Raw genomic sequence first — 55185 nt, 5'->3', positions numbered from 1 at the left:
CCGGTGTGCGTACTCGTGCACGGCCGTGCCGACCTCGGCGCCGTCGCTCACCCGCACCACCACGGCGCGGCCGGACAGCGTGCCGAAGTCGACTCCGACCACGTAGCGGTCATTGTTAGCGTTCACACAATCTCCAGGACCTCGACAGGGGAGAGCTCCGGCGCGGATCCCCGCGCCGGAGCCGGGGATTCAGGTGCGCCGCGCCACACCGAGGCGTTGCAGCAGGATGAAGGCGAAGAGCAGCAGGCCGATGAAGATCTTGGTCCACCAGGAGCTGAGGGTCCCCTCGAAGCTGATGATCGTCTGGATCAGCCCGAGGACGAGCACGCCGAGCACGGTGCCGAGCAGGTAGCCGTACCCCCCGGTCAGCAGCGTGCCGCCGATCACGACCGCGGCGATCGCGTCCAGTTCCATGCCGACCGCGTGCAGCCCGTAGCCCGACAGCATGTAGAAGGAGAGCAGCACACCGCCCAGCGCGGAGCAGAAACCGCTGATCGTGTAGACCGCGATCTTCGTCCTGGCCACCGGCAGGCCCATGAGCAGCGCCGACTGCTCGCCGCCGCCGGTCGCGTAGACGTTGCGGCCCAGCCGGGTGTAGTGCAGCACGTACGCCCCGGCGAGGATCACCACGACCGCGACGAGCACGCTCGGCGAGACGAACGCGCCGCCCGGCAGGTCGATCCTGGCCTGGGCGAGGCCGGTGTACGTCGGGTCGGTGATCGAGATCGAGTCGGTGCCGATGGTGTAGCAGAGCCCCCTGGCCAGGAACATGCCGGCCAGCGTCACGATGAAGGGCTGGATGTCGAAGTAGTGGATCACGCAGCCCATGGCGAGGCCGAGCACCGCGCCGACCGCCAGCACCAGCGGGATCACCAGCACGGGCGGCCAGCCGCCGTCCGTCACCAGGCTCGCCGAGATCATCGTGGCGAGCGCGACCACCGCCCCCACCGACAGGTCGATGCCGCCGGTGAGGATCACGAACGTCATGCCGACCGCCACGACCAGCAGGAACGCGTTGTCGATGAAGACGTTGAGCACCACCTGCCCGGAGGCGAAGCCCTCGTAGCGGATGCCGCCGACCACGAACATCGCGAGGAACAACCCGCCGGTCACCAGGACCGGCAGGTACTTGCGGGGTGTCGACCGGTTCGGCGAAAGCACGCCCAGGCTGGTCATACCGTGATCCTCACCTTCGTGTCGGCGTCCGCGGAGGCGGGTGGAGCGCCGCGCCGCGGGCGGTGGAACACCTTCTCCCTGAAGGTCGGTGACTGCAGCAGGCAGACCAGGGTGACGACGAGCGCCTTGAAGAGCAGCGTCGTCTCCGGCGGCACGCCGATCGAGTAGATCGTGGTGGTCAGCGTCTGGATGATGAGCGCGCCGAGCACGGTGCCGCCGAGCGAGAACCGGCCGCCCGCGAGCGAGGTGCCGCCGATCACGACCGCGAGGATCGCGTCGAGCTCGATCCAGAGCCCGGCGTTGTTGCCGTCGGCGCTGGACACGTTGGAGCTGATCATCAGCCCCGCGATGCCGGCGCACAGGCCGCAGAACGCGTAGACCACGATGGTCAGGCCCCGGGAGCGGATGCCCGCCAGGCGGCTGGCCTCGGCGTTCCCGCCGACCGACTCGATGAGCAGGCCGAGGGCGAGGCGCCGGGTGAGGAAGGCGGTCACCGCGAGCACGACCAGCACGACCAGGATGCAGAAGGGCACGGTGAGCCAGTAGCCGCCGCCCACCAGCTTGTACGGCACGCTGTTGACGGTGATGATCTGGCCGTCGGTGACCAGCTGGGCCAGCCCTCGCCCGGCGACCATGAGGATCAGCGTCGCGATGATCGGCTGGATGCCGATCCCGGCGACGAGGAACCCGTTCCACACCCCCAGCACCAGGGAGAGCACCAGCGCCAGGCCGATCGCCGCGAGGACGCCGCCCACCGCGCTCTGGTCGTCCAGCTCGCTGATCCGAAGGCAGGCGAGCGCCCCGGAGATGGCCACCACCGATCCCACGGACAGGTCGATGCCGCCGGTGGCGATGACCAGTGTCATGCCGACCGCCACCAGGATCAGCGGCGCGCCGAAGCGGATGATGTCGATGAGGCTGCCGTAGAGGTGGCCGTCCTTCATCTGCACCGACAGGAAGCCGTCGGTGAACACGACGTTGGTCGCCAGCAGCAGGACGAGAACGAGCACCGGCCACAGCAGGCGGTGCCTGGCAAGACGGTTCATGGGCGGGCTCCGCTGGCGATCGTCTCCATGAGGACGTCGACCGTGAGGTCGTCGTCGTTGGGCAGCTGCGCCACCAGGTGCCGGTCGCGCAGCACGCCGACCCGGTGGCTGAGACGGAGCACCTCCTCCAGCTCGGCGGAGATGAACAGCACGGCCATGCCCCCGTCGGACAGGGAGACGACCAGGCGCTGGATCTCGGCCTTGGCCCCGACGTCGATGCCGCGGGTCGGCTCGTCCAGGATGAGCAGCCGCGGCTCGACGATGAGCCAGCGGGCCAGCAGCACCTTCTGCTGGTTGCCGCCGCTGAGGTTGCGCACGAGTTGTTCGGGGTTGGGAGGGTTGATGCGCAGCGCGCCGATGTACTTCTCCACCAGCTCGTCCTGGCGGCGGCGCGGTATGGGCCTGGCCCAGCCACGCGCCGCCGCCAGGGCCAGCACGATGTTCTCCCGTACGGTGAGGTCGGCGATCAGGCCCTCGGTCCGCCGGTTCTCCGGGCAGAAGGCGACTCCCCTGGCGGTCGCGGCGCGCGGGGTGCGCAGCGAGACCGGCGTACCGTCGATCGCCACCTCTCCGGTTCCCGCGTGGTCCGCGCCGAAGAGCAGGCGGGCGATCTCGGTGCGGCCGGAGCCGAGCAGCCCGGCCAGGCCCACCACCTCGCCCTGGTGGATGGAGAGCGTGAACGGCTGCACCGCCCCCGCCCTGCCGAGTTCCCTCGCCTCGATGACCACGTCGCCGGTCCGCGCCAGGTCCTTGGGCTTCTCGTCGAGCCGTTCCAGGTCGGCGAGCTCGTTGCCGATCATCTTGCCGACCAGCTCGACCTGGCTCAGCTCGGCGGTGAGGTGCTCGCCGACCAGCCGGCCGTTGCGCAGGATCGTCATCCGGTCGGCGATCTCGTAGACCTGGTCGAGGAAGTGCGAGACGAAGAGGATGGCGATCCCCTCGTCCTTGAGCCGCCGCATCACCCGGAACAGTTGCGCGACCTCTCCCGCGTCCAGGCTGGAGGTCGGCTCGTCGAGGATGAGCACGCTCGCGGAGATGTCGACGGCCCGCGCGATGGCCACCATCTGCTGCACGGCCGGCGAGTACGAGGACAGCGGCGCCGAGACGTCCAGGTCGAGGTCGAGCCTGGCGAGCAGCTCGGCCGCGCGCCGGCGCGTCTCACCCCACCGGATACGGCCGAAGCGGCGCGGCTCGCGCCCGATGAAGATGTTCTCGGCCACCGAGAGGTTCGCGCAGAGGTTGAGCTCCTGGTAGACCGTGCTGATCCCGGCCCGCTGCGCCTCCAGGGGGCCGGCGAAGGAGACCGGCGCGCCGGCCAGCTCGATCCGGCCCGCGTCGACGTCGTACACGCCGGTGAGCACCTTGATGAGCGTCGACTTCCCCGCGCCGTTCTCCCCCATCAGCGCGTGCACCTCCCCCGGCAGGAGTCTGAAGTCCACGCCGGTCAGCGCCTTGACGCCGGGGAACTCCTTGCTGATCCCGATCATCCGCAGGATCGGGTCGGGTGCGGCCATGCGACTCCCTTTCCTCCCAGGAGACGGGCCGCCCGCGAGGCGGCCCGCCAGGTCAGTTGCGGCGGGTGGGCGGCGCCTCTCCGGCCCGCTCCCGCGTGAGGATCGTCTTCGTACGGGCCGGCGTCCGCCGTCCCACCGGCCGGGCGTCCGGTGCCGGTGTGGATCGCCGGGGCTCGCCTGACCGTTAGCGCTAACATCGACGGGCGGACTTGTTCGCGTCACGTGTGGGCCGGTGCGGTGCTGGCCCTGGCCACGAACCTCGGCGGAACGACATGCCGCTCGTGGGACCATTCCGCGCCCGCCTCCATCTGCCTGAGCAGCAGTTCGATGCTCCATCTCCCGACCGCCCCGAAGTCCTGCCTGACCGTGGTGAGCGGCGGGGTGAAGAACTCCGACTCCGGGATGTCGTCGAACCCCACGATGCTGATCTGCTCGGGCACCCGCACTCCCCGCTCGGCGAAGGCGCGCAGCGCGCCGAGCGCCATCTGGTCGTTGGCGACGAACACCGCGGTGACACCCGGCACCGCCGCCAGGCGCAGACCCGCCTCGTAGCCGGAGCGCGGGCTCCAGTCACCGGGCAGCGGTTCGGGGATCGGACGGCCCGCGGCGACCAGCACGTCGCGCCACCCCTCGATCCGCCCCTCGACCTCCAGCCAGTCCGGCGGGCCGCCGATGTGCCAGACGGTCTCGTGGCCGAGGTCGAGCAGGTGCCTGGTGGCCAGCCGGGCACCGTGGACCTGGTCGACACTGACCACCGACACGTCGCCGGAGTGGCCGCCCTCGACGGCCACCACGGGGATGTCGGTGGGCACGTCGGCCAGCGCCGGGGCGGCCGAGCGCTGCGGCGCGACCACCACGATGCCGTCGACGCCCTGCTCGGCCAGGTAGCCGAGCGCGTCGCGCACTCCCGCGGTGTCGATGGTCTTGAGGCTGACCATGCTGACGAAGTACCCCGCGGACCTGGCGGCCTGCTCGATGCCGTACACGGTGCTCGCCGGCCCGTACAGGGTCGTGTCGAAGCTGACCACGCCGAGGGTGCGGGTATGCCTCGTGACCAGGGCGCGGGCCACCATGTTGCGCCGGTAGCCGAGCTCGTGGATCGCCGCCAGCACCCGGGCGCGGGTCTCGGCACGGACGTTGGGGTGGTCGTTGAGCACGCGTGAGACCGTCTGGTGCGACACGCCGGCCTTCGTGGCGACATCCGCCATCACCGGCGGGCGGCGCTCGTGGCTCGGGCTCACGGTCGGCTCCTTCTGGTGGCTTGGGACAGACTGTGAGCGCTAACAACACCTCGCGTCAAGCACCCGCCACATTGCAGTCTGGTTACACGGGAACCATTCGTTAACGCCTACTTGACGGCACCGTCATCACGCCCTTAACTGTCCCATACCCCGTTGTTAACGCTCACATATCCTCCGGGAAGGTCTTCATGACGCGAGGACTGCTGACCACCCGGGGGTTGACAGCCGGCCGACTCCGGCATTTGATGTCTCGTCACACAGCCGGCCGGATCCCCGCGGTGTCCCGCGCCGCTGTTGTGAACGCTCACAAAAACACTTACGAAAACGCTCAAGAAAACGCTCACGGAATTGCTCAGGACCCTGCTCAGGGACCTGTTCACGGACCTGTTCACGGATGGGGGAGCGAGCCGGGTCACGGCTCGCTCCCCCATCGCCGCGGGCACGGCCCCGAAGGAACGCGCCCCGGTGGCGGCACACGCCGCCCGAGCACCCGCCGCTCTCGGGACGCGCCGCCTCCCATCTCTCCCGCGGCCCTCCCCCCGGCCAGGACCCCGGACCCCCACACTGGAGGTATTCGATGAAGTTCGCGAAGCTGGTCACCTTCTCGGTGAGCCTGGCTCTCGCCATGGGAGTGACGGCCTGTGGCTCAAGCGTCAAGACCGTCGACCAGGGCGCGTCGGAGGCCGCCTCCGCGGCGCCCGCCGACACCCTGGTCGGCGTCACGATGCCGACCAAGTCCTCCGAGCGCTGGATCCACGACGGTGACAACGTCAAGAGCGCCCTGGAGAAGCTGGGCTACAAGGTCGACCTGCAGTACGCGGAGAACGACATCCCCACGCAGGTCAACCAGATCGAGAACCAGATCACCAAGGGCGCCAAGCTGCTGATCATCGCCTCGATCGACGGCACCGCCATCACCACGCAGCTCCAGCAGGCGGCCGACAAGAAGATCCCGGTGATCGCCTACGACCGGCTCATCCGCAACTCGCCGAACGTCGACTACTACGCCACCTTCGACAACTTCAAGGTGGGCGTGCAGCAGGCGACCTCGCTGCTGGTCGGCCTGAAGCTGAAGAAGGAGGACGGCTCCGACGGCGACGCCAAGGGCCCGTTCAACATCGAGATCTTCGCCGGCTCGCCGGACGACAACAACGCCACCTTCTTCTACAACGGCGCGATGGAGACGCTGAAGCCGTACATCGACGCCGGCACCCTGGTCGTCAAGAGCGGCCAGACCGACTTCAAGACCGTCGCGATCCTGCGCTGGGACCCGGCCACCGCGCAGAAGCGGATGGAGGACCTGATCACCAAGTCCTACTCCGGCGACACCTTGGTCGACGGCGTGCTCTCCCCGTACGACGGTCTGTCCATCGGCATCCTGTCGGCGCTGAAGAGCAGCGGCTACGGCACCGCCGGCCAGCCGTACCCGATCGTGACCGGCCAGGACGGCGAGGTCGCCTCGGTCAAGTCGATCATCGCGGGTGAGCAGTACGCGACGATCTACAAGGACACCCGTGAGCTGGCCGCCGTCACCGTCGAGATGGCCGACGCGGTGCTCAAGGGCGGCAAGCCCGAGGTGAACAACACCACCGACTACGACAACGGCAACAAGGTCGTCCCGTCCAATCTGCTGGAGCCCGTGATCGTCTACAAGGACAACTACAAGAAGGTCCTCGTCGACTCCGGCTACTACACCGAAGACCAGCTCAAGTAGGAGCAGCGGCGCCACCCCCGCGAACGTCCGCGGGGGTGGCGGGGCTCCCGGAAGACGCCGAGGAGGCGGACGGCTTGACCGACGACATACTCCGGATGCGCGGGATCACCAAGACGTTCCCGGGCGTCAAAGCCCTGCAGGACGTCAACCTGGCGGTACGCAGGGGCGAGATACACGCGATCTGCGGGGAGAACGGCGCCGGCAAGTCGACGCTGATGAAGGTCCTGTCCGGCGTGTACCCGCACGGTTCGTACGACGGCGAGATCTTCTTCGACGGCGAGCCGTGCCGCTTCTCCGACATCAGGGACAGCGAGAAGCACGGCATCGTGATCATTCACCAGGAGCTGGCGCTCAGCCCGTACCTGTCCATCGCCGAGAACATCTTCCTCGGCAACGAGCGGACCAGCCGCGGCCTGATCGACTGGAACCGGACCAACGCCGAGGCCGCCGAGCTGCTGGAGCGGGTCGGGCTGCGCGAGAACCCGGTGACGCGCTCGATGGACATCGGGGTCGGCAAGCAGCAGCTGGTGGAGATCGCCAAAGCGCTGTCCAAGCAGGTCAGACTGCTCATCCTCGACGAGCCGACCGCCTCGCTCAACGACGAGGACTCCGCGCACCTGCTCGACCTGCTGCGCGGGCTGCGCGAGGAGGGCATCACCTCGGTGATCATCTCGCACAAGCTGAACGAGATCCAGGCCATCGCCGACTCCACCACGATCCTGCGTGACGGCCGGACGATCGAGACCCTGGACATGAGCGGCGAGGAGGTCACCGAGGAGCGCATCATCGCCGGCATGGTGGGCCGCGACCTCGAACACCGCTTCCCGCCGCACGAGCCGAAGATCGGCGAGGAGGCGCTGCGGATCGAGGACTGGACGGTGCACAGCCCCACCCAGCACGACCGCGTCGTCGTCTCCGGCGCCAACCTGACACTGCGCCGCGGCGAGATCGTCGGCCTGGCCGGCCTGATGGGCGCCGGCCGCACCGAGCTGGCGATGAGCGTGTTCGGCCGGAGTTACGGGGTCGGCGTCTCCGGCCGCGTCTACAAGAACGGCAGGGAGATCCAGCTCCGCACGGTCGGCGAGGCGATCGGCCACGGGCTCGCGTACGCCACCGAGGACCGCAAGCGGTACGGCCTCAACCTGATCGACGACATCAAGCGGAACGTGTCGGCCGCCGCGCTGAGGAAGCTGGCCAGGCGCGGCTGGGTCGACGACAACAAGGAGTACCAGGTCGCCGACGGCTTCCGGGAGAGCATGAACATCAAGGCTCCCAGCGTGCTGTCGGTCACCGGAAAGCTCAGCGGCGGCAACCAGCAGAAGGTGGTGCTGTCGAAGTGGATCTTCACCGACGCCGACGTGCTGATCCTCGACGAGCCCACCCGCGGCATCGACGTGGGCGCCAAGTACGAGATCTACTCGATCATCAACCAGCTCGCCGACCAGGGCAGGGCCATCCTGGTCATCTCCTCGGAGCTGCCCGAGTTGCTCGGCGTCTGCGACCGCGTCTACGCCATGTCCGCCGGCCGCATCACCGGTGAGGTCTCCCGGGCCGAGGCCACCCCTGAGCGGCTCATGCAGCTCATGACCAAGGAAAAGGAGTAAGGGCACGATGAAGGTCCCGACCCGTGAGACAGCGCCATCGAGCGGCGGCCTTCCGGCGGTACCCGCCAAGGCGCCCGCCGGCCGCCTCTCCGTCAACCTGCGGCAGAGCGGCATCTACATCGCCTTCGCGCTGATCATCGTGCTGTTCTCCATCCTGACCGACGGAGAGCTGCTCAGCCCGCAGAACATCTCCAACATCATGGTGCAGAACTCCTACGTCCTGATCCTGGCCATCGGCATGATCCTGATCATCATCGCCGGTCACATCGACCTCTCGGTGGGCTCGGTGGTGGGACTCACCGGCGCGATCGCGGCGGTGCTGATGGTCGACATGGACGTGGCCTGGCCGCTGGCGATCCTGGTCACGCTGGTCGCGGGCGCGCTGATCGGGGCCTGGCAGGGCTACTGGATCGCCTACTTCGGCATACCGGCGTTCATCGTGACCCTGGCCGGAATGCTGGTCTTCAGGGCGCTGACCCTGACCGTGCTCGGCAACCAGGGCATCGGACCCTTCCCCGACGAGGTGCGGACCCTCGCCAACGGCTTCGTGCCCGGTTTCTTCGGCAACGTCGGCCTCGGCCCGCTCGGCGGCGCCGACCTGCTGACGCTGCTCGTCGGCCTGGCCGCGGTGGCCGGGATCGCCGGCACCCAGTGGCGGGCCCGCCAGGCGCGGCTCGGCTACCGGCAGCAGGTCGACGCGCTGCCGGTGTTCCTGCTGAGGATCGGCGCCGCCGCCGCGGTGGTGATGGTGGTCATCGTGCAGCTCGCCAGGTTCAAGAACCTGCCCTGGGTGCTGGTGCTGCTGGCGATCCTGGTGCTGGGCTACACGCTGCTGACCAACCGCGCGGTCTTCGGCCGCCACATCTACGCCATCGGCGGCAACCTGAACGCCGCGAGCCTGTCCGGCATCAAGGTGAAGTCCGTCACCTTCTGGATCTTCGTCAACATGGGGGTGCTCGCCGCGCTCGCCGGGATCATCTTCGCCGGGCGGCTGAACCAGGCCGGCCCGACGGCGGGCAACGGCTTCGAGCTGGACGCCATCGCGGCCGCCTTCATCGGCGGCGCCGCGGTCCAGGGCGGGGTGGGCAAGGTGGTCGGCGCACTCACCGGCGGCCTCATCATGGCCGTGATCAACAACGGCATGTCCCTGATCGGCGCGCCCAGCGAGCGGGTCATGCTCTTCAAGGGCCTGGTCCTGCTCGCCGCCGTGGCCCTGGACGTCTGGACCAAGCGCCGGGCCGGTTCGGCCCGCTGACCCCGCGCTCCCCGCACCCGCCCGCGTCCCCGCGCGGGCCGGTGGCCTCCGGGTGTGGACCCCCTTACCTGAGGGTAAGCGAGGATTCTCAACCGGCTGGAGGGAACACGGATGGCGATCGATTCGATAGGCATGTGGATCGCGGTCGTCGTTCTGGTGATAGCGCTGCTCGTCCTCGACTTCGTGGTGGCGGCGCGCCGGCCGCACGCCGTGGGCATGCGCGAGGCCACCGCCTGGAGCGTCTTCTACATCGGCGTGGCCATCGCCTTCGGCCTGGTCCTGTGGTGGCTGGCCGGGTCGGCGCTGGCGACCGAGTACTTCGCCGGATGGCTGGTGGAGAAGAGCCTCTCCGTCGACAACCTCTTCGTCTTCGTCATCATCATGGCGCGCTTCTCCGTGCCCCCGGAGAACCAGCAGAAGGTGCTGCTCTTCGGGATCGCCACCGCCCTCGTGCTGCGCGCCGTCCTCATCGCGGTCGGCGCGGCGGCCATCAGCCTCTTCTCCTTCACATTCCTGCTCTTCGGCCTGCTGCTGATCTGGACGGCGATCCAGCTCGTCCGGCACCGGAACGAGGAGCCCGACATCGAGAGCAACCCCCTGATCCGCTTCGTCTCGAAGGCGCTCCCGGTCACCGAGAACCTGCACGACGGCAGGCTCGTCGTCCGCGAGGACGGAAAACGGATGGTCACCCCGCTGTTCGTGGTCTTCCTCGCGATCGGAAGCACCGACCTGCTGTTCGCCCTCGACTCCATTCCCGCGGTCTTCGGCGTCACCACGCACCCGCTCATCGTCTTCGCCGCCAACGCCTTCGCGCTGCTGGGGCTGCGTGCCCTGTACTTCCTGATCGAGGGCCTGCTGGAGCGCCTGGTCTACCTGTCGATCGGCCTGGCGGTCATCCTCGGCTTCATCGGCCTGAAACTCATCCTGGCCTTCCTGCACGAGGACGTCTCCAAGTCCTTCCCCGAGATCCCGACCCCGCTCTCACTGCTGGTGATCTTCCTGGTGCTGCTGGTCACCGTCGTCTTCAGCCTGCGCAGGGTACGCGCCCACCCCGAGGAGCGCGCGCGGGCGGGCACCCTGCACCGGATGCGCCGCAAGGACAGGAACGGAGGCCGGGACGAGGGGCGGCAGGGGCAGGACGACCACTGAGGCCCCGGCGGGAACGCGCGCCGAAAGCTCAGGCCAGACAGCGCAGGGCGGCCCTGAGCCTGCGGTCGAGAGGATGGTCGACGGGGTGGTCGTCCGGCAGGCGGCCGACGGTCGCCGCCACGAACGCCGGGGGCCCCAGCTGCTCGCTCATGTCGTAGGCGTGCACCCAGATCCCGTCGGCGGTCAGCTCGACCTGGACCTTCGAACCCTGCTCGGCGAGCACGAACGCGCCCACCCTCGCTCGCCACCAGGTCCGCTCGTCCTCCTCGTCCTCCGCGACGGGCGCGCCGACGTCGTCGGCGTGGGTGGCGTACTCCGAGTCGTAGTGGAAGGTCTGCAGCCCCACCGGGTACGGTCCCGCGAGGGTCGGCAGCAGGGCGTCGCGGCCGAGTCCGCGCATCCGCTCGCGCGTCTCCCCGTTCTCGCGCCGCCACTCCTGGAGCACCTCCTCGACCGGAACGTCGCGGCGGCGCTCCACGCACCAGGCGTTGAAGGCGTTGAAACCGCCCTCCACACCCTCGTTCCCGAGCATCGCGACGAACCCGTCGATGTCGTCGTCCAGACAGGCGTGGTTGTACAGCTCCTCCCCCGCCAGGTGCCCGAGCACGTCGCGGACCGACCAGCCCGCCGCCCGCGAGGGACGCCGCCAGCCCTCCGCGTCGAGCCCGGAGAAGAAGCGGTCGAGGCGGGCGGCCTCGGTGTCGAATATGTCGAACGGATTGAGATCCGCCAGCGGATCCTTCGATTCTGCGGTCATACCTCGGAAGTACCCGGGAACGGCGGGCGTCCCCGTCCCGCGCTCCGGAAGGTTGGGATCACCAGGTCTCGCCTGCGCGCCGGCCTGCCGCGGGGTGCGGAACGCTCCGTCTCAGCCGGGCACGAGCCCGTGGCGGTGCGCGTAGCCGGCCGCCTCCGCCCGGTTACGTGCGCCGATCTTGGCGAACACGTGGTTGATGTGCGTTTTCACCGTCGTCTCGGCGATGAACAGCGCCGCGGCGATCTCTCCGTTCGGCAGACCACGGGCCACCAACCGCAGCACCTCGACCTCGCGCGCGGTCAGCCCGTCCGGCGGGGGAACCGCTCCGGACCTGATCAGGGCGTCGACCAGACGACGCGACACGGTCGCGTCGAACGTGGACTGCCCGGCGGCGGCCGACCTCAACGCGGCCGCGATCTCGGCGCGGCCCGCGTCCTTGGTGAGGTAGCCGCGCGCGCCCGCGGCCAGCGCGGCGTGCACCGACTCGTCGTCGGAGTAGGTGGTCAGGACGAGAACCGCCACATCCGGATGGTCGCGGGCGAGTCGCCGGGTCGCCGTCACGCCGTCCATCACGGGCATCCGGAGGTCCATCAGCACCACGTCGGGCCGCAGTTCGGCGGCCAGCCGGAGCGCCTGCTCGCCGTCGCCCGCGTCGCCGACCACCTCGATCCCGTCGACCAGGCCGAGCAGGGCGACCAGACCCTCGCGCATGAGCTGCTGGTCGTCGGCCACCAGCACCCTGACCGTCCGGGCGCCCGCCGCGCAGGGCTCGTGAGCCCCCGCGGACCCGGTCACGCGGGCACCTCCGCCGTGACGGTCCAGCCCTGCCCCGGAGCGTCCGCGCCCGCCCGGAGCGTGCCACCCACCAGCGCGATCCGCTCCCCCATCCCAGCGAGCCCGAACCCCGCGACGGCGGTTTCCCGCTCCCGGACGGGCGTCCCCGGAGTGGCATTGGCGACGCTGAGCCGTACGCATCGCCCCCGGAACGACAGGGCCACGTCGATCGGCGCGCCGGGGGCGTGCCTGGCGGCGTTCGTCAGCGCCTCCCGCGCCGTGCGCAGCAGCGAGACCTCGGCGGGCGACGACAGCCGCCGCGGGGTGCCCTCCACCCGGACGCTCACCGGAGTGCCGTGATGGTCACGGTGCTCACCCGCCAGCGTGGCGAGCGCCTGGCCCAGCTCCGGAACGTCGGCCCGCAGCGCGGCGACGGCGGCACGCGCCTCACGGAGCCCCTCGGCGGCCAGGCGGCGGGACCGGCGCAGCCGCGCCACCGCCCCCTGCCTGTCGTCCTTCTCCGCGAGGAGCGCCTCGGCCAGTTCCAGTTGCACGCCCAGCGCGCCCAGGGAGTGCGCCAGCACGTCGTGTATCTCGCGGGCGATCCTGGCCCGCTCCTCCATCGCGGCCGCCCTGGCGCTCTCGTGTTGTGCCCGCCTCGTCTGTTCCAGCAGCAGCCGCGTCTGCAGTGCCTGCATCCGGTGCTGCCTGCGGTGCAGTGCCAGCAGCAGACAGATCGCCAGCAACGCCAGGTAGAGCGTGATCGCACCGGGCGCCCGCCCCCAGAGGACCATGCCCGCCACGGCCACCGCCGCGTCCAGGAGCCCGAGCGCGAGCAGCGTGCGCAGCCGAGGGCGCAGGTCCGAGGCGAACATCAGCTGGAACGCGACGAGGAAGACGACCGCGGCGCTGTCGCCGGGGCCGGCCGCCGACGCGGCGAGCACCGCCCCGGTGGCGAGCAGCCCGAGGGCGGCACGGGGCGTCCGCCGGTCGAGCGCGAGGAACGCCAGCCAGCAGGTGAAGGAGGCGGCCAGCAGACCGACCACCCAGCCCGCCGCCTCCACGGGGCGGGCGGTGGCCAGCGTCCAGCCGAGGAAGCCCGTCGTCAGGAGCCGGATCAGCCACCCGGTCTCCGGGTCGTCGGCCGCGAACAGCCGCACGACCCACCGCCAGATGTCGACCATCGGTCCCCCCAGGCCGTCGTACGCCTACCGGCGTTGTTCCACGACCTGCATGATGACATCCAGCATGAGCAGCCGGAACAGCAGGAAACCGGCCACCACCACGATCGCCACCACGGCCACCGCCGCCAGGAACTTCCCGTTCACCTTGCCTCCCGACGCCTTGAGCAGCAGTTCCACCAGGGTGATCGCCAGGCCGGCCCGTCGCCGTCCGCCGCCGCTCGCCGAGTCACGCGTTCGCATGTCCATGGCGGTCACGGTACGGAGCGGCCGGGCAGGAGCGGCACCTCCACAGGGTGGACCCGCGGGTGGATCCGTCTCCACCCTGCCGCCGGGACCGGGGACGGCGGACAGGTGGGCCTTGCCGGTCGGCCCATCCCTTGACCGGCTCCTTCGGTTACCGCCGGCCCGGAATCAGGCCGTGCCCGCCCGGGAGGGCGAGACCCGATCGAGGACCACCCGTCATCAGTGATCTCGCCACGCGCCAGGGCGGCGGCCTGTCAGGGTGAGGGCCGGTGCGATCTCAACCACGTACCGGCCCTAGTCGTCGTCATCGTCGTCGCTGCTGTGATGAAGCGGCCCGGACTGGTAACCGTCCACCTGGCCGTCCACCTGGAAGGTGAGCCCCGAGGTCCGGAGGAAGTCGACGAGCGGCCCGTCGGAGGCGAGCCTGCCCTTCCGCCGCGCCTCGCTCAGTTCACGGCCGAGCTTGCGCAGTTCGTCACGGGCCTTCCCGTTGTCGCCCTCCTGGAGCTTCCCGGCGAGTTTGGCGATCCGCTCGCGGACCTTGCGGGCCGTCTTGGGGTCGATCTTCCCCTGTAGCTCCTGCGCGGTGACCGCCTGCGCCAGGGCCGCCAGACGTGTCTGCCATCCGTCCGCCGCCGGCGCGGTCCGGCTGGGCGCGGGGGCCGGTGTCTCGGACGCGCTCGGCGAGACGGCGGGGGTCGGCGACACGGCGGGGGTCGGCGACACGGCGGGGGTCGGCGACACGGGTGCGGACGACGCCGGGGAGGGCGCCTCCGAGGGCGCCGCCGACGTGATCGCGGGTGACGCCGCGGTGCGCTGTCCCGCCGGATCCGGCGAGGCCGACACCCACAGGGCCACCAGCACCGGCAGGGCCACCACGCCCAGCAGGATCGCCAGGAACAGGCCGGGCGGGCTCTCTCGCAGATACCTCGTCGCACGCCCCGCCCACGTCTCCACAGGCAGGCCGTTCCCTCCCGCGGGGGCGGGAGGCACCGAGGGCAGCACGGAGGTCTGCGCCGGGGGCCCGGGCGCGTGCGGCGCTCTGCGGGGCGTCGCGGCCAGGAGCCGGCGGACGACCTCGGCCCCGGTGGGCCGCGCGGCGGGATCCTTCTCCAGCAGCGCCAGGACGAGCCTCTCCAGCTCCGCGGGGATGCCGGGCCGGTGGCGGCCGGGCGGGTCCGGCCGGGCGCCGACGTGCTGGGAGATCACCTCCGTCGCCGTGCCGACGAACGGGGGCCGCCCGCAGAGCAGCTCGTAGCAGACGCAGCCGAGCGCGTACAGATCGGCGGCCGCGTTTCCGGCCTCGCCGCGGATCTGCTCGGGCGACAGGTAGGCGGCCGTGCCGATGACGGTGCCCACCGAGGTCAGCCGCATCGCGGCCTCGGTCGCGACCCTGGCCGTGCCGAAGTCGACGACCTTGAGCGCGCCGCCCGCGCCCAGATGCAGGTTCGCCGGTTTGACGTCGCGGTGCACGACCCCGGCCTGGTGCGCGGCGTCCAGCCCGAGCGCGATCTGCCCCGCCAGGCGGCACGTCTCGGCCACGCTCAGCGGCCCGCGCTCGGCCAGCTCGGCGGCGAGGTCCCGGCCGGTCAGCAACTCCATCACCAGGTACGGGCGGCCCTCGTGCTCGCCCATGTCGAGCACGGTCACCACGTTGGGGTGGACGACGCGCGCGGCGGTCCTGGCCTCCCTGGCGAACCTTTCGCGCACCGCGGCGTCGGCCACCTGCGGTGCCAGGATCTTGACCGCCACCGGCCAGCCCGGCCGCAGGTCGTAACCGCGCCAGACCTCGCCCGTGCCGCCGCGGCCGATCAGCTCGTCCAGCCGGTACCGCCCGGCGAGCACCACGGCCGCCCCTTCCCAAACCCCCATGATCTCCCGCCATCAACTCCGAGCCCGGCAATTGGCACACAACTGTAGGGGTGCCTCGCCTGGACCGCAGGACAAGATCGAGTTCTGCTTCCCGGTGACCCGCCGCTTTCCTTGCCAATCCATTCATCGATGGATTGCGAGGCAGGGGCATCGCGGCCAGACTGTCCGGCATGAGGAAGAGCGAGGAAGACGTCTCCGCGCCCCCGGCCCGCCGCCGGGGACGCCCGCCCAGGGACAGGTCCGCGCCGTCCACCTCCGACCGCATCCTCGCGGCGGCGACCGACCTCTTCGCCCGGCACGGGGCCGACGGCGCCTCCATGCGCGACATCGCCGCCCGGGTCGGAATCGACGTCTCCAGCGTGCACCACCACTTCCCCTCGAAGGCGTCGCTGTACGACGCCTGCTTCGCCCGCGTCTTCGAGCTGGAGCGGGCGACGCTCACGCCGCCGGTGCGCGCCCTCCTCGCCGCGGCGCGCTCCGGACCGGCGGCCGACGTGGTGCGCGCCATGCACGACCTGGTGGACGCGTTCGTGGACTTCCTCGACGACCACCCCCAGACCACGTTCCTGTGGCTGCGCCGGTGGCTGGACCCCGGCCTCCACCTGTCGCTGGACGAGGCGTACTCGCTGCCGATCTACGGCGAGATCGAGCGGGCCCTGCTGGCGGCGGCCACCCGCGGCCTCCTCGTCGAGCCGACGCCGCACATCACCGTGCGCGGCCTGGTCTGGGCGGCCCACGGCCACGTGACCTCCCTGGCCGCCCTGACCGCCCGCGGGGGCGACCCGGTGACCGCGGACCGCGAGCGGCGCGAGTTCCGCGCCTACGCCCACCGTTTCGTCGACCGGCTCTACGCACCCCCTGGCGCGGGCGCCGTGGACGGCTAATATTCCATCATCCGATGGAATATGGGAGGCAGTGGATGAGCTCAGCGGAACCGGGCCGGGGAGTGACCGCCGTCATCGGTGGCGGCGCCGCGGGCATAGCCGCGGCCAAGGCCCTCATCGAGGCCGGCCTGCCGGTGCTCGGCATCGAGCGCGCCCCCTGTCTCGGCGGCCTGTGGCGGCTGGACGCCGGCACCGCGTCCTACCGGGGCCTGCGCCTCAACACCAGCAAGCCGCGCACGGAGTTCTCCGACTTCCCCATGCCCGCCGAGTGGCCCGACTACCCGACCCGCGCCCAGATGCTGGAGTACCTGCGGTCGTACGCCGAGCACTTCGGGGTCGGCGAGAGTTTCCGGTTCGCCACCACGCTCGAATCGGCCCGGCGTACCGGCGACGGCTGGGAACTGGCGCTGACCGGCCCCGACGGGCCGTACACCGAGACGGTGGAGCATCTCGTGGTGGCCAACGGCCACAACCACGAGCCCCGCCACCCCGAACCGCCGTACCCGGGGACGTTCGGCGGCACCGAGTCACACGCGCACGACTACGTCACCCCCGCCGAGCTGGCCGGCAGGCGGGTGCTCGTCGTGGGCACCGGCAACTCCGCGATGGACATCGCCGCCGAGCTCGTCGGCCACGCGTCCACCGTGCTGCTCTCGGCCAGGCGCGGTGTCTGGGTGCTGCCCAAACGGCTGCTCGGCCGCCCCTCCGACCAGCTCAACGGCGCCCTCGCCGCCCTGCTCCCCTGGCGGGTGCGCCAGGTGGTCTCCCAGGCGGTGCTCAGGATCGCCGACCGGAAACCCGCCGGGCCGCGCCTGGCCGCGCCCCGTCGGGGCGTGCTCCAGGACCACCCGACCCTCAGCGACTCCGTTCCCGGGCTGATCGCGAGAGGAGAGATTCTCGCGCGGCAGGGCATCACGCGCCTGGACGGCTCCCGGGTCCACTTCGCCGACGGGCGGGCGGACGAGGTGGACCACATCGTCTGGTGCACCGGTTACCGGGCCGTGACCCCGTTCCTCGACGCGGACACGGTGCCCGACCCGGCGAGCCTGCTGCTCTACCGCCACGTCTTCCCCATCGGCGACGACTCGATCAGCTACGTCGGGCTGATGCAGTCGACCGGCTCGGCGCTGCCCGTCGTCGAGGCGCAGAGCCGCCTCGTGGCCGCCGTACGGACCGGAGCCCACCGGTTGCCCGATCCGGAGAGCGCGCGGCGGATCGCCTCGGCCGAACTCGACGCCGCGCGGGAGCGCTGGGGACAGCGCAGGCCCCACATGCGGATCGACGTCGACCAGTACCTCCGCGTCGTGAACCGCGAGCTGCGCCCGTCCCCGGCGCGCGCGCTGGCCGGCCGCCGAATCCTGGTCACCGGCGCGGCGGGCACCTTCGGCAGGGCGATGAGCGCACGGTTTACCGCCCAGGGCGCGCGGGTGGTCGGCCTGGACATCGCCCGTCCCACCGCCCGCCCCGACGGCTCCGACATACCGATCATCGCCTGCGACATCACCTCCCAGGAGTCTGTCGACGCCGCGGTGGCGGAGGCCGCGGCCCTGCTCGGCGGCATCGACCTGCTGATCAACAACGCCGGCCGGGGCGGGCCCGCCCCGGCCGAACTCGCCCCGGGCGACGAGGTGGAGGCGCAGCTGCGGCTGAACCTGCTCGGCGCCTGGCGGGTGACCGCGACGGTCCTGCCCCACCTGGTACGCGCCAGGGGGCGGGTGGTCTTCATCGCCTCGCGGATGGCGGTCCTGCCGCTGCCGCTGGCGGCGGCGTACGGCGTCTCCAAGCGCGCGCTCGCGGCCTACGCCGACGCGCTCCGTCTCGAGGTCGGCACGCATGTCGGCGTGACGACCGTCTACCCGAGCATGGTCCGCAGCCCGATCCACGACAGCACGAGACAGGCCGGGCTCTCCCTGGACGCGGTGTCCCGGCCGGAACCCGTCGAGGGCGTGGTCGACGCGATCGTCCGCGCGGTCACCGCCCGCCGGGCCCCCCGTGACGTGGCGACCACCCGCCGGGGGCGGGTCGAGATGATGGTGGGCAGGCACACCCCCGCCCTGGCCGACCGTCTCGTCCGGCGCACCGTCGCCGCCCGCGTGGCGGCCGGTGACTTCGCGGGCGCCCCCCTCGCGGCGGGCATGGTACGCCGGCACCGGGGCTAGGGCGCGTGCTCAGTCGTGATCAAGGGATGGCCCCGGTCGGCGGCCTGGTCCCTCTTCTCCGGGATGACCGCCGCGATATGGCGCTTCCGCGGGTGAACACGGTTACCGCGGGACGAGCCGGAACCATGACCACCCGCCGCGCGACGTGCCTCAGGGGCGTCCGCCGTCCCCGAGGTCCTGCTCCCCGGTGATTCCACGCTCGTACGCCGCCAGCGTGTCGACGAACATCCGCCGCTGGTCCGCCGTCAGCGGTTCGAGCGCCCTGCGCCAGGCGGTGGCCCCCCGCCCCAGCCAGCCGTCGATCGCGGGCCGGTGCGCGTCGGCGATGCTCACGATCTTCCGGCGCCGGTCGTTCTCGTCCTCGCGCCGCTCCAGGATGCCCTTGCGGCTCAGCTCTCCGACCATCAGGCTCACCGTCGCCGGCGCCACCTCCAGCCGGGCCGCCAGCTCGTTCACGCCCAGCGATCCGTCGAACAGCAGGTAGGCGAGGAGCGACAGATGCCGGGGGGCGAGCGAGAAGGACTGGAGCTCCTCGGGAATCCGGATCCGCTTCACCCGCCCGACCATCCGCGGCATCAGCAGCAGCAGCGTCCGGATCGTGTCGTCGACGCCCAGCCCGGATCCGTCCGTCTCCCGATCATCGGTTGACATCCGCCACCCCACTCAATAGCTTTCATATAAAAGTAGTTTTGCTATCAAAGCAAAATCGCTTCCCTCGCTGATGCTACCGAAGAGGTGCTCCCCCATGGCAGAACAGCAACCCACACCGGCGGAGTTCAATCGGCTCGTCATCGACGAGTTCCGCGCGAACGGCGGCCGGGTGGGCGGAATGTTCGAGGGCGCCCCGCTCGTCCTGCTGACCACGACCGGTGCCCGGAGCGGCCGCCCCCACACCAACCCCGCGGTGTACCTGCGCGACGGCGACCGGGTCCTGGTCTTCGCCTCCAACGCCGGCCTGCCGAAGAACCCCGGCTGGTACCACAACCTGGTGGCCGACCCCCGGGTCATGGTCACCATCGGCACCGCCGACGGCGGCACCGAGACGTACGCCGCCGAGGCGGTGCCGCTCGAAGGCGACGAACGCGACCGCCTCTACGCGGTCCAGGCCGAACTCGACCCGGCGTTCGCCGCCTACCAGGCGGGCACCACCCGGGTCATCCCGGTGATAGCCCTGCACCGCCTGAACCTCGCGGCCGACCCGGCGCGCAACCGGGCGATCGGCGAACACCTGAGAACCGTCCACGACCGGCTCCGCCGGGAACTCGCCTCGGTCCGCCGCGACGTCGACGCTTTCCTCGCCGGGCATGCGGAGCCGTACGCCGCCGGGACGCCGGCACCCCGGCTGGGCGAGGAACTGGCCCGGCACTGCCTGACCTTCTGCGGCGCACTCCATGCGCACCACACCAACGAGAACGGCGCGTTCACCGTTTTCGAAAAGGAGTTTCCCGAGCTCGCCCCGGCACTCGACCGGCTCCGCCGGGAACACCACCTGGTGGCGCAGGCCCTGACGGATCTCCAGGCACTGCTCGCCGACCTCACCTCCGGCACCGCTACGGCCGACGCGGACCGGCTCCGGGCGGAGCTGGAGCGGCTGGCCCGCGATCTGGAGGAGCACTTCGCCTACGAGGAACGACACCTCCTTCCCGCACTGGGAGCGTAAGGCCCCCGGCCCGGCCGCGTGTCAGAACCCGATGAGCGAGGGCGTCGGATCGGACGCTCCAGCGTGGAAGACCCTGCTGAGCACGGTCCGTAACCGCGACGGCGTGGGCGTCCGGCGGTCGATGAGTCCGCGGATCTCCTCCCAGGCGGTCATAGGCCGGCCTCTTCGCGGCGGGTGATCCGAGGGAACCCGCCGGGCGCGGCGGCCTTCGTCCCGGCAGTCGACAGAGCAGCCTGCTGCTGCGAACCGAACATGCCGGGAACGGCAGTGATCCACTCCGACGATTCGGCCGCGGGCCCGTTACGGGGCCGCGGCGGAACCGGTCCGCAGCCCTCTCCCCGCGCGCCGCCAGTGGGCGAGCCCGCCGGCCAGCGGGCGCGCCGAGAAGCCGTGGTCGCGGAGCAGGCGCACGGCCTGCGGGGAGACCACGCAGTAGGGGCCGCCGCAGTAGGCCACGATCTCGATGTCCCTGGGCAGCTCGTCGAGCCGGTCCCGCAGCTCGGCCAGCGGAACCGACACCGCCCCCGGCACGTGGCCGCGGGCGTGGTCGGCGGCCGGACGGACGTCGACGATCACGATGCCGGGGTCGTCGAGACGCGCGGCGAGCTCGTCGGCGGTCACCGCCTCCAGGACCGCGACCTCGCCGAGGTGCTCGGACACCGCCTCCCGCAGATCGGCGAGCCTTTCCGCGGCGAAGTCCTGCAGCTCGCCCAGGAAGCGCGAGACCCGCTCGTCGGCCAGTCGGTAGTAGACCCGGGTACCCGCCCTGCGGCTCGTCACCAGGTGGGCCGCGCGGAGCTGCTGCAGCTGGGCCGAGGTGTTCTTCAGCGGGATGTCCGCCTCCTCGGACAGCTGCTCGACGGTGTGCTCCCCCTGGTCGAGCACGTCGAGCAGCCTCAGCCGTACCGGACTGGCCAGCGTCCTGCCGATCCGGGCCAGCTGCCGGTAGATCGGTTCCTCGGGAAACTCCGCCATGGCCGTCAGACCATGTACTGGTCGTGCCGGAGATAGACGTCCGTCCACTCCGCGTCGCTGAGCCGGCGCCCGTCGGCCGCGATCTCGGCGAGCTCCTCGAAGTAGCCCTCGCGGGGTGCTCCCGGCGCGAAGAGCAACAGCATCGAGGCCGGTTCGCCGGACTCGTTGCGGAAGGCGTGCACCCCGCCCTCCGGGACGTACAGGAAGTCTCCCGCCGTCGCGTCGGTCCAGGTCTTCCCGTTGAACAGCCGCACGGTCCCGGAGAGCACGAAGAAGGACTCGGAGATCGTCCGGTGGAAGTGCGGGTCCGGGCCGGACGGCTTCGCGCCCATGTCCCAGCGGTACAGACCGAACTGCCCGTTCGTCGAGGCGCCGGTGCCCAGGTAGCGCACCTCCGTCCCGCCTTCGCCTATCACCAGGTCCGGTCCCGCACTCGCCGGCCGGAAGAACCCGCTGCTCTCGCCCGTCTCGCCCAGGTAACGAGGCTCCGGATATGACATCGTGCCCTCCTGCAGGCCCGTTGTAGCCAATATTCCAAAGAACTATAGAACACGGGAAAGCGCAGGGGCACTCCTGCCGCGACATCCACGGTGAACGGTCAGCGGAGCAGGATGTTGAGCAGGACCGTCAGCAGGACGGAGAGCAGCACGGAGACAAGGATCATGGTCAGGCACCCGGCCCAGCCGCCCAGGACCCTGATCTCCGTATTTCCGATGCGCATGCCCTCCTGCTACCCGGCGACGAGCGGGGAAACCCGGTCCCTCTTCTCCCGGCCGATGCTCGCCGGTGAACGCGAGGAGTGGACAAGGTGCTTTCATGTGCCCTTACGGGAGCGGTACCATCGGGCACGCCAAGGATGATCCACAAGCTGCTCGGAAGTCAGGCGTCACCTGCCGGACGCGGATCGCACTCGACGTCCGGTGAGCCTCCGGTTACGAGTCCGCCCCGTACGAGAAGGAGAATCCCGTCAACGACCCCCTCCTGAAGGAGGGGGCTTGAGGTGCAGCGATGCGCTTTGAAGCCCCGCGTTGACCAGCCCTGGCCATCAGCTCAAGGAGGTGCGTTTTGATGGCCACGTTGAACACAAGATCGCAGACCGACCTTGGGGTGCTTCCTCAGCCCCAGGCTCTCGAATCCGTGGGAGCAGACACGCCCGAGGGTGGGCACGAAACGGCTCACGGACACCGCCGCCAGGCGGTACCTGGTGTTCGACCTGGGCGAGGGGAGATCGAACCGACCGGCACCCGGTCCGTTCGGCGTCACCCCGAGGACGCTTCGGCGCCGGAGGGAGCGAACCGTGAGGTTCACCCGGTCGTGTTCGTCCTGGACCGCCGCGGCCACCCGCTCGACCCCTGCCATCCCGCCCGTGCCCGTCGCCTGCTGGCGGCCGGGCGGGCGGTGGTGGTGCGCCACACCCCGTTCGTCATCCGTCTCAAGGACCGCGACGCGGCGGCCTCGGCCATCGAAGGCGTGCAGGTCGGCATCGACCCCGGCTCCAGGCACACCGGCCTGGCGGTGTTCACCGGCCATGAGGGGAGCCGGGCCGGACGGTATGCGATCCAGCTCGACCACCGAGGCGCGCTGATCCGCGACAGGCTCACCTCGCGGGCCGCACTGCGCCGGGGCCGCCGGGGGCGCAACCTGCGCTACCGATCCCCCCGGTTTCTCAACCGCACCAAACCGACAGGGTGGCTCGCGCCGTCGCTGCGACACCGCGTCGAGACCACCCTGTCGTGGGTGGCGCGGCTGACCCGGTGGGCGCCCGTGACCGCCGTCCACGTGGAGAAGGTCTCCTTCGACACCCACGCCCTGTCGGCCGGGCGGCCGCTCGAAGGAGCGGAGTACCAGCTGGGCACCCTGGCCGGGTACGAGGCCCGCGAATACCTGCTGGCCAAGTGGGGGCGCACCTGCGCGTACTGCGGTGTGAGCGGCGTACCGCTCAACCTCGACCATATCCACCCCCGCAGCCGGGGCGGCTCTGAGCGGATCAGCAACCTCACCCTGGCCTGCATCGGCTGTAACCAGGCCAAGAACGCCACCCCCGTGCAGGAGTTCCTCAAGGACAGACCCGCCCTCCTGACGAGGATCCTCCGGCAGGCGAAGGCTCCGCTGCGCGACGCCGCCGCCGTCAATGCCACCCGCTGGGCACTGTGGCAGGCACTGAAGGCCACCGGCCTGCCCGTTCACACCGCTTCCGGCGGGCGCACCAAATGGAACCGCTCCCGCACCGGCGCCGCCAAGTCCCACACCTTGGACGCGCTACACGTCGGCGACCTCGACACCGTGACCACCTGGCCGTCCACCGTGCTCGTGGTCAAGGCGACCGGGCGCGGCGCCTACGCCCGCACCCGCACCGACCGCTACGGTTTCCCTCGGCTGCGACTGCCCCGGACCAAGCAGGTCAAGGGGTTCGCCACCGGCGACCTGGTCCGCGCGACCGTCCCGACCGGCAAGAAGGCCGGAGTTCACACCGGGCGGGTCGCGGTCCGCAGCACCGGCAGTTTCAACATCACCACCCGGTACGGCACCGTGCAGGGCATCGGCCACCGCCACGTCCGCCTGCTCCAACGAGCCGACGGCTACGGCTACACCACCCACCCAGAAACGCGGCAAGGTGCCGCGTTTCCTCCCCCGCCTGAAGGCGGAGGTCTCCACGCTGGAGGTACCTGATGAACCGGCCGGTCGTTCTGCCCGCCTTCCCCGCTCCGCTGCGCTGGTTGAACCAGCCGGTCGGATGGAACGTCGACGGGGACGACGCGCTGGCCATCGAGGCGGGCCCGAACACCGACCTGTTCACCGACCCCGGCGGCCCCGACCGCTTCGCCAACGCCCCCGCCCTGGTCGGGCGGCTGGACGGGGACTTCACGCTGAGCGCCCGGATCAGGGTCGACCTGCTGAGCACCTACGACGCCGGGGTCCTGGTGCTGCACGGCGACGAGCGCACCTGGGCGAAGTTCTGCCTGGAGATGTCCCCGCAGGGCAGACCCACGATCGTCTCCGTGGTGACTCGCGGGGTGTCCGACGACTGCAACTCCTTCACCGCCGAGGGCGACGACCTGCGGCTGCGGATCTCCCGGATCGGCTCCGCCTTCGCCTTCCACGTCTCCACCGGCACCGGCTTCTGGCATCTCACCAGGTACTTCGCGCTCGACGGAGACCCCGAGGTCGGCTTCCTCGCCCAGTCGCCGACCGGCCAGGGCTGCACCGTCCGCTTCGAGGACATCCGCTACTCGGCGAAACGCCTCTCCGACCTGCGCAACGGCGAATGAGCCCGGCCGGGTGAACGGCGCCTATCCACGCATCCCGAACAGGAACCGGGTCACCCGCGTGCGGCGCACCAGCAGGTCGTACGCGGCCACGGTCAGGACGAGCGAGGCCGCGACGATCACGAGGTACTTGACCACGATCGGCGCCTCCCAGCGGACCACCCCGTAGGCGACCCCCACGACGATCGGCTGGTGCAGGACGTACAGCGGCAACGCGGCGGTGGCCAGATAGCCGTACAGCCGCCGGCCCCGGCCGTCCGGCGTGTCCCGCGCGGCGGCCGGTGCCCCGCGACGACGGTCGAGAAGTCCCAGGATCGCGACCAGCCAGCACCACCCCGCCATGCCGTACAGGGTGCGGACACCGATCGAGAGAGCGGTCATGTCCGTGAAGGGGTCGCCTCCGGGAGCGTTGCCCGCGATCAGGAACCCCGGCATGCCGATCATGAACAGGGTCAGACCGAGTACTCCGGCCGTCACCGCGTCCCGGCGCATCGCCGCCCGGAACCGCTCGTCGGCGGCGAGCACGAATCCGTACAGGAAGAACAGCAGGTAGGCCCAGCGGTTCCAGCCGGCGTACGCCTCCTCCAGGCCCAGCAGCGCGCTGACCATCGCGATCGGGACGCCGGCCGGCAGCACCGCGCCGCGCCGCCGGACCGTCGTGGCCAGCCGGTCGCGGATCCGGCGGCCGAGGTCGCGGGGAAACCAGCGGACCAGCGCTGCCAGCGACAGCGCGAACGCGAGCAACATCACCACGAACCACAGGTGCCCGGCCTCGAAGTGCTCGCCCTGTACGACGAAGGGAAACTCCGCCAGGTCCAGGCGCACGTCGAAGAAGCGCGGCAGGAACCGCAGGTACGACTCGTGGTACGCGGGGTCGGCCCGCAGCCGCAGCCACTGCGGCACCGGGATGATGGTGAGCGTCGCGAACACCAGCGGCACGCCGAGCCGCAGCAGCCGCTCCGCGGCGAACCCCGCCGGATCGCGCCGGCGCAGCGAGTGCCACGAGCCGAGACCGGCGATGAGAAAGAGCATCGGCATCGCCCACACCACGCCGAGACCGGCGGCGATCGTGGTCGCCTCGGTGGTCTCGGCGTTCTTCACGTAGTAGTCGTCGCGGGTGTCGAACACCAGCGCCGAGTGGAAGAACACCAGCCCGACCACCACCAGGGTGCGGATCGCGTCCAGCTCCGGCCGCCGCCCCGGTCGCGCGGCCTCGAATGGTTCGATGGGTGCCGTCGTCATCCCGCCTCCGCCGCTGTGCGCATCGGGACCAGTCTCTTGCCTGTCCTCTGTTCGCGCTACCGGGCCGTGGGCCGAAGAAGCGGGTGAATCCACTTCGGGGGCGACGGCCATCGGACGGTCCGGGGCACGGCCAGGGTGGGCCGCGCCCCGGACCCGGTCAGGAGGCGACGCAGGTGTAGCCCGAGGGCCACTGCGGGACGCCGGGTGGGCGGACGGCCTGGAAGCCGAAGCTCACACTGGCGCCGGGTGCGAGGGAGCCGTTGTAGCTCAGGTTGCGAGCGGTGACGGTCTGCCCGCTGGTGGTGACGGTGGCGCCCCAGGAGCCGATGAGGCTGTGCCCGGCCGGCAGGGTGACGGTGACGGTCCAGCCGCTGATCGTGGAGGGACCGGTGTTGGTCACGCTGATCGGATCGACCGCATAGATGTTGTTCCCCCCGTACGACAGGGTGCCGGTGGCCGAGCAGCTTCCACCGCCGATGATGCCGTAGGAGAAGTTGTTCACCGCCAGGCCGGTCTGGCCGACCCACGGCTGGAAGCCCGCCTGGACGCTGGTGAGGTACCAGGACCGCTGAACGTGGCCACGGTTGACCGCGTCGTCGACGAAGGTACGGACGGTGAAGTCGATCGACGTGGTCGCCAGGGTGCGGACGTAGGAGATCACGTTCCAGCCGACGTTGCCGTACCAGACCTCCCAGCTCGCCCCGGCGAGGCTGACCGTGCCCACTCGGGAGCCGATCGGCTGGATCGGCCCCACCCGGTTGAGCCAGACCATGATCTCCGCACCGGTGTTCTGCCCGTCCGTCCGGGGAGCCGGGTCGAGCCAGATGTCATAGGACGCGTTGTACACGCCGCCGCTCGGATACGTCATGTGCACGCTGGTCTGGATGCCGTTGAACCGGCCGTCGCTGATCCGCATGGGCAGACCGCTGCCGGAGGTGCACTGGGCGCGGTGGCAGCCGGCGAAGATCGAGGGGTAGGAGCCCGGTGCGCCGTCGGTCGGCCTGTCGTGGCTCGCCTCCGTCACCGAGAAGCCGAGGCCCGTGACGTTGACGCACTGCCTGGTGTCGTCGCCCCAGTTGTTGTTCTGGACGTGGTACTTCCCGCCCTGGATGGTGGTGGCGCCGTACTGCTCGCAGATCGTCGTGTCGGCGTGCGCCGGAGCGGCGACCGCCCCGGCCGTGAGGACCAGGCCGAGGGCGGCCAGGACCGCCATGACGGCCCGCCGCACTCCACGTTCTCTCGTTCGCCTCATGCTGGCACCGCTTTCGGTCGCGGATTAATGTGGGAGCGCTCCCATAATTCGCACCATAGAGCGGTTCCTCCCCCGCGCAAGCGCACTCGGGCCCGCCGCCCCGGCCCCACGGGGCTACCAGGCCCGATCGACTCCGGCATGTTCCCGGCCATCTGAAAGTTCCACTCCGACCGGTGGAGGTCAGGGTTCGAGCCCTCGGCTCGGCGACCCGGCCGAGCCGATCCGCGTGACGTAGAGGTCCCAGAACCGGTCCGGGTCCACCTCCAGCACGGTGCGGCCGTCGGTGTCCGAGACGATCTCGGGGCGGAGGAAGGCCGCCGCGGCCACGGCGTCCCAGACGAACGCCCGGTGTCCCGGGTCACCGGCGAAGAGCGGTCCCTGAATCTCCTTGAAGAGCTTCCTGACCGGGCTCTCCGGGCCCGTGACCACCCGCTCGTAGGTCTTCCCGTCCAGGGTGAGCCGCTGCGCCGCCTCCAGCGTGACGACCAGCTCGCGTTTGAACGGAGCGGCGAAGACGACCCGGGACGCCTCGGGGTCGAACCAGCGGTTGAACTCCTCGCCCTCCGTGTCGGCCCCCAGATAGACGATCTCCTTGACCAGGGGGACCATCTCGGGGTGCTCCCGTACGGCGCGCGCCAGGTTGGTGGCCGGGCCGAGCGCGAAGACGGTCACCTCGCCGGGGTGGCGTCCCACCTGGTCGGCGATGAAGTCCGAGGCGCTGCCCGCCGCGGGCCGGGTCGTCGCGTAGCCGCCGTGCGGCGGGGTGGCCAGCGCGCGGTGGGAGGCCGGCCGCGGCCGGTCCAGGGCCCCGTCGTAGTCCTCCCTCGGCGCCGGCACGTTGGTCTCGCCGGTCACCACGGGGATGTCGGTCCTGCCGATGAGCTCCAGCTGGCGCAGCGCGTACGCGGTGCCCTCCTCCGGCCAGGTGTTGCCGCCCACGGTCGTGACCCCGAGCACCTCCACCCCTTCGGCGGCGGCCAGCAGGAACATGGCCTGCGCGTCGTCGTTCAGCTCGCCCATGTCCGCGTCGATGATGATCTTCCCGGTGCCCGGAGGACCGTCGAGCGGCACTCCCCGCGAACACGACGTCGCAGCGCACACCATGGACAGCGCCACCAGCGAGACCAGTATTTTCCTTCTCATGCCTCACCTGTCGGGCTCGACACCGCATTCGGTTCGTTCCACGCCATGAACCGCTGAGGCGATCGGATGCGACAGAGAGGCATGACACCGTTGAAAGGGCTCCCATGAGCGAGCACGAGAGCTGGACGGACGCTCGACTGCTCGAGGCCGTCACCGACGGGGACCGCCGGGCCCTTGAGGTCCTTTACGCCCGGCACGCACCCTGGCTCGTCATCCGGCTCACCCGCCGGTGCGCCGACCCGGCGCTGGTGGACGAGGCGGTCCAGGACACCTTCGTGGCCGTCTGGCGTACGGCGCGCACCTGGAAGGGCAAGGGAGAGGTCGCGGCCTGGATCTGGGGAATCGGTATCCGCCGCCTGCTGGACCAGCTCCGCCGCCGCCCGGCGGTGCCACTGCCCGCCTACGAACAGGTCATGGTCTCGGCCGAGGAGCAGGTGCTGCTCGGCATCGAGTACGGCGAGCTCGGCCAGGCGATGGGCCGGCTCTCCCCGGAACTGCGCGCGGTGGTCCAGGCCACGGTGCTGGACGGGCTGACCACCCGGGAGGCCGGTCGGCTGCTCGGCATCCCCGCCGGGACCGTCAAGACCCGGATGATGCGAGCGAAGGCACTGTTGAGGGAGGAGCTGGTATGAGCACCTGGCACATGGACGACGGCCTGGCCGTCAGGTACGCCGACGGGGAGCTGAACCCGACCCTGGCCGCCTCGGTCGAGGCCCACCTGCTGGCCTGCGATCAATGCCGGAGCCTGCTCGCGCCCCGGGTACCGCGCTCCCGGCTGGACCGGGTCTGGGCGGAGGTGGCCGACGCGGTGGACACGCCCGCGCCGGGACCGTTCGAACGGCTGCTGCGGGCGATCGGCGTCCACGACCACACGGCCCGGCTGCTGGGCGCCACCCACTCGCTGCGCCTGCCGTGGATCGCGGCCAGCACCGTGGCGCTCCTGTTCGCCGCGCTGGCCTCGGGGGAGACGACCCGGTGGGGGCTGCTCTCCTATCTCACGCTGGCCCCGATCCTGCCGGTCGCCGGAGTCGCCGTGGCCTTCGGCCGGGACGGCGATCCGGCCCACGAGATCGGCCTGGCGGCTCCGTACTCGATGTTCCGGCTGATGCTGATGCGCGCCGCCGCGGTGCTGACGTCCTCGTCGGCGCTGGCCTTGGTGATGGGCCTCGGTCTGCTGGGCGACGACTGGACCGTGGCCGCGTGGCTGCTGCCCTCGCTCGCATTGACCTCGCTGACCCTCGTCCTTTCCAGCCGGTTCGACCCGCGCCACTGCGGGGCGGCCGTGGCCGCGACCTGGCTGCTCGTGGTCGTCGCCACGAACCTCCGCGAGCCGAGCCTGGCGATGTTCGGCGGCGCTGGCCAGGCGGGCTACCTGGCCATCACCTTCGTATCCGGCGTTCTGCTCATCGCGCGCCGCAGGGAGTTCTCATGATCGAGGCAGCGGGTCTGGTGAAGACCTACGGTCGCGGCCGGGCCCTGGACGGGCTCACCTTCACCGCGGGAAAGGGGGTGACCGGCCTGCTGGGGCCGAACGGCGCGGGTAAGACCACGCTGATCAGGATGCTGGCGACCGTGCTCGCACCGGACGAGGGCGAGCTGAGACTGCTCGGCCGGGACCCGGCCGGGGACCGGCTGGAGATCCGGCGGCGGCTGGGATACCTGCCGCAGGAGCCGGGCTACCAGCGGGGGTTCACCGTCTTCGAGTTCGTCGACTACGTGGCGATCCTGAAGGAGATGGTGGAGCGGCGGGCCCGGCACGACGAGGTGCGCCGGGTGATCGAGGAGGTCGGGCTGACCTCCGTGAGCGGGAAGCGGATCCGGACGCTGTCCGGCGGCATGCGGCGGCGGCTGGGCATCGCGCAGACCCTGCTCGGCGACCCCGAGCTGATCCTGCTGGACGAGCCGACCGTCGGCCTGGACCCCGAGCAGCGGCTCCGGTTCCGCGAACTGATCTCGCACATCGGGCAGGACCGGGCCGTCGTGCTCTCCACCCACCAGACCGAGGACGTCGCCGCCCTCTGCAACCGGGTGGTCGTGCTCAAGGCGGGACGGTGCGAGTTCGAGGGCACGCCCGAGGAGATCCGGGCACTGGCCGAGGGCCGGGTCTGGTTCTCCGCGGAGAAGTCGGGAGTGCTCTCCTGGCGCACCGGTGACGGGCTGTTCCGCAACATCGGGCCCGCTCCGGAGGGTGCCCGCCTGGCCGAGCCGACCGTGGAGGACGGCTACCTGCTGCTGCTCGGCGGCACGGCCGCGGAGGCGGCGGCATGACGTACGACCACGGCGCCCTGCCCCGGGCGGCGGACACCGGGCCGGTTACGGAGACCCTGACCGGCGGCCCGGTCGCCGGAGGCACTGCGATGGCCGTGCTGTCGCGGCTCGCGGAGCGGTGGCCCGCGACCGCGCGTCACGCGGTGCCCGCGCTGGCCTACGCCGAGCTCCGGCTGCTGCTCCGCCACCCGCTCACCCTGCTCGGGCCCGCGCTGGTGACGGCGGTGCTCTTCAGCCACACCTGGGAGTGGCCGCAGGACTCCTTCAGGGTGATCACCGCTCAGATGGTGATGGAGTGGGGCGTACCTGCGTTCTTCGCCGCGAACCTCATCGGCACCGCGGCACGCAGGGCGGGCACGGACGAGTTGCTGTCCACCACACCGGTCGACCGCGCGCACCGTACGGCCGCCGCCTGCCTGGCCGCCCTCGGACCGTTCGTGCTGGCCGGCCTGTTCCAGGCGGTGCTGCTGGGCCTCTGCCTGATGTTCCAGGTGGATCTGGGACGTACCCCCACGGTGTGGGAGATGGCCGCCGGGCCGCTGTGCGTGCTCGGAGCCACGCTGCTGGGGACGGCGACCGCCCGCTGGGCGCCCTACCGGGGCGTGCCGTTCGCGGTCATGTTCGTGCTGGTCGGTTTCAACTACGTCGTCTATCAGAGCTCCGAGCGCTTCCTCGGCTTCCTGGTGGAGTTCGTGCTGTGGACCTCCCCCATGTGGACGTTCCAGGAGGCCTCGGGGTCGGCGTTCTGGCACGCGGTCTACCTGCTGGCGCTGAGCCTGGGAGCGGGAGCGCTGGCGATGCTGCGCGACTCGGCCCGGCGCGGGCTCTGGCTGGGGGCCGGCGCGGCGCTGGTCCTGGCCGCGGTGCTCTCCGGCGTCTGGCAACTGCCGTGACCGCCGTCATCGAACCGGGGGACACGCTGGCGGCCGTAGTGGCCGGCGTCCGCGAGGAGGAGTGCCGTCGCCTGTGCCGGGATCCGCACGACGGGCTCGGCCACGCGCTGACCGACATGGCGATGGCGATCAACATGGCCAGGATCAGCCTGCGCACCGCCCCATCGGCCCGGCCTCGGGTGGCGGCACGGTCGTGGAGGCCGTGCTCCCGATCACCGTCCGCGGGGAGGCAGGGCACCCGCTCAGGAAGGAAAGCCGTACCTTCCGCGAAGTCGGACGAAGCTGGCCAGCGTGAGGACCTGCCGACGCTCAAGTCCGGTCACGGTGCGCTGGAACAGGACGACCTCCTCCCGCCCGCCCGGTCCGATGGGCTGTACCAGACGGCCGCCGGGCCGGAGCTGTTCGACCAGCGGCGGGGGGACCTCGGGGAAGGCGGCCGACACCACGACGCCGTCGTACGGGGCGCGGTCCGGCACGCCGCGGCCGCCGTCCCCGACGAGCAGCTCGACATTGCCGATCCCCTGCCGGGCGAGGTTCCGGCGCGCCTGCCGGACCAGATCCGCCCACAGGTCGATGGTCACGACGTCGGCGGCCAGGCGAGCGAGCAGCGCGGTCTGAAAACCGAGGCCGGTGCCGATCTCAAGCACGTGTTCCGTCCCGCCGAGACCGAGACCTTCGATCATCCTTGCCGACAGCGAGGGCTGCGTGGTCACCAGCCCGTGCCCGATCAGGATGGGCTCGTCGTAGTATGCGAGCTCGACACGGTCCGCGGGAACGAACCCGGCTCGCGGCGTCGCGCGTACGGCCTCCAGCAGGCGCTCGTCGCGGACGCCCGCCGCCCGGACGGCCCGGATGAGATCTTCGGGAGAGGCGCCTGCGGTCATGTCGTCCACCGGAGCGCGAGGGCGCCGTCCGGCTCCAGGTCGACCCGTGAGCCGAGGTCGCGGCCGACCCGGTCGAGAACCGCCCGCAGCCATTCGGAGTCCTCGGCCGAGGCGTGCCGGAGGCGCATCCGGCGGGCCCGCATGGGCACCATCCGCAGACCGGCCGTCCTGCCCGACTCCGGTTCCACCGACACGAAGTACAGCAGCCGAAGATCGTCCCGGTACTCCTCATAGCCGGTGATGCCCTCGTAGTCGTCGATGAGGTCACCGCAGCCGTACAGGATGAGTCTGCCCCGGTAGACCTCGACGGGCCGGGGATGGTGCGAGGAGTGCCCGTGCACCACGTCGACACCGCCGTCGACCAGGCGGTGCGCGAAGCGCCGCTGCTCCCGGGCGACGTGGTAACCCCAGTTGGAGCCCCAGTGGATGGAGACAACCGCGACGTCACCGGGGCGCCTCACCCGCCGCACCCGGCCGGCCACCTCGGCCGCGGCGCTCTCCGACAGCTCCGAGACGAGATCGACACCCCCTCGATCCGGGGCCGCCGCCCATTCCGGCGGAATGCCGCTGGACTCCGTCCCGCAGGAGAGGACCAGGACCCGCCCGCCGCCCTCGACGGTGACGATCGCGGGTCGCCGCGCCTCGCCCGCCTCCCGGCCCGCCCCCGCCGCCCGCAGCCCCGCGTCGGCCAGGGCGTCGAGCGTCTCCTCCAGACCTCGTCGGCCGAAGTCCATGACGTGGTTGTTCGCCAGCACGCAGACGTCGGGCCGGGCGACCAGCAGACCGGGCAGGTTGGCTGGATTCATCCGGTAGTTCACGGCCTTCCCCACCGCGAAGTCATCGCTCCGGGTGACGCTCGTCTCCAGGTTCACCACCCGGGTATCGGGCGCGACCTCCTCCAGCACCCCCAGGGCATCCCCCCACGGCCAGGAGAAGCCGACCGGCCGGGGAATTCGGCCGTTCACCGCCTCCGCGAGATCGACATATGTCCGAGCGTCGCAGACATGGCTCTCCCGCAGCGTCGGGTCACCGGGGTACGGAAGGATCTGGTCGACGCCGCGGCCGAGCATGACGTCCCCGCAGAGGAACAACGTCACCGGATCGGTGCGCATACCTCCATGCTAGGCGTGCCCCGGCCGCCTGACCCGCCGCCTCGCCTCAGACCGCGGCCGGAGTGTTCAGCAGGGCCGACAGCTCCGCCAGGGACTCGGGGACGACGCGGTAGTAGACCCAGGAGGCGCGGCGTTCGGAGGTGAGCAGGCCGACCTCCTTGAGGACCTTGAGGTGGTGGCTGACCGTCGGCTGGGAGACCTCGAAGGCCGCGGCGATGTCGCAGACGCAGGCCTCGCCACCGGCGGCCACGATCGACAGGATGCGCAGCCTCACCGGATCGCCGAGCGCCTTGAAGACCCGCGCCACCGCCGCGGCCTGCTGGGCGTTCAGCGACTCTCGGGCCAGCGGCGGGCTGCACTCCAGAAGCCCCATCGGCTCCATGGCTCCCCCTCCCGACACAGGCGATCGCCTATGTCAACTTTGGTTTATATCGCGGCTTCCAGCACCCGGACCAGGTAGCGCCCCTCCTCCGTCACGGGCCCGACCTGGCCGATCAGCTCGCGGAGCCCGTGGTCGTCGATGTAGCCCATCCGGTAGGCCACTTCCTCCAGGCAGGCGATCTGCACGCCCTGCCGCTTCTCCAGCACCTGCACGAAGACCCCGGCCTCCAGCAGGCTGTCCGGCGTGCCGGTGTCCAGCCAGGCCGTGCCCCGGCCCAGGTTGACCAGCCGGGCGCGGCCTTCGGCGAGGAAGCGCCGGTTGAGGTCGGTGATCTCCAACTCGCCCCTCGCCGAAGGGGTCAGCTCCGCGGCGTAGCGCAGCGCGACGTTGTCGTAGAGGTAGAGGCCGGTGACGGCGAGGTTGCTCCGGGGCCGGGCCGGTTTCTCCTCGATGTCGACCAGCCGGCCCTCCTCACCGGTGACCGCCACCCCGTACCGTTCGGGATCGGCGACCGGGTAGCCGAAGACCGTGCAGCCGTCGAGCTTGCCGACCTCGTCGCGGAGCACCGAGGGGAGTTCGTGGCCGTAGAAGACGTTGTCGCCGAGGATGAGGGCCAGCGGGTCGTCGCCCACGAACTCCCCGCCGACCAGCAGGGCGTCGGCCAGCCCGCGGGGCGCGGTCTGGACGGCATAGCTCAGGCGCAGGCCCAGCCGGGAGCCGTCGCCGAGCAGCGCCCGAAATCCCGGCAGGTGCTCGGGGGTGCTGATCAGCAGGATCTCCCGGATTCCGGCCAGCATCAGCACCGAGAGCGGGTAGTAGACCATCGGCTTGTTGTAGACCGGCAGCAGGTGCTTAGAGGTGATCGTGGTCAGCGGCCGGAGCCGGGTGCCCGAGCCCCCGGCCAGCACGATGCCCTTCATGTGCGGACCGCCGGGTCCGGCGCGGCCCCCGAGGCACCGCCCGTGAGCGCACACCCCTGACGGGAGCCGGTGAGACCGGTCCCGCCGGTCACCAGGACGCGCATTCGCCGCCCCCTTTCCGCAGTGCCGCGTTCGGTCAGTTGGACGTGCGCATGCGCCTGCGGAACACCACGAGCGAGACGCCCAGCAGGAGCACCGCCATCCCGAGCAGTACGGCCACCTCGATGAGGACCGAGCCCAGCCCCTTGCCCGGTTTGGTCAAAGTGATCAGCGCGTCCATCCCCCAGCCGTGCGGGACCAGGTAGCCGATCATGTTCAGGGTCTCGCCCGCGACCTCTCGCGGCCACAGGCAGCCGCCCAGCATGCCGAGCACGATGCCCAGCGGAGGCCCGATCGCCGGGGCTTGGGAGGGCGACCGCACCAGGCTGCCGACCAGCACCGCGGCACCGGTGGACACCAGGCAGAACGAGCCGACGACCGCCGCGACGCCCACCGGGTCTCCCCAGGACACATCGAACATCAGCGTGCTCACCACCATGATCAGGCAGGCCTGCACGACGGCGATGATGAGCCTGCTCAGCACCTCTCCGAGCAGCACCGAGCGCTCCCGCACCGGTCCGGCGAGGGACCGGCGGATCATGCCCAGCCTGCGGCTCTCGGCCAGGGCCGCGGCGACCGCCATGGAGTTGACGAAGGTGAACAGCAGCACGTTGGCGGGCGCGGTGTAGGCGAATCCGCGGGGCGTGGAACTCTCCGCGCCGCCGCTGGTGCTCACCGCCACCTGGGCCGAGGAGGCCTGGGCCTTGCGCACCAGAGCCTCGGCCTCGGTCGGGGACGCGCCCGCCGCCTCGGCCGCCCGCACGGCTTCGAGCACCGCGGCCACCTTGCCGACCGCGACCTCGATCATGCCGCGTGCCGCCATGCCGCTGCCGTTGGTCTGGGTCATGACCAGCTCCAGATCGGTGGACCCGGGCGGGATCAGCAGACCTGCGGCCAGGGCGCCGGTCCGCACCCCGGACCGCACCTGCTCCTCGGTGTCCATCCGCTCGATCGCGAGGTCGGGGCCGGCCTCCAGCCGGCGCAGTACGGCCGTCGCCACCGGGTCGGAGTCCCGCGCGACCACCCCGACCGGTATCCGATCCTGCCCGGACCCGCTTCCGCCCAGGGCCATCCCGACGAAGAGGATGGTCACGAACGGCATGACCACCATGAAGAACAGGCCCACCTTGTCGCGGGAGTGACGGCGCAGGTTGGCCGCCACCAGGGCTCTGACCGGGCTCGGGCTCAACCGAGTAGTCCTTTCCGAAAGCCGAGGGCGGCGATGCCGCCGGCCACGAGTGCCATCCCGCAGAGTGCGGCGATCGGGCCGGCGACCGCCGCCAGGCCCCCGCCGCCACCGGCGAGCTCGGTCAGTCCCGTCGACGTCCAGCCGTTCGGGGTGAACAGCGCCACCTTCTGCAGGAAGTCCGGCAGGTTGTACATCGGCACCAGGCTGCCGCCCAGGAACGCGAAGACGAAGGAGACGCCCATGATCAGCCCGTCGGCCTGGGAGTCGGTCCTCGCCCTGCTGGCCACCAGCATGGTGATCGCGGCGGCGGCCAGCACGTGCGCGGTCCAGAGCGCGAACACCGCGAGCGGATCACCCCAGGTGGAGCCGAACAGCAGCACCGAGGAGGCCCAGACGGCGCAGACGCTGACCAGTGCCAGCAGGAAGCCGACCACCCCCTTGCCCACGATCGGGATCCACGGCCGGATGGGCGCGGCACGCATCCGGTTGAGCGTGCCGAGGTTGCGCTCGGTGAGCAGGCTCCTGACCGAGGTGCCGACCACGAAGAAGGCGAAGAGCGCGGCCATGCCGGAGCCGTAGTAGACCGACAGGTCGACCTTTCCGCCCGCCATGGGGTCGCTCTCCAGGGTCAGCGCCGGACCGCTCGCGCCGTTGCGCTCGACGAACTCCTTGACCTTGTCCGCGGGGACGCCGGCGTCGAGGGACGCCTTGACCGCGAGGGTGCGGGCGTCCACCAGGGCGGAGATCCGGTCGACGATGCTGCTCGCGACCACTCCGGCCAGCGGTGTCTCCGGGGAGGTGAGCACGGTGACCTTCCCCCCTCGTCCGGCGCCGACGTCCTGGCTGAACCCCGGGGGGAACACGATCGCCGCGCCGATGTCCCCGTCGTCGAGGGTCTGCTGCGCGTCCTTCTCCGTCGTGAGGTCGCGCAGGGTCAGCATGCCGTCGAGTTCCTTGGCAGACAGCACCTCCCGGCGCACGCTGGAGGGGAACTCCCCGCCGTCGAGATCGACGAAGCCCACGGTGGCGCGCAGGGGCGGATCGTCTCCGCCGAGGGCGAACCCGAACAGCGAGGCCAGCACGACGGGGGCGAGCAGGGCGGTCAGCACCGCCGTACCGTCCATGAACCTGGCGCGCAGTTCGAGACGGCTCACCGTGAAAAGAGCTCTCAGCATCGTCAGTCCCGCAGCTTGTTGCCGGTGAGGTGCAGGAACGCGGCCTCAAGGTCGGGTTCGACGACCTCGACGGCCGTCACGACGGCGATGCCCCGCACCGCGGCGATGAGGGTGGGCAGCAGGTGACTTCCCTCGTTGACGATCAGCCGGATGGACGAGGTGCCCACCCGCACCGCCTCGGTGACCCCCTCCACCGCGCGCAGCTTGTCGGTCGCGACGTCCAGGTCGCCGTCGAGGACGAGCTCGACCCGGTCCGCGCTGCCGAGGGTGGAGACGAGTTCCTTGCGGGTGCCCTCGGCGATGACCTTGCCGTGGTCGATGATCCCGACGCGCTTGCAGACCCGCTCGACCTCCTCCATGTAGTGCGAGGTGTACAGCAGGCTCATGCCGTCGGCCACCAGTTGCTCGACCCCGTCCAGGATGGCCTTGCGGCTCTGCGGGTCCACCCCGACCGTCGGCTCGTCCAGGATGAGCACCTCCGGCCGGTGCAGCAGGGCCGCGCCGATGTTGATCCGGCGCTTCATCCCGCCCGAGTAGGTGTCGATCTTTCCGTCCGCCCGGTCCGACAGGCCGACGAAGTCGAGCACCTCGTCGATCCGCTTCGCCAGCTCCCGCCGGGGCAGCCCGTAGAGCCTGCCGAAGAAGCGCAGGTTCTCCCTGCCGGTCAGGTCGGGGTAGAGCGCGATCTCCTGCGGGACGTACCCGATCTTCGCCTTCGCCGCGAGCGGATCGGTCGCGAGATCGTGGCCACAGACCTGTACGCTCCCCGTGTCCGGCTGCAGCAGGCCCACCAGCATGGAGATCGCGGTGGTCTTGCCCGCCCCGTTGGGACCGAGCAGGCCGTAGGCCTCCCCCTTCTCGATGAAGAAGCCGACGTCCTGTACGGCGAGGATGTCGCCGTACCTCTTGCTCAGCCCCGTACAGCTCAGGGTGGCGGTCATCGGGTTTCCTCGGCGGCGCAGCCCTCGATCGTGTCGGGCGCGGTGGCGTTCGCCACGTTGTTGGCGAAACCCTGCCGGGTGAAGTCGGCGTCGACCTGGACGTCGAGCGGGGTGTTGCCGGTGATCCGGTTCCAGGAGATGTGGTTGTCCAGGGACTCGTCGCCTCCCCAGTCCTTGGACGATCCCAGCACGAACGCCCCGCCCATGACCGAGGGGCCGCTCGGGTGGTTGTCGTGGATCCGGTTTCCCACCACGGTGACGCGGTGGGCGCCGATCAGCGCGAGGCCCACCCCGGAGATCGGCGGGCCCGCCTCGCCGAGGCCGTTCGGGTTGCCCTCCCCGCTGAGCAGCCCGTTGCCGCGGAGCTCGTTCTCCGCCACCAGGCAGTCGTTCACCCCGCCCGGCAGCTCGCCCTCGTAGGTCTGGTTGAGCAGGAGCAGCCCGGCGGAGTTGCCGTGGCAGGTGTTGCGCAGCATCCGCGCCTTCGAGGAGTTGTCGACGAAGATCCCGAAGGCGTTGGCGGAGGTCTCGTTCTCCGCGACCAGCGCGTTCGCCTCGGGACAGAAGCTCAGCGCGATGCCCGCGTACTGGCTCCCCGAGGCCCGGCAGCGCAGTACCTCGACACCGCTGGACTCGCGGACGTAGATGCCCCAGAAGTCGTTGTCCCGCGCCTCGACGTCCTCGACGACGAGCCCCTGGACCGTGTGCGCGTAGACGCCGGAGCCGGAGAAGCCGCTCACCGCCAGCCCGCGCACGGTGACGTCGCGGATGCCGTCACCGTGCACGCTGACGCCGCTGACCACGTCCTCCGACGCGTCGTGCAGCTGCGGGATGCCCACCTCCGCCGCCGCACCGGGAACCAGCCTGGTCAGCTCCGGCCCCTCACCGACCAGGGTGACCCCGCTGTGCCTGATCCACAGGCTCTCGGCGTAGGTTCCCTCGGTCAGGCGGATGGTCGCTCCCGGCCCCGCCTCGTCGAGCGCTCGCTGGATCGACTCTCCGGGTTCGACGAAGGTCTCCCCCTCCGCCTGGACAAGCGACATCACAATGCTCCCTTGGAATCGACGGTCACTATCGCCAGCGCGACGAGCAGTCCGGCGCGGAGGCCCCACCGGGCCGCGCCGGCCACCGGGGCGTCGTTCTCCCGCGGCGCCAGCCGGGCCAGGGCGGCACGGCGGCTGGCGCCCCTGATGGTGTACGACGCGCCCGTGGTCAGTGTCAGCTCGGTGGACGCGCCCAGCACCGACGCCGCCTCGGCCAGCAGCGGGGTGGCCCACCGCTGCTCCTCGCCCCGCTCTTCGAAGTCGTGCCAGTCGAACCCGGCCGGCCGGCCGCCCACCGCCTTGATGAAGCTCTCCTTGACCGCGAACGAGGCGGCGGCCGCGAGAGGCGAGCCGGCGTGCAGTTCCCGCTCGGCGGGCGTGGTGACCCGCCTGCCGTAGGCGGCGCCGCCGTCGGAGACGGTCCTGGCGATCCGGTCCGTCTCCACGATGTCCACGCCCACCAGGACCGCCGAGCGGGTCACGCGGGCGCTCCGGCCGTCCCGGCCGCCTCGGCGAAGGGCGCCAGGAACCGGTCGAGGCAGGCCGAGTACTCCTCGGCGCGCTCGATCATCGGGATGTGCCCGCACTCCCCGACCAGGACCATCTCGTACTGCGGGTAGCCGGCCAGGGCCTTCACCCAGGCGTCGACCGGGGTCATCCGGTCGTGCTCCCCCCACACGTACATCGACGGGCAGGTCACCTTGTCCATGGCCGGCAGCACCTTGTAGACGCGGGTGGCCTTGATGCTGCGGGCCATGCTCACCATCGCGGGCGGGTGCCGCAGCAGGGTGGCGGTCGTCTCCAGCTGCTCCTCGGTGAAGAGCGGCTCGCCGTGGAACAGGGCGCTCAGCATGCGGTCGCGGAACTCCTCGCCGGCGGGCTGCACGCTCGCTCTGCGGTCGAAGCTCAGGCCGACGTCGGGGTCGGGGGTCAGACCGGGGGCCCCGCTCACCACGATGCCGCGTACCCGCTCGGGGAAGCGGCCCGCCAGGTCGATCGCGACCAGGCCGCCGAGGGAGTTGGCGCAGATGACGATGTCCTTGACCCCCGCCTCGTCACAGACCTCGAGCAGCACGTCGCCGAGTCGTTCGATCGAACCGACGATCTTGCTGTCGAGCGCGCAGATGGGCTCGTTGGTACGGAGCACCGGCCAGCCGGCGCTCTCCAGCCGCCGGTAGGGATGATCCCAGATCCAGCCTCCGGCGAACAGGGCGGACATGAACACCACGGTTGGCCGGTCACCGTCGTCAAGCCGGTGCTCGGCGGTGAAGGGGGACCAGGGGGAAGGGGTGGGCAAGATCGCACTCCAGTCACAATAGGGATTCGCGCTCAGGAATCCAGCCACAACCACAGGCCGCGCCCTCGTCCGTCGAGAAGACGGTCTCGCAGTCGGGACAGCGGGCGTATTCGCGGACCGTGGCCGGCAGCCAGATGCTGGTGAGCGCCCGGGTGCACAGTCCACCCTTGAAGAAGCGCCGCATCGCCCGCTGGTGGGGCCGGCCGTGTACGGCGCGGACGGACTCCGGGCGGTCGAAGGCGCTCAGGGTGAACTTGCGCCTGCCGATGTCGAAGGTCGAGGCGCCGAGGAATCCCTTCGAGGCGCGCAACGCCTTGACGACCTCCACGCTGAGCAGGTCGACCTCGGCCGCCTGCGCGCCGTCGTCGACCTCCAGCCAGGTCAGCGCCAGGGCGCCGGGACGTGCGGTACGCCCCGGGGTGGTCCGCGTGCTCACCCCGAACTCCCGCTCCTCGTCGGCCTCGGGCACGAACCTGGCCTCGAATCCCAGCGCGGCGGCGACGGCCAGCCGGTCGAAGCACCGCTGGACGCGCACCGTCCCCCCCTCCCTGACCAGCAGGTCGGTCCCGGTGACGTGGACGGGCCTGCCGACGGCGGGCATGGCCAGGTAGGGGGCGCGGTGGTCGGCCTCCAACGTCCAGGAGAGCACGGCGAACTCCTCGGTGGCTGCCAGGTGCTCGACGTGGAAGCGCAGGTTGCCGAACCGGGCCAGTACCTCGCCCGCGTGGGCGGCCAGCGCCTCCCCGCTCAGCGGGCCCGCCGTGTCCGGATCGCCGAAGGCGTCCACCGACGCTGCCACCGCCTCGGCGTCCCCGCTCTGCCAGGCCTTCAGGTGGTTTTCCGCGATCTGTCGCATGTCCATGTCAGGCCTCACCGTCGAACCTCATCGTCAAACCCCATCGGGGTGGTCGTCTTCGGGGAGCCGCGCCGAGACCAGCGCGACCGCCAGCGCGCAGGCGGCGGTGTGGCTGATGGATATCCGGATCCGCTCCCTGTCCCCCGCCGCGTCGGCGAGGGCACCGCTCAGCCGTACGCCGGGCGGGTGCCCGTGCAGGCAGACGGCGCTCCGGGAGCACATCGGGGTGGGCCGGGGCAGCACCTCCGCCTGGCCCAGATGCTCGGCGGTCTCCGCGACGTCCAGCAGGCGCAGCACCGCCCGCTTGGCCGCGAGGCGGCCCGCCCAGTGCTGGAGGGTGCGGCCGGTGCCCGATCGCAGACGTTCCGGGCGGGTGTAGACCTGCTCCAGCCGCATCTCGCCGAGGAGCTCCTTCGGCCGGGAGAGCCCGGCGAAGGAGACCATGGCGCAGCCCCACCGGCTCACGCGCCCCGCTCCTGGGCCAGCCGCCGCGGTGTGCCGGGGTCGGTCATGCTCAGGCAGCGGGCGCCGACGCCGCGCGACAGCCCGGCGAGCACCTTGCTGTCTCCCACCTCGACGCAGAGGGTGGTCGTGGTGGTCCGCAGCACCGTCTCGGTCCACCGCACCCGCTCGGTGAGCTGGGTGATCAGTGCCTCCCTGATCACGTCCAGATCCGTGGTGGGTTCGGCGGTGACGTTGGGCACGACCGGGACGCGGGGCGGCGCCATCGGCGCGGCGCGCACCGCCTCCCGCCAGCCGGGCACCGCCGGGGCCATCAGCGGAGAGTGGAAGGCGTTGCTGACCTGGAGCGGCACGATCTTTCTGGCGCCGCTCGCCAGCTTGCCCAGCCGCTCGATCGCGGGCAGGGCGCCGGAGACCACCGTGTGGCCCGGCGCGTTCTCCAGGCCTACGACGAGCGGCTCGTCCGCGGTGGCGGCCTCGGCGGCCAGCGCCTCGACCTCCTCGACGGCCGGCCCCATCACCGCGCTCATCCCGCCCGTCACCCCGACCTCGGCCATCAGCCGGGACCGGATCTCCACCAGCCGGAGCGTGCCCGCCAGGTCGAGCACGCCCGCCGCGTACAGCGCGCTGAGCTCGCCGACGCTGTGCCCCGCGACCAGGCCGGGTTCGTGCCCGTCGGCGCGGAGCACGGCCAGCGCCGCCAGGTTGCACACGGTCACCGCCGGCTGGGCGTGCTCGGTGGCGACCAGGCGGTCCAGCGGCCCCTTGGCGCAGAGCGGCGAGATCGGCTGCCCGAGCAGCTCGTCCGCCTGGGCGAACACCTGCGCGGCCACCGGCTTGCGGCGCAGCCAGGCGCCCATGCCGACGCGGACCGTGCCCTGTCCGGGAAACAGGAACCCGAGCATGAGATCTCCCTGTCCCCCCGGCTAGAGCCGCCGCCTGCGGCGGTTGGCCGCCTCGGCCGGCTTCTCGGTGCCCAGGAAGCCGATCAGCAGCTTGTTGACCTGATCGGGGGCGTCGAGGGGGATCCAGTGACTGGCGTCCTCGATCCGCTCGTAGCGCCAGGGGCCCTTGACGTACTTGGCGGAGCCGGTCATGCCCTCCTCCATCATGGCCTTGTCACCGGCCGACCAGATGCCCAGCGTGGGGGCGAGAACCGGCGGGAAGGGCCGCTCGGGACGGAGTTCGGACTCCGGCGAGCGGTTGGCCCGGTACCAGTTCAGTCCGGCGGTCAGCGCGCCCGGGCGGGCCAGGTCGCGCAGGTAGCGGGTGTGGTCGCCCTCGCGGCCCATGATCTGCTTGAACAGCCGCCACCCGTTGCGGCGCAGCAGCGCCTCGCTCACCCCGGGGAACTGGTAGAAGAGCATGTACCAGGAGGCCGCCCGCTGCTCCAGCGTCGGGGTGGAGAACACCCCCGGGTGGCCGACCGACAGCACGGCCAGGTGGTCGACCCTGCGGGGCATCAGGAACGAGTACATCCACGCGATGGCGGCACCCCAGTCGTGGCCGACCAGGTGCGCCCTGCGGATGCCCAGTGCCAGGGTCAGCTCGACGACGTCGTTGACGATCGTCTGCATGTCGTAGGCTTCGACCTCCTGCGGCTTGCCGGACTCGCCGAACCCCCTCAGGTCCGGGGCGATGACCCGGAAACCCGCCTCGACCAGCGCCGGGATCTGGTGGCGCCACAGGTAGGAGGAGTCCGGGAATCCGTGCAGCAGGACCACCGGGTCGCCCTCGCCCTGGTCGACGAACGCGATGTCGACGCCGTTGACGTGCAGCGTCCTGTTGACCAACGATTCCATGCTCATGCGGTCTCCCTAAACAACCGTTCGGCGAAGAACTCACTGAAGCCGAACTCCGGCACATCCTCCGGGGGCACCATGTTCAACAGCCCCGTCACCTGCAGTGCGACGTTCTGCGACATCAACCGGCGGGCGCGCCTGCGCCGCTCGGTGGCCTCGGGCCCGAACTCCGCGTACAGCTTGCTGATGATGGCCGCGCCGAAGTTCAGTCGGTCCATCCGCGCCTTGCGCTCCTTCAGGTAGGGGTCGAAGGCCCCCACCGACCAGTCGTCGTTCTCCAGCAGGATGTCGGCGACGGTCCTGGCGTCGCGCATGCTGCACGACAGGCCGGTGCCCAGCACGGTGTCGCCGTTTCCCGCCTCGTCGCCGATCAGCACCACCCCATCGGTCAGCGGCGGCCCGTCGGGGATGAGCGTCATCGACGGCCAGACCGCCAGCGGCCCGGCGGGGATCGCCTGGGTCACCGCCTTGCCCCGGTCGGGCAGGCAGTTGAGCTCGAAGGCGTTCAGGAAGTTCCGCACCGCGTCGGGTCCGCGGTAGCGGTGCTGGGTGCCGGTCGCGAGGTTGAGGTAGAGCCGCGCCCGGCCGAAGCCCTGCGGGAACACCATGAACATGACGTCGCCCTCGGTGCCCATCGCCTGTACGTCGGAGGGCCAGTCGTCCAGCCCCTCGACCATCATGCCGCCGCCCCAGTGGTGCACGGAGCCGCTCATCGAGACGCCGATCTGCCGGCCGACGTTGCCGACCCGGCCGGTGGCGCCGAGCACCATCCTGGTCCTGATCTCGTGCTCGGTGCCGTTGTCGAGGTAGGTGACCCTCGGCTCCGCGCCGGGAGTGACCTTGATCTTGGCCGCGTCCATCACCAGCCTGGCGCCGTACTCCGCCGCCTGCGCCGCCATCAGCTCGCACACCGCGTGGTGCGGGAAGGACTGCGGGCCGCCGACCTCGGGCATCGACCGGGTCATGTCGATGGCCTCGACCTCGTCCGCGGGAATGGCCTCGTCCCAGGTCATCCACTCGCGGATCTCCCAGGCACCGCCGGCCGCGAAGCAGTCGGCGACGCCGAGCAGTTGTGCCTCCCGAACGCCCCAGGGCGCCAGCCACTCACCGCGCACCAGGTCCTGGTAGACCTTCTGCTTCTCCAGCAAGACGACCGACAGACCACCCGCGGCCAGCTTGCTGGCCGCGGACGCGCCCGCGATTCCGCCACCGACGACGACTACGTCGGCGTACTCAACGGTCATGTCTGCCATCCCTCCCAATACGTGCGTTCTCTGGCTCGGTACCGCTTCGCCGGTTGGAAGTCGGTACCGATCGTGTAGGCGACCGGCACCATGCACACCTGGGTGACCCCGGACGGGATGTTGAGCAGTTCGCCCACCTGCCGCTCGAAGGGCACGTGCATGCAGGTGATCGTGCTGCCCAGGCCCCGGCTGCGCAGTGCCAGCTGGAAGGACCAGATCGCCGGGAAGATCGAGCCGTAGAAGGTGCTCGCCCGCATGGCGCCGAGCCGCACCCCGTGTCCGGTGTCCTCCGCGGGCTTGGCCGCCATCTGCCGTTCCCAGGCGGCGTCGATGGCCGCGATGTCCGGCGGCCGGCCGAGCACGCAGGGGATGACCAGGACGGGCACCCTCGCGATCCCCTCGGCCAGCGCGACCACCGATGCGTTGTTCCGCCGTGCCGCCTCGGTGTTCCTCCTGCGACCGGCACCGGTCCATACGTCGTTGCGGTGAAAGTTCCAGGAGACCCGCATCATCTCGGCGAGCTTCTCCTTGATGCCGGCCTCGGTGACCACCAGCCAGCGCCAGTGCTGCTGGTTGTTGGCGGTCGGGGCCTGGACGGCGACCTCCAGGGCCTCCTCCACGACCTCGCGCGGCACCGGCCGGTCAAGGTCGAGCCGCCGCCGGACGGACCGGGTGGTGGTCAGCAGCCGATCGGTCTCCGAGACGTCGAACGGCGGGCCGGCCTCGGGAACCGGTCTCATGGCATCGCCCCCAGCAGGACGGCGCCGCGCACCGAGTCGGCCGCCGCGGTCAGCACCAGCGCCTGATCGACCGCCTCCGACAGGTGCGGCTTCCTGACGTAGGACTCCACCTCACCGGCGTACGGGTGTTCCAGGCCGTGCAGCGCGGGAGCGATCCCGTCGCGGATCGCCAGGGCGGCCACGGCGAGGTTCATCGCGCCCGAGGCCGCCTGGCAGTCACCGGTCTGCCCGACCGAGGTGGTGAGCAGGCCGTCCGGCACCAGTTCGAGCAGGACCGCCGCCTCGTCGGCGTCGTACCGGCCGCCGGTACCCGCGCCGACGACCAGACCGGCCTGCCCCGCGGAGAGACCTGCCAGGCTGCGCCTGATCGACTCCCGCTCGCCCTGCTCCCCGGTACCGGCGTGGCCGCTGCCCAGGATTCGCGCGTAGGCGCGCCCCCCGCGTTCGGCGCAGTGCTCGGCCGACTCCACCAGGATGGCCACTGCCGCGGATCCGGGAACGGACCCCGTGCGCTCCCGGTCGTAGGGGGTGACCGCTGTGTCCCCGGCGGCCCCGGCGGCCCCGGCGGCCGTCGCCTCGTCCGCCGCCACCACCAGCACCACGTCCGCCTTGCCCGCCTTGATCATCTCAACGGCGCAGTCCAGCGCGATCGAGGCCGAGGCCTCGCCGTTGCAGATCGTGGTGGTCGGGCCGCGCAGCCCCAGGGTCTGGCAGACCGCGCCGCCGGTGGCGTTCAGCACCACGTTGGAGAAGCTCAGCACGGCCGGCTTGTTCGGGTCGACCGCGACGCTCTCGTCGAATCCGCCGGTGCTCTCCACCGAGCCCGCCGCGGTCGCGAAGATCAACCCGACGTTGTCCAGCGCCGCCCTGGGCAGCTTGATCCCGGCGTCCTCCCAGGCCAGCCGGGAGGCCGCGATCGCCATCCTGGACAGGTGGTTCATATGCCGCCAGAGCGAGCGGGGCGCGAACGTCCGTCCCTCCAGCGAGGGCGCCCGGCCGACGGCCTGGCGGCCTTCCGCGATGGCCTCGGCCACTTCGGCGATCCCGGTGCCCAGCCCGCTGACCGGGCCCAGACCGCTGATCACGACCGGCCGGTCGGGGAACTCCTCGTAATCCCGCACGCTCCCCGGGGTGGTCAGCGCGAGCGCGACGTTGTTGCCGCCGAAGGCGTAGTTGTTGGAGACCACGGTCTCGATCGGCATCCGCCTGGCCACGTTGGGCACGAAGTCCAGGTCCGTCGTGACCTCGGTGTCGAAGCCGATGGTCGGCGGCGCCATGCCGTGCCGGAGCGCCAGCACGCCGGCGACCGCCTCGACCGCGCCGGCCGCGCCCAGGGTGTGGCCGACGAAGGACTTGATGCTGCTGGTGGGCACCCGCGGCGCGCGGTCACCGAAGACCGCCCGCATGACCTTGGCCTCCATCGCGTCGTTGGCCGGCGTCCCGGTGCCGTGCCCGCTGACGTAGCTCACGTCGTCGGTGCTCATGCCCGCGTCGGCCAGCGCCCGGCGTACCGCGCTCGCACCGCCTCGCCCGGTGGGGTCGGGCGCGGTCGCGTGGTAGGCGTCCGCGGACAGCCCGTACCCGGCGACCTCGGCCAGCGGGGTCGCCCCCCGCTCCAGCGCCCGGTCCAGCGGTTCGAGCAGCAGGAAGGCCGCGCCCTCGCCGAGGTTGAGGCCGTCGGAGCGGCTGTAGGGCGCGCAGGGCCCGGTGCTGAGCGCCTGCAACCCGGCGAACCCGGCGTAGGTCCCGAACAGCAGCGGGTCGACGCCGCCGGCCAGCACCACGTCCGCCTCACCGGTGAGGATCTTGTCCTTGGCCAGGCCGACGGCGTTGCCGCCGGCCGCGCACGCCGTCGACACCAGGATGCGCGGCCCGCGCATGCCCAGCCGCCCGGCCACCACGTCGCCGGTGCGGTGCATGGGCTGGTAGCGGCCCGCCGCGTCGGGGGTCGCCTGGCACTTGCCGAGCACCAGCCCGAACCGATCGGCCTCGACGTCGCCCGCCGACAGCCCCGCCTGGCCGACGGCCTGACGTGCCGCGATGAGGGCCAGCTGGGCGGTGCGGTCCAGGGCGGCATCGGAGTCCGGCAGTTGCCCGGTGATCCACTCCTCGGGGACCTGGCCCGCGTACCTGGCGGTGAACACGGCGAACGCCTCGTCGTCGACCGGGGTGACACCACCCTGGCCGGCCATGAGCCGTAGCCAGAACTCTTCCGGGTCACGGCCGATGGCGCAGATTACACCCAGACCGGTGATGACGACGGGGCGCGACGCCATGCTCACTCCTTCTTCGACGATCGACCGATCAGATGATCGGGATGCTCCAGCTCTTGGGTGCGATGTAGGGGCTGGTCAGCGTGGTGACCTCGGTGTCGCCGACGGTGAACGTCAGGCCCGCCGCGGCGAACTCCGCGTCCACCCGTGCCAGGCCGAGCGTGGTGCCCAGCCCGAGGCTGTGCACCGCGTACACCACCTCGCCGATGTCCTGACCGGCGGCCAGGACCCGGGTGCCGGGCTCGGGGACCGAGTCGCCGCCGCCGAAGCCGAGGGTCCGGCGGGCGACGGAGCCGTTGAACGCCTCCAGCACCGCCTCCCTGCCGATGAACGACTCCTTGGTGATGTCGACGAGCCAGTTGGCGCCGCCCTCGATGATGCTGACCCCGTCGGTCGCCTCGTGCCGGATCACCGGCTGCCGGACCTCCAGCATGGCGATCTCCAGCGCCTCGTTGCCGGCGGGCACCGCCTGCTCCAGCGACCGCCTCCACAGCTCGGCGGCCGACTCCCTGGGCACGATCATCTGGTAGCCGTACTCGCTGGTGAACCCGGTCCGCCCGAACACGATGTCCACGCCGTTCCAGGTCGTGTCCACCACGGCCTCGAAAGGCAGCGAGGCCAGCTCGCTGTCGATCAGCCGGCCCACCACGCCCCAGGCGTAGGGGCCCTCCAGGCCCAGGATCGTCAGCTCGCCGGAGCGGTCGACGATGTCGACGCCCTCGTCGTTGTGCTTCTGCAGGTGTTCGAGCAGGCGCGGCCCGGCTCCGCAGGAGCTCTCCAGGAACATCCCGTTCTCCCGGCCCCACACGACCACCTGGTCGACGATCTGTCCTGACTCGTCCAGGACGAGGCTCATCATGCAGCGCTCGGAGGTCAGATACTCGACGTCGCGGGCGAGGACCCGCTGCGCGAAGTCGACGGCGCCGTCACCGCTGATCTCGATCAGGCCGAGCCCGCTCAGGTCGAGCATCGCGGCCCGCTCCCTGAGGGCCTTGTACTCCTCGGCCGGCGTCGAGAAGCGCAGCGGAACCGTCGCGTCCAGCACCTCGCCGAAGACGGTCTCCTCCGGATGCGCGTTCGCAAGCACGGATTCCATTTCTCACACCTCTCCATGAGTGCTGCCGGCCGCCGGGTCGGCGATCGTGATGATTCCTTCGGCGGCGATGTTCCCGTCCACTCGCGCCGAGACCCGGTACTCCCCGAAGCCTCTGCCGCCCGCGCTCCGCTCCGCGGTCAGGACCAGCTGGTCACCGGGGACGATCCGGCGACGGAAGCGCATCGACCTGACCCCCGCCAAGTAACTGATCTTGCTTGTCCCGGTGAGCGAGAAGACCACTCCGGCGAGCTGGGCCATCGCCTCGATGACCACGACGCCCGGCAGGATCGCCTCGTCGGGAAAATGTCCCTGGAACCAGATCTCGGTCCCGGTGACGTTCTTGATCGCGGTGCCTTTGACGCCCGGCTCGACCTTGTCGACCCGGTCGAGCAGCAGCATCGGCCAGCGATGCGGGATCAGCTCCCTGATCTGGTCGTTGTTCAGGCTGAGCGATTCCCTGGACGACTGGGCAACGGTCATACCGCGGCTGCCGCTCGCAGTTCGGGCTTGATCGTCTCCGCGAGCCGGGACACCGAGCCGAAGACCGCCATCTCGCTGTCGTAGAGGGCCACCCCGAACTCCGCCTCGATCGCCACGTAGAGCTCAAGGATGTCCAGACTGTCCAGCTCAAGGCCGCGGCCGAACAGGGGCTGGTCGTCGGTGATCCAGTTCGGCTCGATCTCCAGATCCAACCGGTTCACGATCATCTTCTTGATCTGGTCACACGCCTGCTGACGCTGGGCGGCCCTGGCGCGCAGCTCGTCGATGGTCATCTTTCCTCCGTGCTCGTGCTGTCGAAGCTCGTGCTTGCGATGACAGGCTCAGCCCAGGCCGCCACCGTGGGCGACCATCACCTCTCCGGTGACGTACGAGGCCTTGTCCGAGGCGAGGAAGCTCACGATCGACGCGATCTCCTCGGGCCTGCCCATCCGGCCCAGCCGGATGCGGGACTCGTACTGCTTCCTGATCTGGGCGGGAACGCTGCGGGTCATGTCGGTGGCGACGAAGCCGGGGGCCACCACGTTGACCCGGACGCCGTGCGGCGCCGCCTCGTAGGACAGCGCCTTGCTGAAGGCGATGATCGCCCCCTTGGACGCCACGTAGTTCGTCTGGCCGGGGAAGCCACCGTCGAGCCCGCTGACCGACGACAGCGTCACGATCGAGCCGCGCCGCTGGTGCTGCATGATCCGGAGAGCCTCCCGGCAGCTCAGGAAGGTGCCGGTGACGTTGACGTCCATCGGCTCGCGGAACTGCGCGAGGCTCATGGCGACGAGGTGCCGGTCGCGGGTGATGCCCGCGCTGGTCACCAGCACGTCCAGCCGGCCGAAGTCGGAGCGCAGGCCGCGGAAGAGCTGCTGGACCTCCTCCTCCTTGGTGACGTCGGCCTGCACGGCCGTCGCGCCGCCACCCTCCTGCTCGATCTGGGCGACGAGGTCCTTGGCATCCTGCTCGGCGCGCAGGTAGTTGACCACGACGTGGGCGCCCTCCCTGGCCAGATCGAGCGCCACCGCCCGCCCGATTCCGCGCGACCCGCCTGTTACCAGGGCCACGGAGCCTTCGGTAAAGAGCATCCTCGTCTCCAGGGTGTCAGTGGTGAGGTGAAAGGGAGCCGATCTGATCGTCCACTTACAAGGGGAGAGGCTACTGAAGGCGGTTTTCAGCCCGATATCATCCGGATATCCGGCTATTGACGCTGATAACAGCGGTGCGAAACGCTGACGCCATGGACGAGCTCGATGTCGAGGTGTTGATTGTCGGAGGCGGCCCGGTCGGCCTGTCCGCCTCGATCGAGCTTTCGAGGTACGGAATATCCTCGCTGCTCGTCGAAAGGCACCAGAAAACCTCCCTCTTTCCCAAGGCCCGCCTCATTTCCACCAGGACCATGGAACTGGTCCGCGCGTGGGGAATTCAGGACGAGGTCGAGCGCGCGGGACTGCCCCGCGAGGAGACCCTGGCGGTGGGCGTCGGAACGTCGCTGACCGACGACGACTTCCTGCGGGCGGTCGCCCCCCTGCACGAGGACGCCCCGCAGAGCCCGACCTACACCTACATCTGCGCCCAGGACCGTTTCGAGGTGATCCTGCGCGCGCTCGCCGAGGCGCAGCCGGGCGCCGACGTCCGGTTCGGCACGACCATGACGGAGATGCGGAAGACCCCGGACGGCGTCGAGGCGACGATCGAGTCCGCGGGGGTCCGCCGCGGGGTCCGCGCCCGCTACCTGGTGGCCGCCGACGGCGGCCGGAGCACCACGAGGGAAGCGCTCGGCATCGCCATGACCGGCCCTCCCCCGCTGGGCAACATGATCAGCGTCATGTTCGACGCCGACCTGGGGCCGCTGCTCCGTGATCGCCAGGCCGCGCTCTACTTCCTGCTCAGCAACCCGCCGTGCGCGGTGGAGGCGGTGGACAACCAGCGCCGGTGGATGATCCAGACCGGGTACGACCCGGCGAACGGCGGCAGCCCCGACGACTTCACCGAGGAGGTCTGCGTCGCGGCGGTGCGGTCCGCGGCGGGCATCCCCGACCTGGCGGTGAACATCGTGGGCATCATGCCCTGGCTCCAGCAGGCCGTGGTCGCCGACGAGTTCCGCAGCGGCCCGGTCTTCCTCGCCGGGGACGCCGCGCACGTGTCCACCCCGCAGGGCGGGTTCGGCATGAACTGCGGCATCCAGGACGCGCACAACCTCGGCTGGAAACTCGCCGCCGTGCTCCGGGGCACCGCGGGGGCCGGCCTGCTCGACACCTACACGCCCGAGCGGCGCCCGATCTCCGACCGTACGGTCACCGAGAGCCTGAACAACGCGCTCATCACCTTCCAGATGATGGAGGGCCGCCTGACCATGCAGGAGTCGATCGACCAGCAGGCGGGCCGGCGCAGCTCGGAGGGCCTGGTGCTCGGCTTCCACTACGACTCCGCCGCCGTCGTCGCGGACGGGACGCCCGCCCCGGAACCCGCCGACCCCTACCGGACCTACGTGCCGACCGCCCGCCCCGGCCACCGCATGCCCCACGTCTGGCTGTCCCGGCGGGGCGGCCGGGTCTCCACCCTGGACCTGCTGGGCGGCTCGTTCACCCTGATGACGCCCGCGGGCACCGGCTGGGCGCAGGCCGCCAAGCAGGCGGCCCAGGACACCGGGGTCGCCGTCACCGCCCTGGAGATCTCCGCCGACGGCTCGGCGGAGCTCACCTCACCGACGTGGGCGGAGGAGTTCGGCGTGGGCACCGCCGGAGCCGTGCTCATCCGCCCCGACGGTCACGTCGGCTGGCGCTCCCCCGGCGCGGCGGCGTCGGCGAACGCGCTGACCGACGCCCTGGGCACCATCCTGGCGAGGCTGTAGCCGTCGTGGCCGGCGAGCTCGTCGGCCGATCCCCGGTAGGACCCCGAGCAGAGCCGCGCCGCCGCCATCCGCAGGGTCAGCGGGCATCCCGAGGAACTGGCCGCGAGCCTGGTCATCGCCTGCGGCTCGGCCTCCATCCTGGCGGTGCCGACCAGCATCACCGCCAGCGCCCTGGACTCCTCGAACCCCAGCGGCCGGACGAACTCCCGGTGCGCGCCCTGGCGGGCCACGAGCTCGTCGAGCGGATCCCGGCTCGTGACGATCACCCGGCAGTGCGCGCCGCCCGGCAGCAGGGGGATGACCTGGGCGCTGTCGCGGGCGTTGTCCAGCACGACGAGCAGCCGCCGGCGCGCCGTCCTGCTGCGGTACAGGGCCAGCTTCTCGCTGAGATCCTCCGGGATGGCGTGGCCGGCCACGCCGAGCGCCCGCAGGAAACGGCCGGCGACGACACCGGGGGTCAGGGCCGCCGCGCCCTCGTCCCCCTGCAGGTCGGCGAAGAGCTGCCCGTCGGGGAACTGGGCGATCCTGCGGTGCGCCCACCGCAGGGCCAGCGCGGTCTTTCCGAAGCCGCCCAGGCCCGTCACGACCACCGTTCCCGGCCCGGTCGTCTCCGGGGAGAAGCGGAGCGCGTCGTCCAGGACGGCGAGTTCCGCGGTGCGCCCGGTGAACGGCAGGGTCTGCGGGGGCAGCTGGGAGGGGAGGACGAACTCCTCGGCCCGCCGTACCTCCGGCACCTCCATCAGCGCGGACTCGTCCCGCAGGATCTGGTCGTGCAGCCGTCTCAGCTCCGGGCCGGGTTCGAGCCCGACCTGTTCCACCAGGTGCCGCCGGCCCTCCTGGTAGGTCCGCAGTGACTCGGCGCGGCGCCCCGAGCGGTACTGGGCCAGCATCAGCTGCGCCCGGGCGCGCTCCCTGAGCGGGTGCTCCTCCACCACCGGAACCAGTTCCGCGATCACCTTGAGGTGGTTGCCGAGCTCCAGCTCCAGCTCCAGGCAGGCCTCGATCGCCTCCAGCCGTGACTCCCGCAGCCGGGCCGCGTCGTAGCGCATGCTGTGGATGTCCTCGAACGGGGTCCCCCGCCACAGGGCGAGCGCGTCCCGCAGGACGGTGATCGCGCCCTCCCGGTCTCCCCCGGCGGCCTGCCGTCGCGCCCGCGCCACGAGGTCGTCGAAGCGGAGCCTGTCGATCTGCTCGGGGGCCGCCCTGAGCAGGTAACCGGGGCTCGACGTCATGACGTCGTCCGCCCGGTCCCCCAGCGCCCTGCGCAGCCGCGACACGCAGATGGCGATCTGCCCGCGGGCGCTCCGTGGGGCGTGCCCGCCCCACACCGCCTCGATCAGCCGGTCCACCCCGACGACGCGGTTGGCGTTCAGCACCAGGCTGGCCAGGATCGCGCGCTCCCGGGGACCGCCGATCCGAAGCTCCTCGCCCTTCCTGAACACCCCGAGCGGTCCCATGATCCGAAACTCGAGTGGTCCGCCCATCACTGGATCCGCATCAGGTACTTCTCAAGCTCGTCGGCGGCCCGGAGGGTGCCGCCCGAGGCATGCAGATCCTTCTGCATCTCCCCCGTGCACCGCTGGATGACCTCGCTGCCCGCCACCTCCAGCACCGCCTGGAGCAGCAGTTCCCCGGTGACCTCCTCCGGCGGGATGGACCGGCCGAGGTTCAGCTCCTCGATCCGCCGGGCGGCCACCGCGTCGATGGACGAGGTCGGGACGACCACCATCGGGCAGCCGGAGTGCAGCGCCTCCATCACGGTGCCCATGCCCCCGTGGGTGACGGCCACCGAGGCGTGCTGGAGCACCTTGTGGTGCGGCATCCACCGATGCGCCTCGATGTTGGGGGGCAGCGGGCCCAGGTCCGCGGGGTCCATCCCGTCCGCGACCGTGATCACCACGTGCCACGGAACGCCGGTGAAGGTCCGTACGCACATCTGGAAGAAGTCCGGGTACTCGTTGAAGACCGCGCCGAACGAGACGAGCGCGACCGGAAGCCCGCCGGCCGGCGGCCGCCACTCACCCAGGAAGTTCCGCTCGCCCAGGCACGGCCCCACGAACGCGAACCGCTCGTCGAAGCTGTCACCGACGTACTGGAAGGACCGCGGCATGTTGATGATGCTGAAGTCCTGGATCTCCCACCACAGCTCCGCGGGCGGGACGTCCACCCCGTGCGCGCCGGACAGGGCGCTGATCCGGGCGAACATGTCGTCCACCCAGTTCGGCATGGACTGCTCTGCCCCGTCGGAGTTGTAGATCGCGTTCAGGTACGAGAAGTTCGCGTTCGACGCGAACATCGGGATCAGCTGGGTCGCGGGCCGGTTCCACTTCCTGGCCAGGATGCGCCCCGCGTAGAGAATGGAGGTGTCGTAGACGATCATGTCGGGGAGGTCGTCGGCCGGGTAGGACTCCAGGGCCGCCAGCATGTCCGCGCTCTCGTCGAGCAGGACCGAGAGCAGGTAGAGCGGGTCGCGCGCCAGGTTCAGGAAGTCCGAGTCCCGGTACTTCGAGTCGTAGCGCAGCGCGGTGGCGCCGGCCTCCTCCACGATGCCCACCATCATGTCTCCGGTCAGATAGGAGACGCGGTTTCCTCTGCGGACCAGTTCCGTCACCACGGCCAGGTTGGGGATCACGTGACCGTGGTCGGGATGAACCATGAAGAGGAAATGTTTCGCCATCTTGGAGAATCCTGTCTCTCTGGGATGTCTGATCTGATAAGCACTGATTTCGCGGCAAAAAGAACTAGCCCATCGGCGACAAATCAGTCACTGCGACCTGTCGGCAATGCTAGTTAGGGCCCATTTGGGGCAACACCCCTAACCGTCTTCCGCGGGCGCCCCCGCCCGGGATCGGGTTCACCGCGCGACAACGAGAAAAGAGCGCCACCCTACCCGGGCCGCCATTCGCCCGCAATGACCGGTGACGGAGACTGGGGTGCCGCACGGGGGGTTAGGGGTAACCCCTAACCCTCTGCGGGTACCGGTTCTCCCCGCGCGTCGCCGGCCTGGCCGAACACCAGGTCGGAGGTGTCGGCGGATAAGAGCGGGGACGGCAGCGGTACAA

The 55185-nt window shown here is 71.0% G+C and carries 55 protein-coding genes (1 of these 55 only partly in view); 14 read left to right on the top strand and 41 right to left on the bottom strand.

Annotated elements, in window-relative coordinates:
* From araB to AB0K21_RS30735, 5 genes are all read right to left on the bottom strand, one after another.
* On the bottom strand, positions 1-126 hold the beginning of the coding sequence (araB, locus tag AB0K21_RS30755; protein WP_343964637.1) for a ribulokinase. It extends 1587 nt beyond the left edge of the window; 126 of the gene's 1713 nt are visible here — the first part of the coding sequence; it begins with the start codon at positions 124-126; its stop codon lies off the left edge, out of view.
* A 63-nt stretch (positions 127-189) separates the two neighbouring features.
* On the bottom strand, positions 190-1176 hold the full coding sequence (gene yjfF, locus AB0K21_RS30750; protein ID WP_343964635.1) for a galactofuranose ABC transporter, permease protein YjfF: 987 nt from the start codon (positions 1174-1176) through the stop codon (positions 190-192).
* On the bottom strand, positions 1173-2222 hold the full coding sequence (locus AB0K21_RS30745) for an ABC transporter permease (RefSeq protein WP_343964634.1): 1050 nt from the start codon (positions 2220-2222) through the stop codon (positions 1173-1175). The genes yjfF and AB0K21_RS30745 overlap by 4 nt, the downstream gene beginning before the upstream one ends.
* Positions 2219-3736, bottom strand: coding sequence for a sugar ABC transporter ATP-binding protein (locus AB0K21_RS30740; protein ID WP_343964633.1), 1518 nt, complete (start codon positions 3734-3736; stop codon positions 2219-2221). Before AB0K21_RS30740 ends, AB0K21_RS30745 begins: the two co-directional genes overlap by 4 nt.
* Before the next feature lie 218 nt (positions 3737-3954).
* Positions 3955-4944 (bottom strand): LacI family DNA-binding transcriptional regulator, encoded by a 990-nt coding sequence (locus AB0K21_RS30735; RefSeq protein WP_343964674.1) that lies wholly within the window; start codon positions 4942-4944, stop codon positions 3955-3957.
* 610 nt (positions 4945-5554) lie between these two features.
* On the opposite strand from AB0K21_RS30735, the gene chvE reads away from it, so the two are divergent.
* The 4 genes from chvE (at position 5555) to AB0K21_RS30715 (ending at position 10699) form a co-directional block, all read left to right on the top strand.
* Entirely contained in the window at positions 5555-6691 is a 1137-nt protein-coding gene (chvE, locus tag AB0K21_RS30730) for a multiple monosaccharide ABC transporter substrate-binding protein (RefSeq protein WP_343964631.1), read from the top strand.
* A 95-nt stretch (positions 6692-6786) separates the two neighbouring features.
* Entirely contained in the window at positions 6787-8295 is a 1509-nt protein-coding gene (mmsA, locus tag AB0K21_RS30725) for a multiple monosaccharide ABC transporter ATP-binding protein (protein ID WP_364155263.1), read from the top strand.
* Between the two features lie 7 nt (positions 8296-8302).
* Positions 8303-9550 carry a multiple monosaccharide ABC transporter permease gene (gene mmsB, locus AB0K21_RS30720; RefSeq protein ID WP_343964629.1) on the top strand — a complete coding sequence of 416 codons (1248 nt, stop codon included), beginning with the start codon at positions 8303-8305 and terminating at the stop codon, positions 9548-9550.
* 111 nt (positions 9551-9661) lie between these two features.
* The gene (locus tag AB0K21_RS30715; RefSeq protein WP_343964627.1) at positions 9662-10699 is read left to right on the top strand and encodes a TerC/Alx family metal homeostasis membrane protein; all 1038 of its coding nucleotides are present in this window, start codon (positions 9662-9664) and stop codon (positions 10697-10699) included.
* 28 nt (positions 10700-10727) lie between these two features.
* Here the strand turns inward: AB0K21_RS30715 and AB0K21_RS30710 are convergent, their stop codons facing one another.
* The 5 genes from AB0K21_RS30710 to AB0K21_RS30690 form a co-directional block, all read right to left on the bottom strand.
* A complete protein-coding gene (locus tag AB0K21_RS30710) occupies positions 10728-11456 on the bottom strand; it encodes a maleylpyruvate isomerase family mycothiol-dependent enzyme (protein WP_343964625.1) in 729 nt (242 codons plus the stop codon).
* A gap of 111 nt (positions 11457-11567) precedes the next feature.
* Positions 11568-12251: a response regulator transcription factor gene (locus tag AB0K21_RS30705; RefSeq protein WP_343964621.1), complete on the bottom strand. Its 684-nt coding sequence runs from the start codon at positions 12249-12251 to the stop codon at positions 11568-11570.
* Entirely contained in the window at positions 12248-13414 is a 1167-nt protein-coding gene (locus tag AB0K21_RS30700; RefSeq protein WP_343964619.1) for a histidine kinase, read from the bottom strand. Before AB0K21_RS30700 ends, AB0K21_RS30705 begins: the two co-directional genes overlap by 4 nt.
* A gap of 24 nt (positions 13415-13438) precedes the next feature.
* Positions 13439-13660, bottom strand: coding sequence for a hypothetical protein (locus AB0K21_RS30695; RefSeq protein WP_343964617.1), 222 nt, complete (start codon positions 13658-13660; stop codon positions 13439-13441).
* A 291-nt stretch (positions 13661-13951) separates the two neighbouring features.
* Complete coding sequence (locus tag AB0K21_RS30690; protein ID WP_364155173.1) at positions 13952-15529, bottom strand: protein kinase; 1578 nt, start codon at positions 15527-15529, stop codon at positions 13952-13954.
* Positions 15530-15699: 170 nt separating this feature from the next.
* Here AB0K21_RS30690 and AB0K21_RS30685 point away from each other — a divergent pair, with 170 nt between their 5' ends.
* Positions 15700-16413 carry a TetR/AcrR family transcriptional regulator gene (locus AB0K21_RS30685; protein ID WP_364155171.1) on the top strand — a complete coding sequence of 238 codons (714 nt, stop codon included), beginning with the start codon at positions 15700-15702 and terminating at the stop codon, positions 16411-16413.
* Positions 16414-16448: 35 nt separating this feature from the next.
* A complete protein-coding gene (locus AB0K21_RS30680) occupies positions 16449-18572 on the top strand; it encodes an SDR family NAD(P)-dependent oxidoreductase (RefSeq protein WP_364155170.1) in 2124 nt (707 codons plus the stop codon).
* Positions 18573-18722: 150 nt separating this feature from the next.
* Here AB0K21_RS30680 and AB0K21_RS30675 read toward each other — a convergent pair whose 3' ends face one another.
* Positions 18723-19223: a MarR family transcriptional regulator gene (locus AB0K21_RS30675; protein ID WP_343964609.1), complete on the bottom strand. Its 501-nt coding sequence runs from the start codon at positions 19221-19223 to the stop codon at positions 18723-18725.
* A gap of 94 nt (positions 19224-19317) precedes the next feature.
* Between AB0K21_RS30675 and AB0K21_RS30670 the strand changes: the two genes are divergently transcribed.
* Positions 19318-20232 (top strand): nitroreductase/quinone reductase family protein, encoded by a 915-nt coding sequence (locus AB0K21_RS30670; protein ID WP_364155168.1) that lies wholly within the window; start codon positions 19318-19320, stop codon positions 20230-20232.
* Positions 20233-20253: 21 nt separating this feature from the next.
* Here the strand turns inward: AB0K21_RS30670 and AB0K21_RS30665 are convergent, their stop codons facing one another.
* The 4 genes from AB0K21_RS30665 to AB0K21_RS30650 form a co-directional block, all read right to left on the bottom strand.
* Positions 20254-20385, bottom strand: coding sequence for a hypothetical protein (locus AB0K21_RS30665; protein WP_343964603.1), 132 nt, complete (start codon positions 20383-20385; stop codon positions 20254-20256).
* A 147-nt stretch (positions 20386-20532) separates the two neighbouring features.
* The gene (locus AB0K21_RS30660; RefSeq protein ID WP_343964601.1) at positions 20533-21207 is read right to left on the bottom strand and encodes a metalloregulator ArsR/SmtB family transcription factor; all 675 of its coding nucleotides are present in this window, start codon (positions 21205-21207) and stop codon (positions 20533-20535) included.
* A 5-nt stretch (positions 21208-21212) separates the two neighbouring features.
* Positions 21213-21707 (bottom strand): cupin domain-containing protein, encoded by a 495-nt coding sequence (locus tag AB0K21_RS30655; protein ID WP_343964599.1) that lies wholly within the window; start codon positions 21705-21707, stop codon positions 21213-21215.
* Positions 21708-21805: 98 nt separating this feature from the next.
* Positions 21806-21928, bottom strand: coding sequence for a hypothetical protein (locus tag AB0K21_RS30650; protein ID WP_343964598.1), 123 nt, complete (start codon positions 21926-21928; stop codon positions 21806-21808).
* A 593-nt stretch (positions 21929-22521) separates the two neighbouring features.
* On the opposite strand from AB0K21_RS30650, the gene iscB reads away from it, so the two are divergent.
* Together iscB and AB0K21_RS30640 are read left to right on the top strand one after the other, a co-directional pair.
* The gene (iscB, locus tag AB0K21_RS30645; protein WP_364155165.1) at positions 22522-23877 is read left to right on the top strand and encodes an RNA-guided endonuclease IscB; all 1356 of its coding nucleotides are present in this window, start codon (positions 22522-22524) and stop codon (positions 23875-23877) included.
* Positions 23877-24476, top strand: coding sequence for a DUF1349 domain-containing protein (locus AB0K21_RS30640; RefSeq protein ID WP_343964595.1), 600 nt, complete (start codon positions 23877-23879; stop codon positions 24474-24476). The genes iscB and AB0K21_RS30640 overlap by 1 nt, the downstream gene beginning before the upstream one ends.
* Before the next feature lie 21 nt (positions 24477-24497).
* On the opposite strand, the gene AB0K21_RS30635 is transcribed toward AB0K21_RS30640, so the two are convergent.
* The 3 genes from AB0K21_RS30635 to AB0K21_RS30625 form a co-directional block, all read right to left on the bottom strand.
* Positions 24498-25715 carry an acyltransferase gene (locus AB0K21_RS30635; RefSeq protein WP_343964593.1) on the bottom strand — a complete coding sequence of 406 codons (1218 nt, stop codon included), beginning with the start codon at positions 25713-25715 and terminating at the stop codon, positions 24498-24500.
* Between the two features lie 157 nt (positions 25716-25872).
* Positions 25873-26967 (bottom strand): cellulose binding domain-containing protein, encoded by a 1095-nt coding sequence (locus AB0K21_RS30630; RefSeq protein WP_343964591.1) that lies wholly within the window; start codon positions 26965-26967, stop codon positions 25873-25875.
* 180 nt (positions 26968-27147) lie between these two features.
* On the bottom strand, positions 27148-28110 hold the full coding sequence (locus AB0K21_RS30625) for a nucleoside hydrolase (protein ID WP_343964589.1): 963 nt from the start codon (positions 28108-28110) through the stop codon (positions 27148-27150).
* 104 nt (positions 28111-28214) lie between these two features.
* On the opposite strand from AB0K21_RS30625, the gene AB0K21_RS30620 reads away from it, so the two are divergent.
* From AB0K21_RS30620 to AB0K21_RS30605, 4 genes are read left to right on the top strand one after another with little or no spacing between them, the layout of a single operon-like run.
* Positions 28215-28742: an RNA polymerase sigma factor gene (locus AB0K21_RS30620; RefSeq protein WP_343964587.1), complete on the top strand. Its 528-nt coding sequence runs from the start codon at positions 28215-28217 to the stop codon at positions 28740-28742.
* A complete protein-coding gene (locus tag AB0K21_RS30615; protein WP_343964584.1) occupies positions 28739-29542 on the top strand; it encodes a zf-HC2 domain-containing protein in 804 nt (267 codons plus the stop codon). Before AB0K21_RS30620 ends, AB0K21_RS30615 begins: the two co-directional genes overlap by 4 nt.
* Positions 29539-30378 (top strand): ABC transporter ATP-binding protein, encoded by an 840-nt coding sequence (locus tag AB0K21_RS30610; protein WP_343964581.1) that lies wholly within the window; start codon positions 29539-29541, stop codon positions 30376-30378. Before AB0K21_RS30615 ends, AB0K21_RS30610 begins: the two co-directional genes overlap by 4 nt.
* Positions 30375-31271 carry a hypothetical protein gene (locus tag AB0K21_RS30605; protein ID WP_364155160.1) on the top strand — a complete coding sequence of 299 codons (897 nt, stop codon included), beginning with the start codon at positions 30375-30377 and terminating at the stop codon, positions 31269-31271. Before AB0K21_RS30610 ends, AB0K21_RS30605 begins: the two co-directional genes overlap by 4 nt.
* A gap of 242 nt (positions 31272-31513) precedes the next feature.
* On the opposite strand, the gene AB0K21_RS30600 is transcribed toward AB0K21_RS30605, so the two are convergent.
* The 21 genes from AB0K21_RS30600 to fabG form a co-directional block, all read right to left on the bottom strand.
* On the bottom strand, positions 31514-32155 hold the full coding sequence (locus AB0K21_RS30600) for a protein-L-isoaspartate O-methyltransferase (RefSeq protein WP_343964577.1): 642 nt from the start codon (positions 32153-32155) through the stop codon (positions 31514-31516).
* Complete coding sequence (locus AB0K21_RS30595; protein ID WP_343964575.1) at positions 32152-33267, bottom strand: CapA family protein; 1116 nt, start codon at positions 33265-33267, stop codon at positions 32152-32154. Before AB0K21_RS30595 ends, AB0K21_RS30600 begins: the two co-directional genes overlap by 4 nt.
* 46 nt (positions 33268-33313) lie before the next feature.
* Complete coding sequence (locus AB0K21_RS30590; protein WP_343964573.1) at positions 33314-33649, bottom strand: metalloregulator ArsR/SmtB family transcription factor; 336 nt, start codon at positions 33647-33649, stop codon at positions 33314-33316.
* 44 nt (positions 33650-33693) lie between these two features.
* Positions 33694-34569 carry a glucose-1-phosphate thymidylyltransferase RfbA gene (gene rfbA, locus AB0K21_RS30585; RefSeq protein WP_343964571.1) on the bottom strand — a complete coding sequence of 292 codons (876 nt, stop codon included), beginning with the start codon at positions 34567-34569 and terminating at the stop codon, positions 33694-33696.
* Positions 34570-34705: 136 nt separating this feature from the next.
* A complete protein-coding gene (locus AB0K21_RS30580; RefSeq protein WP_364155157.1) occupies positions 34706-35857 on the bottom strand; it encodes an ABC transporter permease in 1152 nt (383 codons plus the stop codon).
* Positions 35854-37032 carry an ABC transporter permease gene (locus AB0K21_RS30575; RefSeq protein WP_343964567.1) on the bottom strand — a complete coding sequence of 393 codons (1179 nt, stop codon included), beginning with the start codon at positions 37030-37032 and terminating at the stop codon, positions 35854-35856. Before AB0K21_RS30575 ends, AB0K21_RS30580 begins: the two co-directional genes overlap by 4 nt.
* Positions 37033-37034: 2 nt before the next feature.
* Complete coding sequence (locus AB0K21_RS30570) at positions 37035-37973, bottom strand: ABC transporter ATP-binding protein (RefSeq protein ID WP_343964565.1); 939 nt, start codon at positions 37971-37973, stop codon at positions 37035-37037.
* The gene (locus tag AB0K21_RS30565) at positions 37970-39016 is read right to left on the bottom strand and encodes a right-handed parallel beta-helix repeat-containing protein (protein ID WP_343964563.1); all 1047 of its coding nucleotides are present in this window, start codon (positions 39014-39016) and stop codon (positions 37970-37972) included. Before AB0K21_RS30565 ends, AB0K21_RS30570 begins: the two co-directional genes overlap by 4 nt.
* Positions 39016-39498 carry a 4'-phosphopantetheinyl transferase superfamily protein gene (locus AB0K21_RS30560; RefSeq protein WP_343964561.1) on the bottom strand — a complete coding sequence of 161 codons (483 nt, stop codon included), beginning with the start codon at positions 39496-39498 and terminating at the stop codon, positions 39016-39018. Before AB0K21_RS30560 ends, AB0K21_RS30565 begins: the two co-directional genes overlap by 1 nt.
* On the bottom strand, positions 39495-40313 hold the full coding sequence (locus tag AB0K21_RS30555) for an alpha/beta hydrolase (RefSeq protein WP_343964559.1): 819 nt from the start codon (positions 40311-40313) through the stop codon (positions 39495-39497). Before AB0K21_RS30555 ends, AB0K21_RS30560 begins: the two co-directional genes overlap by 4 nt.
* 13 nt (positions 40314-40326) lie before the next feature.
* Positions 40327-41175 (bottom strand): ester cyclase, encoded by an 849-nt coding sequence (locus AB0K21_RS30550; protein WP_343964557.1) that lies wholly within the window; start codon positions 41173-41175, stop codon positions 40327-40329.
* Positions 41176-41202: 27 nt separating this feature from the next.
* Positions 41203-41634 (bottom strand): phosphopantetheinyl transferase, encoded by a 432-nt coding sequence (locus tag AB0K21_RS30545; protein WP_343964555.1) that lies wholly within the window; start codon positions 41632-41634, stop codon positions 41203-41205.
* Positions 41631-42536 (bottom strand): ACP S-malonyltransferase, encoded by a 906-nt coding sequence (locus tag AB0K21_RS30540; protein WP_343964553.1) that lies wholly within the window; start codon positions 42534-42536, stop codon positions 41631-41633. Before AB0K21_RS30540 ends, AB0K21_RS30545 begins: the two co-directional genes overlap by 4 nt.
* Positions 42537-42557: 21 nt before the next feature.
* Positions 42558-43439, bottom strand: a complete 882-nt coding sequence (locus AB0K21_RS30535; RefSeq protein ID WP_364155152.1) for an alpha/beta hydrolase — start codon at positions 43437-43439, stop codon at positions 42558-42560.
* On the bottom strand, positions 43436-44677 hold the full coding sequence (locus AB0K21_RS30530; protein ID WP_343964549.1) for an FAD-dependent oxidoreductase: 1242 nt from the start codon (positions 44675-44677) through the stop codon (positions 43436-43438). The genes AB0K21_RS30535 and AB0K21_RS30530 overlap by 4 nt, the downstream gene beginning before the upstream one ends.
* Complete coding sequence (locus tag AB0K21_RS30525) at positions 44674-45417, bottom strand: nitroreductase family protein (protein WP_343964547.1); 744 nt, start codon at positions 45415-45417, stop codon at positions 44674-44676. The genes AB0K21_RS30530 and AB0K21_RS30525 overlap by 4 nt, the downstream gene beginning before the upstream one ends.
* Entirely contained in the window at positions 45414-47693 is a 2280-nt protein-coding gene (locus tag AB0K21_RS30520) for a beta-ketoacyl-[acyl-carrier-protein] synthase family protein (protein ID WP_343964545.1), read from the bottom strand. The genes AB0K21_RS30525 and AB0K21_RS30520 overlap by 4 nt, the downstream gene beginning before the upstream one ends.
* Positions 47694-47721: 28 nt before the next feature.
* Positions 47722-48786: a glycine cleavage T C-terminal barrel domain-containing protein gene (locus AB0K21_RS30515; protein WP_343964543.1), complete on the bottom strand. Its 1065-nt coding sequence runs from the start codon at positions 48784-48786 to the stop codon at positions 47722-47724.
* A 3-nt stretch (positions 48787-48789) separates the two neighbouring features.
* Entirely contained in the window at positions 48790-49266 is a 477-nt protein-coding gene (fabZ, locus tag AB0K21_RS30510; protein WP_030916365.1) for a 3-hydroxyacyl-ACP dehydratase FabZ, read from the bottom strand.
* The gene (locus tag AB0K21_RS30505) at positions 49263-49559 is read right to left on the bottom strand and encodes a phosphopantetheine-binding protein (protein WP_343964540.1); all 297 of its coding nucleotides are present in this window, start codon (positions 49557-49559) and stop codon (positions 49263-49265) included. Before AB0K21_RS30505 ends, fabZ begins: the two co-directional genes overlap by 4 nt.
* Positions 49560-49607: 48 nt before the next feature.
* On the bottom strand, positions 49608-50336 hold the full coding sequence (gene fabG / locus AB0K21_RS30500) for a 3-oxoacyl-ACP reductase FabG (protein ID WP_364155149.1): 729 nt from the start codon (positions 50334-50336) through the stop codon (positions 49608-49610).
* A 173-nt stretch (positions 50337-50509) separates the two neighbouring features.
* Here fabG and AB0K21_RS30495 point away from each other — a divergent pair, with 173 nt between their 5' ends.
* Positions 50510-52123, top strand: coding sequence for an FAD-dependent monooxygenase (locus AB0K21_RS30495; RefSeq protein WP_364155147.1), 1614 nt, complete (start codon positions 50510-50512; stop codon positions 52121-52123).
* On the opposite strand, the gene AB0K21_RS30490 is transcribed toward AB0K21_RS30495, so the two are convergent.
* Entirely contained in the window at positions 52039-53607 is a 1569-nt protein-coding gene (locus AB0K21_RS30490) for a BTAD domain-containing putative transcriptional regulator (protein WP_343964534.1), read from the bottom strand. The two genes, AB0K21_RS30495 and AB0K21_RS30490, sit on opposite strands and share 85 nt — an antisense overlap.
* Positions 53607-54800: a macrolide family glycosyltransferase gene (locus tag AB0K21_RS30485; RefSeq protein WP_343964532.1), complete on the bottom strand. Its 1194-nt coding sequence runs from the start codon at positions 54798-54800 to the stop codon at positions 53607-53609. Before AB0K21_RS30485 ends, AB0K21_RS30490 begins: the two co-directional genes overlap by 1 nt.
* Positions 54801-55185: the final 385 nt, after the last annotated feature.

This window comes from Streptosporangium sp. NPDC049248 (assembly GCF_040678965.1).
GTDB classification, from domain to species: domain Bacteria; phylum Actinomycetota; class Actinomycetes; order Streptosporangiales; family Streptosporangiaceae; genus Streptosporangium; species Streptosporangium fukuiense.
The sequence above is the reverse complement of the archived record's forward strand: the minus strand, read 5'-3'. Positions and strand labels throughout refer to the sequence as shown.

Coding starts and splice junctions, on each gene's coding strand:
- AB0K21_RS30505 (WP_343964540.1), bottom strand. CDS start 49,559: ATGACCATCGACGAGCTGCGCGCCAGGGCCGCCCAGCGTCAGCAGGCG.
- AB0K21_RS30565 (WP_343964563.1), bottom strand. CDS start 39,016: ATGTCGCTTGTCCAGGCGGAGGGGGAGACCTTCGTCGAACCCGGAGAG.
- AB0K21_RS30600 (WP_343964577.1), bottom strand. CDS start 32,155: ATGACCGCAGGCGCCTCTCCCGAAGATCTCATCCGGGCCGTCCGGGCG.
- AB0K21_RS30490 (WP_343964534.1), bottom strand. CDS start 53,607: ATGGGCGGACCACTCGAGTTTCGGATCATGGGACCGCTCGGGGTGTTC.
- AB0K21_RS30625 (WP_343964589.1), bottom strand. CDS start 28,110: ATGAGAAGGAAAATACTGGTCTCGCTGGTGGCGCTGTCCATGGTGTGC.
- AB0K21_RS30520 (WP_343964545.1), bottom strand. CDS start 47,693: ATGGCGTCGCGCCCCGTCGTCATCACCGGTCTGGGTGTAATCTGCGCC.
- AB0K21_RS30515 (WP_343964543.1), bottom strand. CDS start 48,786: ATGGAATCCGTGCTTGCGAACGCGCATCCGGAGGAGACCGTCTTCGGC.
- yjfF (WP_343964635.1), bottom strand. CDS start 1,176: ATGACCAGCCTGGGCGTGCTTTCGCCGAACCGGTCGACACCCCGCAAG.
- AB0K21_RS30700 (WP_343964619.1), bottom strand. CDS start 13,414: ATGGTCGACATCTGGCGGTGGGTCGTGCGGCTGTTCGCGGCCGACGAC.
- AB0K21_RS30495 (WP_364155147.1), top strand. CDS start 50,510: ATGGACGAGCTCGATGTCGAGGTGTTGATTGTCGGAGGCGGCCCGGTC.
- AB0K21_RS30675 (WP_343964609.1), bottom strand. CDS start 19,223: ATGTCAACCGATGATCGGGAGACGGACGGATCCGGGCTGGGCGTCGAC.
- AB0K21_RS30605 (WP_364155160.1), top strand. CDS start 30,375: ATGACGTACGACCACGGCGCCCTGCCCCGGGCGGCGGACACCGGGCCG.
- AB0K21_RS30575 (WP_343964567.1), bottom strand. CDS start 37,032: ATGCTGAGAGCTCTTTTCACGGTGAGCCGTCTCGAACTGCGCGCCAGG.
- AB0K21_RS30740 (WP_343964633.1), bottom strand. CDS start 3,736: ATGGCCGCACCCGACCCGATCCTGCGGATGATCGGGATCAGCAAGGAG.
- AB0K21_RS30640 (WP_343964595.1), top strand. CDS start 23,877: ATGAACCGGCCGGTCGTTCTGCCCGCCTTCCCCGCTCCGCTGCGCTGG.
- AB0K21_RS30680 (WP_364155170.1), top strand. CDS start 16,449: ATGAGCTCAGCGGAACCGGGCCGGGGAGTGACCGCCGTCATCGGTGGC.
- AB0K21_RS30690 (WP_364155173.1), bottom strand. CDS start 15,529: ATGGGGGTTTGGGAAGGGGCGGCCGTGGTGCTCGCCGGGCGGTACCGG.
- AB0K21_RS30615 (WP_343964584.1), top strand. CDS start 28,739: ATGAGCACCTGGCACATGGACGACGGCCTGGCCGTCAGGTACGCCGAC.
- AB0K21_RS30525 (WP_343964547.1), bottom strand. CDS start 45,417: ATGAGACCGGTTCCCGAGGCCGGCCCGCCGTTCGACGTCTCGGAGACC.
- AB0K21_RS30535 (WP_364155152.1), bottom strand. CDS start 43,439: ATGAGCATGGAATCGTTGGTCAACAGGACGCTGCACGTCAACGGCGTC.
- AB0K21_RS30595 (WP_343964575.1), bottom strand. CDS start 33,267: ATGCGCACCGATCCGGTGACGTTGTTCCTCTGCGGGGACGTCATGCTC.
- AB0K21_RS30590 (WP_343964573.1), bottom strand. CDS start 33,649: ATGGAGCCGATGGGGCTTCTGGAGTGCAGCCCGCCGCTGGCCCGAGAG.
- AB0K21_RS30485 (WP_343964532.1), bottom strand. CDS start 54,800: ATGGCGAAACATTTCCTCTTCATGGTTCATCCCGACCACGGTCACGTG.
- AB0K21_RS30635 (WP_343964593.1), bottom strand. CDS start 25,715: ATGACGACGGCACCCATCGAACCATTCGAGGCCGCGCGACCGGGGCGG.
- chvE (WP_343964631.1), top strand. CDS start 5,555: ATGAAGTTCGCGAAGCTGGTCACCTTCTCGGTGAGCCTGGCTCTCGCC.
- fabZ (WP_030916365.1), bottom strand. CDS start 49,266: ATGACCGTTGCCCAGTCGTCCAGGGAATCGCTCAGCCTGAACAACGAC.
- AB0K21_RS30570 (WP_343964565.1), bottom strand. CDS start 37,973: ATGACCGCCACCCTGAGCTGTACGGGGCTGAGCAAGAGGTACGGCGAC.
- mmsB (WP_343964629.1), top strand. CDS start 8,303: ATGAAGGTCCCGACCCGTGAGACAGCGCCATCGAGCGGCGGCCTTCCG.
- AB0K21_RS30655 (WP_343964599.1), bottom strand. CDS start 21,707: ATGTCATATCCGGAGCCTCGTTACCTGGGCGAGACGGGCGAGAGCAGC.
- AB0K21_RS30745 (WP_343964634.1), bottom strand. CDS start 2,222: ATGAACCGTCTTGCCAGGCACCGCCTGCTGTGGCCGGTGCTCGTTCTC.
- mmsA (WP_364155263.1), top strand. CDS start 6,787: ATGCGCGGGATCACCAAGACGTTCCCGGGCGTCAAAGCCCTGCAGGAC.
- rfbA (WP_343964571.1), bottom strand. CDS start 34,569: ATGAAGGGCATCGTGCTGGCCGGGGGCTCGGGCACCCGGCTCCGGCCG.
- AB0K21_RS30540 (WP_343964553.1), bottom strand. CDS start 42,536: ATGCTCGGGTTCCTGTTTCCCGGACAGGGCACGGTCCGCGTCGGCATG.
- AB0K21_RS30710 (WP_343964625.1), bottom strand. CDS start 11,456: ATGACCGCAGAATCGAAGGATCCGCTGGCGGATCTCAATCCGTTCGAC.
- AB0K21_RS30620 (WP_343964587.1), top strand. CDS start 28,215: ATGAGCGAGCACGAGAGCTGGACGGACGCTCGACTGCTCGAGGCCGTC.
- AB0K21_RS30530 (WP_343964549.1), bottom strand. CDS start 44,677: ATGACCGTTGAGTACGCCGACGTAGTCGTCGTCGGTGGCGGAATCGCG.
- AB0K21_RS30660 (WP_343964601.1), bottom strand. CDS start 21,207: ATGGCGGAGTTTCCCGAGGAACCGATCTACCGGCAGCTGGCCCGGATC.
- AB0K21_RS30650 (WP_343964598.1), bottom strand. CDS start 21,928: ATGCGCATCGGAAATACGGAGATCAGGGTCCTGGGCGGCTGGGCCGGG.
- AB0K21_RS30610 (WP_343964581.1), top strand. CDS start 29,539: ATGATCGAGGCAGCGGGTCTGGTGAAGACCTACGGTCGCGGCCGGGCC.
- AB0K21_RS30685 (WP_364155171.1), top strand. CDS start 15,700: ATGAGGAAGAGCGAGGAAGACGTCTCCGCGCCCCCGGCCCGCCGCCGG.
- AB0K21_RS30715 (WP_343964627.1), top strand. CDS start 9,662: ATGGCGATCGATTCGATAGGCATGTGGATCGCGGTCGTCGTTCTGGTG.
- AB0K21_RS30735 (WP_343964674.1), bottom strand. CDS start 4,944: ATGGCGGATGTCGCCACGAAGGCCGGCGTGTCGCACCAGACGGTCTCA.
- AB0K21_RS30695 (WP_343964617.1), bottom strand. CDS start 13,660: ATGGACATGCGAACGCGTGACTCGGCGAGCGGCGGCGGACGGCGACGG.
- AB0K21_RS30670 (WP_364155168.1), top strand. CDS start 19,318: ATGGCAGAACAGCAACCCACACCGGCGGAGTTCAATCGGCTCGTCATC.
- AB0K21_RS30630 (WP_343964591.1), bottom strand. CDS start 26,967: ATGAGGCGAACGAGAGAACGTGGAGTGCGGCGGGCCGTCATGGCGGTC.
- AB0K21_RS30550 (WP_343964557.1), bottom strand. CDS start 41,175: ATGGACATGCGACAGATCGCGGAAAACCACCTGAAGGCCTGGCAGAGC.
- AB0K21_RS30665 (WP_343964603.1), bottom strand. CDS start 20,385: ATGACCGCCTGGGAGGAGATCCGCGGACTCATCGACCGCCGGACGCCC.